We start from the raw sequence: 56,736 nt of genomic DNA, 5'->3' as shown, positions 1-56,736 counted from the left end.
ACACCAGCGAGGTCGACTTCCGCCGTATGGTGGCGAGCGAGCGGATCGGCGTCTATGTCGCGCGCATTCCCTATGCCAATCCGACGACGCCGGAAAACCTGCGCAAGATGCAGCCGCAGCTTTCGGCTGGAGCGGCCCTGATCCTGCCGGACGAGACGCTCGACGCGGTCTGCTACTCCTGCACCTCGGCGTCCGTCGTGATCGGCGATGCCGAGATCGAAGCGGCGATCCAGGCGGCCAAGCCAGGTGTCCGTGTGGTCACGCCGCCCATGGCCGGCGTGCGCGGCCTGAAGGCTTTTGGAGTGAAGCGGATCAGCATTCTCACGCCTTACACCGTCGAGACCAGCCGGCCGATGGCAACCTATTTCGCTGCGCACGGCTTCGATATCGATAGCTTCACCTGCCTCGGCTTCGAGGACGACCGCGAGATGGCGCGGATCGCGCCGGCCTCGCTCGTCGAGCTGGCGCGCAAGGCAACCCACGCGCAGGCCGATGCATTGTTCGTCTCGTGCACCGCACTGCGCGCCGCGCTCGCGGTTCCGGGCATGGAAGAGGCGATCGGGCGTCCAGTCGTCACCAGTAACCAGGCCAGCGCCTGGAACTGTCTGCGGCTCTGCGGCGACGACGCACAGCGGCCGGAGTTCGGCCGGCTGATGACAAAGCCGCTGCCCCAGTGATCGAAATGACAGTCGAGCTTCAACATATTCGGGCCGCGCGCGAACGCATTGCCGGCAAGGTCGAGCTGACATCCTGCGTGGTGTCGCAAAGCCTATCGGATCTCACTGGCACCCCGGTTCATCTGAAGCTGGAGCACCATCAGACGACCGGCGCGTTCAAGCTGCGCGGCGCTTCCAACGCCATCGCCGCGTTGAGCCCGCAGGAAAGATCGCGCGGCGTCGTCGCTGCTTCGACCGGCAATCACGGCCGCGCGCTTGCGCATGCGGCGAAGCTCGAAGGCATCCGCGCGGTGATCTGCATGTCGAGACTGGTGCCGCAGAACAAGCTCGACGCCATCCGCCGCCTCGGCGCGGACGTCCGTATCATCGGCAACAGCCAGGACGACGCCCAGCAGGAAGTCGACAGGCTGGTGGCGGAAGAAGGGCCGGTCATGCTGCCACCCTTCGATCATCCCGACATTATCGCCGGGCAAGGCACGCTCGGATTGGAAATCATGGAGCAGGTGCCGGACGCAGCAAGCGTGCTGGTGCCGCTTTCCGGCGGCGGGCTGGCGTCCGGTGTAGCGGCGGCGGTCAAAGGCGTGAGCCCGAGCACCAAGGTCATCGGCATCTCGATGGCGCGGGGCGCGGCAATGAAAGCCAGCCTCGATGCCGGCCGGCCCGTGCAGGTCGAGGAACTGCCGACGCTGGCGGACTCGCTCGGCGGTGGCATCGGCCTCGACAACCGGCTGACTTTCGCCATGTGCCGCAGCCTGCTCGACGACGTCGTCCTGCTTTCCGAGGACGAGATCGCCGCGGGCATCCGTCATGCCTATGAGCAGGAGCGCGAGATCGTCGAAGGCGCGGGTGCCGTCGGCATCGCGGCGCTGCTCGCGGGCAAGATCAAACCGACCGGCCCGACTGTTCTCATCCTCTCCGGCCGCAACATCGACATGGACCTGCACCGCAGGATCGTCTGCGGCGAGGAGCCATCAACCGCGGAGCGCGCCGCATGAGCCGCATGACCATCCTCACCGAAGCGGAACTGCGCAAGATCGTGATGCTCGATCTGGAAGCCGTCGCCTGCGTCGAGAACGCCTTTCGCGCCTTAGCCACGCTGCCGGTGGCGATGCCACCGATCCTGCGGCTGGACATTCACGAGCATCGCGGCGAGGTCGACGTGAAGTCCGCCTATGTGCCCGGCATCGATGGCTTTGCCGTCAAGATCAGCTCCGGCTTCTTCGACAATCCGACGCTGGGCCTGCCGAGCGGCGGCGGCATGATGGTGCTGCTTTCGGCAAAGACCGGGGTGGTCGAGGCGCTGCTGCTCGACAATGGCTATCTGACCGATATCCGCACGGCCGCAGCAGGCGCGGTCGCGGCCAGGCATCTGTCGCGCGAAGACTCCAAGATAGCGGCGATCTTCGGCGCCGGTTTGCAGGCCAGTTTGCAATTGGAAGCGTTGCGCCTCGTACGGCCGATCGAGGAAGCGCGCATCTGGGCGCGCGACGCCGCCAAGGCCGAGGCAACCGCCGCCCGCTTGCGCGACAGGCTCGGCATCATGGTGCGCGCGGAACCGGATGCGGCCAAGGCGGCGGCCGAGGCCGACATCATCGTCACCACCACGCCTTCGACAGAACCGCTGATCAAGGCCGGCTTCATCTCCTCCGGCCAGCACATCACCGCCATGGGCTCGGATGCCGAGCACAAGAACGAGATCGCGCCGGCGATCCTTCGCATGGCCGATCTCTATGTCGCCGACAGCGCCAAGCAGACGCGGCGCCTCGGCGAGCTCCACCACGCCATCGAGGCCGGCGTGATGGCCGCCGACGCCGAAGTCACCGAGCTCGGCCAGATCATTGCTGGCGAAAAGCACGGACGACGCTCGGCCGGCGACATCACCATCGCCGACCTCACCGGCACCGGCGTGCAGGACACGGCGATCGCCACTCTAGCCCGCGACCGCGCGGGGGCGGCCAATGCCGGGACCGTCTTTGAAAGCTGATGCTGGCCGTGAGGCCCAACAAACGAGGACCAACAAAATGCAGCCAAACCTGAAATTCTCGCGGGGCGAATTTGGAGATCGCCTCGCCAAGACGCGCAAAGCCATGGAGGCCAAGGGGGTCGATCTGCTGATCGTCAGCGATCCCTCCAACATGGCATGGCTGACGGGCTATGACGGCTGGTCCTTCTACGTGCATCAGGCGGTTATCGTGCCGCCTTCCGGCGAGCCGGTCTGGTATGGTCGCGGCCAGGACGCCAATGGTGCCAAGCGCACCGCCTATCTCTCGCATGACAACATCATCGGTTACGCCGACCACTATGTGCAGTCGACCGAGCGGCATCCTATGGACTACCTCGCCGGCGTGCTTGCCGAGCGTGGTTGGGACAAGTTCACCATCGGCGTCGAGATGGACAATTACTGGTTCTCGGCCGCTGCGTTCGCCTCGCTCCAGAAACACCTGCCCAACGCCCGCTTTGCCGACGCCACGGCGCTGGTGAACTGGCAGCGCGCGATAAAGAGCCCGACCGAGATCGACTACATGCGCAAGGCCGCCCGCATCGTCGAGGCCATGCACAAGCGCATCGTCGACAAGGTCGAGGTCGGCATGCGCAAATGCGATCTGGTCGCCGAGATCTACGATGCCGGCACGCGCGGCGTCGACGGCATCGGCGGCGACTATCCGGCGATCGTGCCGTTGTTGCCGTCGGGCGCGGATGCCTCGGCGCCGCATCTCACCTGGGACGACAAGCCGATGAAGGTCAACGAAGGCACGTTCTTCGAGATCGCCGGCTGCTACAACCGCTATCACTGCCCGCTGTCGCGCACCGTCTTCCTCGGCAAGCCGACACAGGCCTTCCTCGATGCCGAAAAGGCGACGCTGGAGGGCATGGAGGCAGGGCTTGCCGCCGCCAAGCCCGGCAATGCCTGCGAGGACATCGCCAACGCCTTCTTCGGCGTCTTGAAGAAATACGGCATCGTCAAGGACAATCGCACCGGCTACTCGATCGGCCTGTCCTATCCGCCGGACTGGGGCGAGCGCACGATGAGCCTGCGCCCCGGCGACCGCACCGAGCTCAAGCCCGGCATGACCTTCCATTTCATGACCGGCCTGTGGCTGGAGACGATGGGGCTGGAGATCACCGAGTCCATCCTGATCACCGACATAGGCGTCGAATGCCTGGCCAATGTGCCGCGCAAGCTCTTCGTGAAGGATTGAGGCCGATGTCAGCTCTGCGTCCATCGCCGATCGCGCCGACCGTCGACTTCGAGCGCGACGGCGTCCAGCACGGCTTCCTGCGCCTGCCCTACAGCCGCGACGATTCCGCCTGGGGATCGGTGATGATCCCGGTCTGCGTCGTGCGCAACGGCAAGGGCTCGACGGCGCTGCTCACCGGCGGCAATCACGGCGACGAGTATGAGGGGCCGCTGGCGCTCTACGAACTCGCCCGCACGCTCGACCCGAAAAACGTCACCGGCACGGTCATCATCGTGCCGGCGATGAACTATCCGGCGTTCCGCGCCGGCACGCGCACCTCGCCGATCGACAAGGGCAACATGAACCGCTCCTTCCCCGGCCGGCCGGACGGCACGGTGACGGAGAAGATCGCCGACTATTTCCAGCGTGAATTGCTGCCGCGCGCGGACATCGTGTTCGACTTCCATTCCGGCGGCAAGACGCTGGATTTCGTGCCATTCTGCGCCGCGCATACGCTGCCGGACAAGGCGCAGGAAAAGAAGTCCTTCGCCGCGGTCGAGGCTTTCTCGGCGCCATTCTCGATGCGGATGACCGAGATCGATGCGGTCGGCATGTACGACACGGCCGCCGAGGAGATGGGCAAGGTCTTCGTCACCACCGAGCTCGGCGGCGGCGGGACCTCTCGCGCCGAAACCGTGCGCATCGCCCGGCGCGGCATCCTCAACGTGCTGCGCCATGCCGGCATTGTGTCTGGTGCGGTCGAGAAGAGCAGAACTCAGTGGCTGGACATGCCGTCGGGGGATTGTTTCGCCTTCGCCGAGGACGACGGCATGATCGAGACGATGGTCGATCTCGGCGAACCCGTGGTGGACGGCCAGGTGGTTGCGCGCATCCATCCGGTCGGGCGCACCGGGCAGGCGCCGCAGGAGATCAGGGCCAGGATGTCGGGGCTGCTCGCCGCGCGCCACTTCCCAGGCCTGGTCAAGGCAGGCGACTGCGTCTCGGTGCTGGGTGTGGCCGTTCGGTAATTTCCCTGGCGCACCCGCCTTACCGGAATTCGCTATTGCACGACGCGCTTCTCGAGCTTGCGGGCGAGCGTGCGCCGGTGCAGGCCGAGCCGGCGCGCGGTTTCGGAGATGTTGAAGCCGGTCTCGACCAGCGTTTCGTGGATGCGCTCCCATTCGAGGTTCTTGATCGAGGTGGGGCGGCTGGTGAGCGGCACCGAAACGTCGCCCTCGGCGCGGCCGAAGGCGGCTTCGATGTCATCGGTGTTGGCGGGCTTGGCCAGATAGTGGCACGCGCCGAGCTTGATCGCCTCGACCGCCGTGGCGATGCTGGCAAATCCCGTCAGCACGACGATCCGCATCGACGGGTTGCGGGCGCCCAGAAGCTTGACGCATTCGAGCCCCGATCCCGCTCCGAGCTTGAGATCGACGACGGCGTAGGCCGGAACGGCCGTTTCCAGCGCGACGAGCAGCGCCTCGCGGTCGTGGCAGACCACGACGTCGTAGTCGCGCTTCTCAAAGGACCGTTTGAGCGTGCGAGCGAAAGTCGCGTCGTCCTCGACGACGAACAAGGATCGATCAGGCTTCACGATCGCCTCCATCGGTCAGCGCCGCCAGCGGCAGCGAAAGGGTAACGCAGGCGCCCTCGGCCATGTTGCGCGCCGAAATGTCGCCGCCGAGCTTGCGCACCACATTGAACACCAGGAAGAGGCCCAGACCGCCGCCCGGGCGTCCCTTGCTCGACATATAGGGCTGGCCGAGCGCGGCCAGAATATCCTTGTCGAAACCCGGTCCGCGATCCTTGACGGAGAACACCAGCTTCTCATCCTGCCGCTCGGCAGTGATGCCGACCCAATCGTGCGATGCTTCCTGCGCATTGTCGAGCACATTGAAGATCACTTGCTTCAGGGCGGTGTCGGATACGATCTGCTCGTCCGGCTCGAAACCGTTGCTGTAGTCCAGCATGAAGGGCTGGCGGCTGATGCGCCACTCCTGGACGAGATCGTCGAGGAAGTGGCGGATCGTGGTGCGGATCGTGCCCTCGCCCCGCGCCTGCCCTGACGACATGAGGATGCCTGTCACGATGCTCTTGCAGCGCCCGATCTGCGCCTGCATTTCAGCCACGTCCTCGGAAAGTTCGCGGTTGCGCTTGACGCCGCGCATCTGGCGCCAGTCGGACAGGATGACCGAAATGGTCGCGAGCGGCGTGCCCAGTTCATGCGCGGCACCTGAGGCCAGCAGGCCCATGCGCACGATATGGTCCTCCTCGGCCGAACGCTGACGCAGGTCGGCGAGGTAGGCGTCGCGTTCGCGCAGGTTGCGGTTGATGCGCGTCATGAAGATCACGATCAGGCCGGCCGCCAGCACGAAGCAGATGAACATGCCACGCAGATGCAAGGCGAGGAGGTCGCTGCCGCCATGATGGGGGATGGCGATAGGCTGGAAAACGAAGATGAGGAAGACGAAGCAGGCCGAGGCAGCCAGGACCAGGACCCAGGTGGACCATGACGCCAGCAGCGCGGCGCCGAGCGTGATCTGCAGGAGATAGAGCGACACGAACGGGTTCGAGGCGCCGCCGCTCAGGTAAAGCTGTGTGGTCAGCGCCGCCATGTCGAAGATCAGCGCGACGAAGAGCTGCGCGTTGGAGATGCGGCGACTGCCGCGCAAGGCCAGCAGGCTGAAGATGTTCAGCCCGACAAGGAAAAGCACCACACCGGCCATCTCGGCCAGGGGCAGCGGGATGGCGAACCAGTATTGCGTCGCCAGGATGGTCAGCACCTGCCCCGCCACCGCGAGCCAGCGCAGCTGGATGAGCAGGAGCAGGTTCTTCCTGTTCGTCACGTCGGAATTCGACGCGACGCCTCCCTGGCCGGCAAGGGAAGCCGCCAGGAACAACTTGTGGTGACGAAGCCGCGAGATCGGAATGTTCATCTTGCCACGCTCCGCTGCCGGCGGCCGGCGAAGAATGGCGCGGCGAGAGCGATTGCCAGCATCAGTGCCAGGGCAAACCACGTCAAAGCATAGACAAGATGGCTATTGCGGAAGTGGACGACGGTGAGCCCGCCGCGCGGCCAGCCAGCCGCGCCGGAGGCATCTGCATCGACGAAATAGGGCGCGATACCGGTCAGGCCGCGCGCCTTTGCGATGGCGTCGACGTCTCGCGAATACCAGCGATTGGCCGCCGGATCGTTGCTGCGCAGGAAACCGCCGCCGGGCTCGCTGATGCGCAACAGGCCGTCAATCACTGCCGGCGACGTGGAACCGCCGCTCTCCCGCTCGAACTCCGCCTTGCGCTCCTGAGGGACGAAGCCGCGATTGACGAGGGCCACGAAACCGATGTCGGTGCGCATCGGCGTCAGAACCCAATAGCCACCGCCAAGCCCGGTCACAGCCCGCACCAGCGTGTTTGCGCCGCTGAGGAAGCGCCCGGACAGGCGCACATGGCGATATTCGTAGTCAGCCGCGCTCAAGCCGCTCCAGCTCCGGGGACCAGGCGCATCGACAACCGGACAGTGGATGCGCTGGTCGACGCGGGCGATCAGGTCGAGTTTCCACACCCGCCTCTCCAGCTGCCAGACGCCGAGCCCGACAAACACAAGAACGCCGAGAAGCCCCAGCAGCGCAAGGAACAATCGCGACGCGGCGCCTGTCGACGGCGCGGCGTGAGAGCCAATATCTGCCAGGCCGATCATGTCCTTTGCCTCGAATTCGGCCCTCCCCACGCCCGACACAGGGCTCATGGCATCTCCCGCATCTCGTGCAGTCCGGGCATCATGTTGGCGTTGAGGTGGTACATCACCCAGAGCGAGCCGCTCAACACGATGACCACGAGGATCACAGTGAAGATCAGCGCCAGCATCGACCATCCGCCCTCCGAGGCGGGGTTCATGTGCAGGAAGAAGACCATGTGCACCACGATCTGCACAGCCGCGAAGGCCATGACGATGACGGCCGTTGCCTGCTTGTTGTCGATGGCGCCGGTCATGACCATCCAGAACGGAATGGCGGTGAGGATCACCGACAGGACGAAGCCGATCAGGTAGCCCTTCAGCGACCCGTGCGGGGCGCCGCCATGGCCGTGACCGGCATGATCATGAGCGCTCATCGCAGCATTCCCATCAGATAGACGAAGGTGAAGACGCCGATCCAGACGACGTCGAGGAAGTGCCAGAACATTGAGAGGCACATCAGCCGGCGGCGGTTGGCCTCGACGAGGCCGTATCTCGCGACCTGCATCATCAGCGTCACCATCCAGACGATGCCGAAGGTGACGTGCAGGCCGTGCGTGCCTACCAGCGTGAAGAAGGACGACAGGAAGGCGCTGCGCTGCGGCGTCGCGCCCTCACGGATCATGTGCGCGAATTCGTTGAGCTCGATGGACAGGAACCCGAGGCCGAACAGCATGGTCACGGCCAGCCAGGCCTGCGTCGCCGCGACGCGGCCCTTGTCCATGGTCAGCATGGCGAAGCCATAGGTGATCGAGGATAGGAGCAGCAGGGTGGTGTTGACCGCCACAAGGCCAAGGTCAAACAGGTCCTTCGGCGCCGGACCCGCCGCGTAGTTGCCGCCAAGCACGCCATAGGCGGCGAACAGCATGGCGAAAACCAGGCAGTCGCTCATCAGATAAAGCCAGAAGCCGAGCATGGTGCTGCCGCCCTCGGCGTGCGCATGCTCCTCTTCCAGGTGGAAGACCGGTTCGGCGCCGGCCGTGGTTGCCGTCGATGCCATGCTCAAACCCTAGCCCTGCGCGGCGAGGAGCGTCGTCCTCGTCTCTTCCGTTTGCGCGACCTCGGCAGCCGGGATGTCGAAGTCGCGGTGATAGTTGAAGGTGTGGCCGATCGCGGTTGCGATGAGGCAGACGAAGCTCAGCGCCGCCAGCCACCACATGTACCAGATCAGGCCGAAGCCGAGCGCGACGCTGAAGGCGGCAAGGATCACGCCCGTGCCGGTGTTGCTCGGCATATGGATCGGCTTGAATCCGGAGAGCGGGCGCCGGTAGCCGGCCTTCTTCATATCCCACCAGGCGTCATTGTCGCGGATGACGGGGGTGAAGGCGAAGTTGTAGGCCGGCGGCGGCGAGGAGGTCGACCATTCGAGCGTGCGCCCGTCCCAAGGGTCGCCGGTGACGTCGACCAGTTCAGCGCGCTTGCGGATGGAGACGAAGATCTGCACCAGGAAGGCGGCGATGCCGCAGGCGATCAGCACCGCGCCAAAAGCGGCGATCACGAACCAGATCTGCAGCGACGGATCGTCGAAGACGCGCATGCGGCGCGTCACGCCCATCAGGCCGAGGATATAGAGCGGCATGAAGGCGAACCAGAAGCCGACCACCCAGCACCAGAACGAGACCTTGCCCCAGAACGGATCAAGCTTGAAGCCGAAGGCCTTGGGCCACCAGTAGGCAATGCCGGCGAACAGGCCGAAGAGCACGCCACCGATGATGACGTTGTGGAAGTGCGCGATCAGGAACAGGCTGTTGTGCAGCACGAAGTCGGCCGGCGGCACGGCAAGCAGCACGCCGGTCATGCCGCCGACGACGAAGGTGAGCATGAAGGCCACCGTCCACATCATCGGCAGTTCGAAGCGGATGCGGCCGCGATACATGGTGAAAAGCCAGTTGAACATCTTTGCCCCGGTCGGGATCGAGATGATCATCGTGGTGATGCCGAAGAAGGAATTGACGCTGGCGCCGGAGCCCATGGTGAAGAAGTGGTGCAGCCAGACCAGATAGGACAGGATGGTGATGACTATCGTGGCGTAGACCATCGAGGTGTAGCCGAACAGGCGCTTACCGGAGAAGGTCGAGGTGACCTCGGAGAAGACGCCGAACAGCGGCAGGATGAGGATGTAGACCTCCGGATGACCCCATATCCAGATGAGGTTCACATACATCATCGGGTTGCCGCCGAAGTCGTTGGTGAAGAAGTTGGTGCCGACATAGCGGTCGAGCGCCAGCAGCGTCAGCACCGCCGTAAGCACCGGGAAGGACGCCACGATCAGCACGTTGGTGCAGAGCGATGTCCAGGTGAAGACGGGCATGCGCATCATCGTCATGCCGGGCGCGCGCATCTTGATGATGGTGCATATCAGATTGATGCCGGATAGCGTCGTGCCGACGCCGGCAACCTGCAGCGCCCATATGTAGTAATCGACGCCGACATCGGGACTGTAGCCGATACCCGAGAGCGGCGGATAGGCCAGCCAGCCTGTGCGGGCGAATTCGCCGACGAACAGCGAGGCCATGACCAGGATGGCGCCGCCGACCGTCATCCAGAAGCTGAAATTGTTGAGGAAGGGGAAAGAGACGTCGCGCGCCCCGATCTGCAGGGGCACCACGAAGTTCATCAGCCCGGTGACGAAGGGCATCGCCACGAAGAAGATCATGATCACGCCATGGGCGGTGAAGATCTGGTCGTAGTGATGGGCGTTGAGATAGCCCTCGGAACCGTTGAAGGCGATGGCCTGCTGCAGGCGCATCATGATGGCGTCGGAGAAGCCGCGCAGCAGCATGACGAGGCCGAGCGCCATGTACATGACGCCGATCTTCTTGTGGTCGACGCTGGTGAACCACTCGCGCCACAGATAGGTCCAGAGCCGGAAATAGGTGATGGCGCCGAGAACCGCGAGGCCGCCGAGCGCCACCACGATGAAGGTGCCGACGACGATCGGCTCGTGCAGCGGCAGCGACTCCAGGGTGAGGCGGCCGAAGATGAATTTGGTCAGCGTCTCAGGCATCCGCCATCCCTCACAATTCGAAGCGCAGCAGGCCGAGCGACGGCGTCTCGGCGTCGGCGCGGCGGCTGCCTGTCCCGGGACCGAGCAGCCCCGCCCCGCGCAGCGGGGAAAGATCGCGCGCCGGCCAATATTTCGCGTCGGCATCGCTGGCCGCGCGCGAGGCGGCAGCCGCTTCTTCCGCAGTGCAGATGCTCGCGACATAGGACGGATCGTTGCCGAACACCGCGCCGCGCCGGGCAAGCTTGTCATATTGCAACGGCAGGGTGTTGCGGACGCCGGCGAGCCCAAGGCCTCCCCTGGCGTCGATCGACATCATCTCGTTCATGCACATCTTGCCGCGCTCGACGCACAAATTGAGAATGGCGCCATAGAGGTCGGGATCGACGGAGGCAAAGTGTCGGACCGGCTCGTTCTCACTCGGACGTTCGAGTTGGAGATAGCTGTCGCGGCTAAGCGTGGCCTGCGCGCCTTTGATCTGCGCCACCCACTGGTCGAAGGCCTGGTCGGAGAAGCCGTGGAAAGCAAAGCGCATGCCGGAAAAGCCGGCGCCGCTGTAATTGGCCGAGAAACCGGTATAGGTGCCCGGGCGGTTGATGACGGCGTGCAGCTTCGTCTCCATGGCGGGCATGGCGTAAATCTGCCCGGCAAGGGCGGGAATGTAGAAGGAGTTCATCACCGTCGACGAGGTGATGCGGAAATCGATCGGCTGGTTGACCGGCGCCGCCAGCTCGTTGACGGAGGCGATGCCGTAATCCGGATAAATGAAGAGCCATTTCCAGTCTAATGCGACGACCTGGACCCTGAGCGGCTTGTGCAACTGAGTGACGGGCTGGCCGGGCTCGATCCGGTCGATCCTGCGGTATGGGTCGAGCAGGTGCGTGCCAAGCCAGGTCAGGGCGCCCAGGCATATGATGACAAGCAGGGGCGCCGCCCAGATCACCAGTTCCAGCTTGGTCGAATGATCCCAGTCGGGCGCGTAGGTCGCCGTGGTGCTGGATTGCCGGTAGCGCCAGGCAAACAGCACGGTCAGCGCCATGACGGGCACGATGATGAGCAGCATCAGCAGGGTCGAAACGACGAGCAGGTCGCGCTGCTGCACCGCGACGTCGCCCGCGGGCGCCAGCACGACCAGATCGCAGCCGCTCAGCAACACGGCCAGCGGAAAAAGAAGCAAGGCTCCGGATCGTTTCATCAAACGCTGCCCTCGATGGCCCTGCAGCAGGTCTTTGCAGGTTGCGATGCGATATGGACCAACGGCTACTGCCGCGGGCTCGGCGACGACATTGGACAATTTGTCCAATGCCCAGTTGGTATGGCTTTCGCGAAAGTGTGCACGCATAATGGGATGACGACAACGTCGCATCTGGATGACGACAATAGTCGTACTTGGATGACAACAATAATCGCATCTGGATGACGACAATAATCGCATCGGAACGACGACAATCGCGTTCCGAACTCAGCTTGGTGGCGACGGAAACGATGGCTGAAACTTCGACTTCCAAAACTGACAGCGGGCTGATCGGCTCGCATCACGGCCAGGTCAGCGCGGGCGATATCGCGGTCGGGGTGATTATCGGCAGGACGTCGGAATTCTTCGATTTCTTCGTCTATGCGATCGCTTCCGTGATCGTGTTTCCCAGGCTTGTGTTTCCAACGCACGATCCGCTGGTCGGAACGCTCTATTCCTTCGCGATCTTCGCGCTGGCCTTCATCGCGCGCCCGTTCGGCACCGTGCTGTTCATGGCGGTCGACCGCGCCTATGGCCGCGGCGCAAAGCTGACGATCGCGCTGTTCCTGCTCGGCACCTCGACCGTCGCCATGGCGTTCCTACCCTCCTATGAGGATGTCGGCGCAGTCGCTGCCTGGCTGCTGGCGCTTACCCGCTTCCTGCAGGGGCTGGCGCTCGGCGGAACATGGGACGGACTACCTTCTCTTCTGGCGCTGAACGCGCCGCACAACCGGCGCGGCATCTATGCGATGATCCCGCAACTCGGCGCGCCGATCGGGCTCATCGTGGCAAGCTCGCTGTTTGCCTTCTTCGTCGCCAATCTCTCGGCCGACGACTTCTTCGCCTGGGGCTGGCGCTATCCTTTCTTCGTCGCCTTCGCCATCAATGTCGTGGCGCTGTTTGCCAGGCTGCGCATCGTCGTCACGCCCGAATTCTCGAAACTCTACGAGAGCGGCGACCTGCAGCCGACGCGCATCAGGGAAATGATCCGGACGGAAGGCCGCAAAGTCGTCGTCGGCGCCTTCGCGCCGCTGGCGAGCTTCGCGCTGTTCCATATGGTGACGGTGTTTCCGCTGTCCTGGGTGTTCCTGTTCACCAATGAGGGTCCGGAGCGCTTCCTGGTGATCGAAGCGGTGAGCGCGCTGTTCGGCATCGCGGCAATCGTCGCTTCGGGTCCGCTGGCCGACCGCGTCGGGCGTCGCGCCCTGCTCGGCGGCGGCGCCGTCGCCATCGCCGCATTCAGCGGCTTTGCCCCGCAGCTTCTCAACGGCGGCACCGTTGGCGAGACGGTGTTCATGGTGCTGGGCTTCATCCTGCTCGGCCTGAGCTTCGGGCAATCCTCGGGCGTCGTCGCGACGAGCTTCTCGCGCCAGCATCGCTATACCGGCTCGGCGGTGACCTCGGACCTCGCCTGGATGTTCGGCGCCGGCTTCGCGCCGCTCGCCGCGCTGCTTCTGGCCGGCAATTTCGGCCTCATCGCCGCCGGCGCCTATCTGCTTTCGGGCGCCGCCTGCACGCTGATCGCGCTGTGGATCGACAGGCAGTCCGCCACGACCGACCGCTAATGCATGTCGCCCAAAAGTGCGCTGCGGTTTTGGGGGATCGACATGCATCAAAAACAAAGACTTAAAGCGCGTCGATTGAATCCGTTTCAACGCGACGCGCTTTAGACCTGTCCCCGGAATTGCTCTGGCGCGTTGTCGCCGCGGCTATCCAGTCAGATCTGATAGAAGTCGCGATACCATTCCACGAAGCGTGGAACGCCGATCTCGACCGGGATCCTGGGTTTGAACCCGATCACCTCTTCGAGCGAGGTCACGTCGGCGAAGGTTGCCGGTACGTCGCCCGGTTGGAGCGGCATCATGTTGCGGATTGCCTTGCGCCCAAGCGCGTCTTCCAGCACGTCGATCAGCCGGTTCAGCTCGACCGGTGAACTGTCGCCGATGTTGTGGATCCTGAATGGCGCATTGCTTGTCGCAGGATCCGGCGCAGCGTTTGTCCAATCGGGGTTGGGCGTCGCGGGATGCTGCATGACGCGGACCACCCCCTCGACGATGTCGTCGATGTAGGTGAAATCCCGCTGCATGTTGCCATGGTTGAAAACGTCGATCGGCTGGCCGGCGAGGATGGCCTTGGTGAAGATGAACAGAGCCATGTCGGGCCGCCCCCACGGACCGTAGACGGTGAAGAAGCGCAGGCCCGTCGTCGGCAGCCCGAACAGATGGCTGTAGGTGTGGGCCATCAGCTCGTTTGCCTTCTTGCTGGCGGCATAGAGGCTGAGGGGATGGTCGGCAGAATCATGCACGGAGAACGGCATGCGCGTGCTGCCGCCATAGATCGAGCTCGACGATGCATAGACGAGATGGCCGACCGAGGCCTGCCGGCATCCTTCCAGGATGTTGAGGAAGCCGTTGAGATTGCTTTGCGCATAGACGTGAGGATTGATCAGCGAATAGCGGACGCCCGCCTGGGCGGCGAGATTGACGACGATCTCCGGCGCGGCCGACGCAAAGATCCCCGAGATGCCATCGCTATCTGCGAGATCGGCATGCTCGAAGCGAAAGTTTGGGAACGCCTTCAGCCGCTCGAGCCGCGCCCGCTTCAGGGCGATGTCGTAATACTCGTTCATGGAATCGAGGCCGACAACCTGCCGGCCTTCGGCAAGCAGCCTATGGCAGAGGTGAAAACCTATGAAGCCGGCTGCGCCGGTGACCAGAATCGGCCTGCTTGACGTCAATGCATGCCCCTAACGCTGCAGCCAGACCATTCACCGATCGATTGCTCGCCGACAACAGCTCGCGGACCAACGCAGCCCAGGCCTATCGTGGCTACAGATTCGGGCACGTCTGGACTTCCTTCGAGCGTCGTAAACTTGCGCCTTTTATGGCAGGCCGACGATGAATTCAACGATAGGCTTTCTCCCGCCGTGCGACGCAGCCGCTCGATCATTGCACCGGAGCCGGAACCAGCGGCTGCAGCGTCTTCAACATGGCGACCAACTGGCTCTGCTGGTGGGTGCCGGTTTTCTGGAAGACGCGCTCCAGATAGGTGCGGGCGGACTTGACCGTGATGCCACCCGGGGCGGCCGTTTCCGACAGGGTCAGGCCGGCGGCAAGATCGGCCGCCAGCCGCGCCTCGGCTGGCGTCAGATCGAACAAGGCGTTGAGCAGGCTCGCCGAATGCACAAGCGCGCTCGAGCAGGCCCGGAAGGGCCGCCAGTATCCGACAGCGGAAGTTCGATCTCAAGCCAACGCTTATATATGACCCTGGCATGGGATCGAACCCGCCCCTACGGAACATGATTGCGTGCAAAGCCCGATTGGGGATTTGTTTTTCTTGGTCATCCCCCTTTGTTGGGGCAAACTGCTAGCGGGCTGTCAGGAGGAGAAATGAGAGCACGCGCGGCGACGGTCGGAGATTTGGAAGACGTTTTCCGCGGCCTGTCCAAGCGAATGTCGGACGAATATGTGGCGGCAGGCAAGGACAGCAAAAGCGCCTATGACAACCTGATGATGAATCTGAAGGAAGGCCGGGCGCATGCGCTCGTTGAGGGCGACAGGACCGTCGCGATCATCGCCTGGCATGAGCACGCCGATGCCGCCGATACGCTGTTTGCCGCACGGGAGGATTTCTTCAACGCCTCGACGGTCCGCTTCTGCAAGCGGCACATCCGCCATGTCCAGGCGCTTGCCGGCAACCTTCCCATCCATTCGCGCAGCTGGCTGGACAGGCCCGAAGTCACGAAATGGTTCCGCGTGATCGGCTATATCGACCGGGGGCGGGAGAACGGCGCCACTCTGTTCGAGCTGCGCCGGCTGCCAACGGCTGAAAGGCCGGGAACAATGCCAACGCCCCCGTCGTCAGAGGCCGAACCAGCGCGACCTCCTGCTGGCGCCGAACATCTCCTTGTCGGCACGAAGCGTGACCGAAGGCTCATAGTAGTTGCCGGTCGGCGAGGGACCTGAGAAGAAGTCGACTTCGACCTTGCCGATGCGCCCGCCGCCGAACTCGATGTAGCAGGTGCCGAAGCCATCATAGAGGGTGCCACTGCCTCTCCGGCGCAGCTTTGCGACGATGGCGCTGGCCACCGCCCGTGCGGCGCCCTCGGCGAAGACGCCAGCCTTGGGTGTGCCGGTGTTAGCGCCGTCGCCAACAGCGTAGACATTCTCGTGTTTCGTTTCGAGCGTGCGCGGGTTGACCGGGATCCAGCCGTTTTCGGACATGCCGCTCTCGAGCACGACCGGCGGCACCTGGTGCTTGGGCACGCCAAGGAAGAGCTCGAAAGGCATTTCCGAGCCGTCATCGAGGACGGCCACGTTCCGCGTATTGTCGACGGAGGCGACGCGGCGGCCCGGGATGAATTCGATGCCGCGCTCGGCGAAAGCCGCGAGTAAGGCGCGCGAGGTGTCGGGCGAAGGCGGCACCGGGGTGGCCAATGGCAGCACCAGCGATATCTCGCAGGCCTCGCGCACGCCTTGCCGCACCAGATAGTCATGCAGCATCAGCACGCATTCGCTTGGCGCCGGTGGACATTTGTAGGGCGCGCCGCAAACACCCACCACCGCCCTGCCCTTCCTGAAGCCGGGCAGCACGTCGCGCAGCCGCTCCGCACCGGGTACCGAATAGAACTCGTTGGTTCCGGAAAGCCCCGGTGTTGCGTCGAAATCATATTCGGCGCCAAGCGCCACGATCAGGTGGTCGGCCTCGAACACGCCGTCATCGGTGACGACGCGCCGACTTTGCGGATCGATCGCCGTGATGGTGCGCTTCAACATGCGCACGCCGGGTTTTGCGAAGCTGGCATAGGGCAGGCGAACCGCCTCCGGCTGCTTCAGGCCAAACATGACGTCGAGCTTGGAAAAGCCGAAAATGAAGGAATCGCTCTTGTCGATCAGCGTCACGTCGATGCTGTCACCCATCGCTTCGGAGAGCAGCGTCGTGAGCTCAAGGCCGCCGAAGCCCGCCCCGAGGACAACGATGCGCGGTTTGTTTGCTGTGTTCATCTCAGTTCCCCAGCTTTGTCTCTGGCGCCGAGCGCCGGTTGAATCTTTGTGGAAGCGGCGGCGAGGACGCCAGGTTCCGCCGCCGATGCCCCAACGCCCAAGCCTCGCGGCCTGCCGCTTGCCCCTGTCAGGTGAGCACGGGCTGCGGCACGATGCGGATGTAGGGCTTGGGTTCCTTCCAGCCCTGCGGGTAGAGTTGCCTGGCCTCGTCGTTCGACACCGAGCCCGCGATGATCACGTCGTCGCCGGGCTTCCAGTTGACGGGCGTCGCCAGGCGGTGCTTGGCCGTCAGTTGCAGTGAGTCGATGACGCGCAGCACCTCATCGAAATTGCGGCCGGTCGTCATCGGATAGGAAATGACCAGCTTGATCTTCTTGTCAGGGCCGATGACGTAGACGTTGCGCACAGTCTGGTTGTCGGCGGCGGTGCGGCCGTCGGCGGTGTTGCCGGCCGACGCCGGCAGCATGTCGTAAAGCTGGGAGACAGCAAGCGTCGGGTCGCCGATCATCGGGAAGTTAGGGGCCATCCCCTGCGTTTCAGCGATGTCCTTCGCCCAGCCGGCGTGCTTCTCGACAGGGTCGACAGAGAGCCCGATGATCTTGACGCCGCGCTTGTCGAACTCAGGCTTCAGACGCGCCATGTAGCCGAGCTCGGTCGTGCAGACCGGCGTATAGTCCTTGGGATGCGAGAAAAGGATGCCCCAATCCTTGCCCAGCCATTCATGGAAGGAGATCGGGCCTTCCGTGGTGTCGGCCATGAAGTCGGGAGCGATGTCTGCGATACGGAGTGACATAGTTATGTTCCTTTCCGGTTGGAATTCGATTGCGGCGCTAAATTAGGAAATCTATGTTCCGCCAGCGTTCCCCAGTGGCCACCCCTCGGTGATGGCTTCGGCGGCGGCGCCTCTGCTTCCGGACGGTGCATGCATGCGCGTTTCGATCCACCTGCTCGGCCGTTTCGCCGTCAACGTCGATGACCGGGTGATCCCGGCGGCGGAGTGGCGGCGCGACCGCGCCGCGGCGCTGGTCAAGCTGCTTGCCTTGCGGCCAACGCATCGCGCCCACCGCGAGCAGATCATGGAGACCTTCTGGCCGGACGCGGACCCCGACGCCGCCGGCGCCAGCCTGCGCAAGGCCATCCATTTCGCACGCCGCGTGCTCGGCGCCCACGACCTGATCGAAGTGAGCAACGACATCGTGGCGCTCGCCCCGCATGCCGGGCTGACGGTCGACACCGAAAACTTCGAGACCGCCGCCAAGGCAATTTTGCGCGGCGGCGACAGCGAAGCCTTCGGACATGCCGCCGACCTTTACGGAGGCAGGCTCCTGCCCGACGATCTGTTCGTCGAATGGCTGGACACCCCGCGAGCGCAGCTGCAGCAGCGCTATAGCGATCTCCTGCGCGCCGGCGGCCTCTGGCAGCGGCTGATTGCGCTCGACCCGGCCGACGAACAGGCGCAATGCGCGCTGATGCAGGCAGCGCTCGACGCCGGCAATCGCGTGGAAGCGATCCGCCAATTCAACCAGCTTCGCGACAATCTGCATGCCGAGCTCGGCGTCGGGCCGAGCGCCGCGACCATCGAGCTCTACGAGAAGGCCCTGGCATTGTCCGGTACCGGAACCGTCAGTCCGGTGGAGCAGATACGCACATCGCTCGCCTGGGGCCTGGTGCATCTGCAGAGCGGCGAATTCGACAAGGCGAGCGAAATCGCCCGGCGCACGCGTGACCTCGCACTCGGCGCCGACCTGCCGCGCGAGGTGGGCGAGGCGAGCGCGCTGCTGGGCATCGCATCGATGATGCAAGCCCGGTGGCCGCAACTGTTCCGGTCCGAATTCATCGAATGGGTCCGCGCCAAACCCGCCTTTGCGCAGCACGTGTTCGACGGCCATCTGTGCCTGTCCGAATTCTGCCTGTGCAGTGCGAAGGGCCATGCGGACGTCGAGAGGCTTGCCCAGGAATTGCTTACCGTGGCCGAGGAGGCCGGATCGAACGCGGGCCGCGGTCTCGCTTGCCTGCTGCTCGGAGAGGCATCGCTTTTCTCAGGCGATCTAGACGGCGCCGAGGGCTTCCTGACTGCAGCGGAACAACTGCTTGAGGAGGCGGATGCCGTGGCGGGTCGCGTGCTTGCGATCGAACGGCTGGCCGAAATCGCGCTGGAGCGCGGCCAAAAGTGGCGGGCCGGCCGGCTCATCCGGCGCGGTCTGACGGATGCGGAACGATCCTGGCTTTCGCCGCATCTGATCATGCGCATGCAGGCATTGGCCGTTCGGGCTGCCTCGACGCCCAAGCTGGTGGCGGAGGAAATCCTTGCCGGCGACCGGCTGCTGACCCCCGGCGCCTGTCAGCCCTGCTCGATGGCGCTGCGCACCGCCTCGGCTATCGCTCTTGCCGAAGCAGGCGACCTGGAACAGGTCGACCGCCGCCTGAACGACGCCGAACGCATCGCCGGCATGTGGCAGGGAGGCCCTTGGGCTGCGGCGCTTTGGGAGGCGCGCGGCGTGCAGCGGCGGGCGCAGAACAAGGAAATGCGCGCGCTGGCGGCCTTCGAGGAGGCGGCAGGCCGCTACGAGGAGCTCGGGCGACCGCGCGACCAGGCCCGCTGCCTCGCACGCATGAGCGCCAGCAATTGATTCGACCGATATTGGCTCGCTTGGTTTCCACGTTGGGCCTCCGCCCGAAAGGCGTCTTCCTTGTCTGTCGGTGGCTTGCACCAGACGCTGTTTAGCGGGATTGTAGCAAACGCAGCCGGGGGCAAACCGGCACGCCGGATCGGTATGGCTGCTGGAAATCGAGATGCTGCGCGTCTGCCTGGCCCTTGTCGCCATCGCTGCCCTGACGAGGCCGTCGGAGGCGGACATGCGCGTGTCCCATCTCTTCGACCGCCCCCAACTGGCGGCGGCCTATTCGGGCCAATCCGATCTTGTCACCGCATACACGACCGGCATGGCGCGCTACCGGCTTCAGTATTCGGGCCACGCGGCCCAAGCCGGGTTGGCCGCGCCGCTTGAACCCCGGCTACTGCGGCCTGAATTCCAGCAACGGACATGGCGCTCGGCGGATGGCAGCCTGCTGCAGGGCTTTGTCGGCAAGGGAGGCTTTCGGCTGACCACAGGCAACTGCGTGGCCAGCCTCTGTGTGGCCAGCGAGTGCAGCGATGCCGGCTGGCCGCTCTATGCCTGCAGCGATGGCCGCAAACGCAAGATGTCGGTCAAGAGCTTCGTGACGGCAACATTCGATGGCGTTTCCTACCGGCGATTGAGCGCGCCGAAGGAGTGATCTTGGCGACCGGAACCGGGTAGCGGTGCCGCTTGCGTTCATCTCGCCAAGCGTGGCATCGGTTGCGCGCTTGAGAAGTTCGAAGACAAAATAGTGGCACGCCAACCCGACCGACGATCCGCAACCCCAAAGGTCAGCCTCGCCCGAGCGCTCTCCAAACTCGGCTTCTGCTCGCGCACGCAGGCCGAGCGTCTGGTCGCCGAGGGGCGCGTTCAGCTAAACGGCAAGACGGTGCGCGATGCCTTGCTGCGCATCGATCCCGACCGCGACCGGATCACCGTCGACGGCGAGCGCGTCGCCGCCGAGCGGAAGGTCTATCTGATGCTCAACAAGCCACGCGGGCTGGTCACCACCCGCGACGATCCAGAAGGGCGCGGCACGGTCTATGATTGCCTGGAAGGGTTCGAGCTGCCGTTCGTGTCGCCGGTCGGCCGGCTCGACAAGGCAAGCGAAGGCCTGCTGCTGATGACCAACGACACACGCTGGGCGAACGGCCTGCTCGACCCGGCCTCGCATATCGCCAAGACCTATCACGTGCAGATAGCCGCCGTGCCCGACGAGGCGATGCTTGCGCGATTTGGCCAGGGCGCCGAGGTGGATGGCGAACTGCTGACGGCAAGCTCGATCGCGTTGCTACGCAGCGGCGGGCGAACCGCCTGGCTGGAAATCGTCCTCGACGAAGGGCGCAACCGGCAGATCCGCAGGCTGCTCGGCGCCTTCGACATCGAGGTGCTGAGACTGGTCAGGGTTGCGATCGGCGGCCTTCAGCTCGGCGAGCTTGCCAAAGGCACGGCGCGGCATTTGACGACTGAGGAGCTGGCGATGCTTGTTGCCTGAATGGCTGCGCCCGAACTTCGTCATCCACGGGCGGAGCGGGAGCGAAGCGGACGCGCAGACCCGAGGATGACGAAGCGATGGGCGTTTCGGCAATCTCCAAAGGTGGGCATCTTAGCTATCCGATAGTCTACTTCTCATTCCACCGCCGGATGACCGGCTCGGTCAGGTCGTGCTCGTAGCCGAGGACGCTGAGGCTGGCGGTGTCGAGCACGAAATGCTCGCCGCCTTCCGGCGGCAGGCCGATCCAGCGCGCCGCGAACACGCGCAGGAAATGGGAGCTGGAGAAGATGAGCACATTGCCGGCAATCGTGCGAAGCCCGGCGATGATGGCGTCGGCGCGAGCGCCGACATCGGCCGCCGTCTCGCCGTCCGGGCAGCCGTCGCGAAACAATTGCCAGCCGGGACGCCTAGACAGGATCTCCCTGGTCGTCACGCCTTCGTAAGCTCCATAATCCCATTCCTGCAGATCAGCCTTTTTCAGCGCGCGCTCGCCGAAACCAGCGAGGCGGCAGGTATCGAAGGCACGCTGCGACGGGCTCGACCAGACCGCCTGGAACGTCAGTCCCTCGAGACGATCGGCGACGCCGCGCGCGGCTTCTTCGCCTTTCGTGGTCAGGGGGATGTCGGTACGGCCGGTGTGCCTGCCCGAGGCGCTCCACTCTGTCTCGCCGTGGCGAACGACGTAGACCTCGGGAAACGCACCGCTCATCAACCGCCCCTCACCCTTGAATGCACCGGCGGGAGTGCCGGACGGCGCACCCTATGCGGCGGCCAGCAAAAAGAACAGGCCGCGGCGATTGCCGCGGCCTGCTCGGCATCGGGAGGATGCCTTTGTTTGTCTGGGCAATTCCGAACGGTTCCGGGCCTGCCGTTGGGCACGTTCCCGAAATTGCTTCGATCGCTCAGGCCGGCTGCAAACCGCCGGACAGCGCGAGGTCCGCCTCTTCCGGCAACTGGCCGGCCATTGCGGCGGCGAACTTGGTCTGGTCGAGCTCGCCTTCCCAGCGTGCCACGACGATGGTCGCGACCGCATTGCCGACGAAGTTGGTAAGCGCGCGGCACTCCGACATGAAGCGATCGACGCCGAGGATCAGCGCCATGCCGGCGACCGGCACGGACGGCACCACCGACAGCGTCGCGGCCAAGGTGATGAAACCGGCACCGGTGATGCCGGCGGCACCCTTGGAGCTCAGCATGGCGACGAGCAAAAGCAGGATCTGGTCGCCGAAGGTGAGCGGCGTGTCGGTCGCCTGGGCGATGAACAGCGCGGCCAGCGTCATGTAGATATTGGTGCCGTCGAGGTTGAAGGAATAGCCGGTCGGGATGACCAGGCCGACCACCGAGCGGTTGCAGCCGGCGCGCTCCATCTTGGCCATCAAGCCGGGAAGTGCCGCCTCGGACGACGAGGTGCCGAGCACCAGGAGCAGCTCTTCCTTGATGTAGCGGATCAGCGCCAGGATCGAGAAGCCGTTGTACCATGCGACAGCGCCGAGCACGACGAGCACGAAGAGCAGCGACGTCAGGTAGAAGGTGCCGATCAGCATGGCGAGGTTGGCGATCGCGCCGATGCCGTATTTGCCGACGGTGAAGGCCATGGCGCCAAAAGCGCCGATCGGGGCGGCCTTCATCAGGATCGCGACAAGGCGGAAGACCGGCGAGGTCAGCGCCTGCAGGAAATCGACGACCGGACGGCCGCGATCACCGACAAGCGCCAGCGCGATACCGAACAGCACCGAGAAGAACAGCACCTGCAGGATATCGCCCTGCGCGAAGGCGCCGGTGATGGTGTCGGGGATGATGTTCATCAGGAAGCCGACAATGCTTGTGTCATGCGCCTTCTCGGTGAAGGTCGCCACCTTCGAGGGGTCTAGGGTCGCCGGATTGATGTGCATGCCGGCGCCGGGCTGGATGACGTTCGACACGACCAGGCCGAGGACGAGCGCCAGCGTCGAGAAGACGAGGAAATAGATCATCGCCTTGCCGGCGACGCGGCCGACCTTGTGCAAGTCGGAAACACCGGCGATGCCGGTCGCCACCGTCAGGAAGATCACCGGCGCGATGACCATCTTGACCAGTTTGATGAAGGCGTCGCCCAGCGGTTTCAGCGACGCGCCGAGATCGGGATAGAAATGTCCAAGCAGGATGCCAGCGGCGATCGCCACCAGGACCTGCACATAGAGATGCCGGTAAAAGGGAATTTTGCCGCGCGGTTCCGCGGCAGCGATAGCCGTCTGCATGATGTCCTCCGTTCAGCCCCGATCGAGAAGCTCGACCTCCCGGGGCATTTGACCTCCACAGCCTCGCGGCTGCTGCAGAAGCATTTGCAACGCGCGTGCCAGATGACGTCCAGAATCTCTTTTCCTTGATTTTGTTGGCTTTTCGGAATTCGACGCATGCACCTTAGAGGGCGTTGATGCGGCTATCCGCATAGATCGAATTGTGATTTGTGCGAAATCATGCACAAATGCGGCATGCTGCAACGCCCTGCCGCTGTCCTCGCCTCGACGCCGGAACTGCTCGCCGGGCGGGCGCGGCGCGCCTGGCTGCTGTTCACCGCGGTGGCGCTGCTGATCGTGCTCGCAGCGCTCTATGGCGCGGGCCTCTATGGCCGTTCGACGGAGATCGAGGCTTTAGCCACGCAGGGACGCACCGACGCCAACCTCAAGGTGGCGTTGCTGCGCGCCGTGCTCGAAAATCCGCGCGCGCTGCCGCTGCTCCTATCGGAGGATCAGCAGGTCAACGACGCGCTGACCGAGCGCAGCCCCGCCTCGATCGACGTCTTGAACCGCAAGCTCGAAGGGCTGGTTTCAGGCACCAAGGCCTCGGTGCTCTATGTCACCGGCACGGACGGCTTCGCGATCGCCTCCAGCAACTGGCGCGAGCCGGTCAGCTTCGTCGGCAACGACTACGGTTTTCGCGCCTATTTCTCCGGAGCCATGCAAACGGGCACTGCCGAGTATTTCGCGCTCGGCAATGTCAGCAAGCGGCCGGGCCTCTACATCTCGCGCCGCGTCGACAGCGCTTCAGGACCGCTCGGCGTCGTCGTGGTCAAGATGGAATTCGACCAGCTCGAGGCGGACTGGCACGAAGCGAACCGCCCGGCCTATGTCAGCGATGCGCATGGCGTGGTGCTGATCACCAGCGTGCCCTCCTGGCGCTTCCTGGCCACGGCGCCGCTTGCCGCGCCGGTTCTGGCGGAGGTCCGCGCAAGCCAGCAGTTCGGCGATGCGCCGCTGGTGCCTCTTCCGATCACCCGTCCGCAGGCATTGAGCGCCGATGTCGCGCTTGTGCACGCGATTACGCCGGGCAGTGGCGATGCGGAATATCTAAGGCTGTCGACCGCCGTGCCGTCGACACCGTGGCGCCTCGACTATCTTGTTCCGGTCGAAGCTCCGATTGCGGCCGCGCAGCGCGAAATGCGGCTTCTGGCGCTCGGCGTCCTCGTCCCGCTTATTGCTTTAGCCGCCTATCTGCTATGGCGCCGGCAATCCGGCCAGATGCGGATTGCCGCCGAACAGGCCGCGCGCGCCGAGCTCGAGCGCCGGGTCGTCGAACGCACGCAGGACCTTAGCCTGGCGCGCGACCGGCTGCAGGCCGAGATCGCCGACCATCGCAGCACCGAGGTGAAGCTACAGGTGATGCAGCAGGAATTGGTGCAGGCCAACCGGCTTGCGACGCTTGGCCAAGTCGCCGCCGGCGTCGCGCATGAGATCAACCAGCCCGTGGCAACCATACGTGCCTATGCCGACAATGCGCGCGTCTTCCTGGAGCGCAAGCAGAACTCCTCAGCCGAGGAGAACCTCGGCGCAATCGCCGCGCTGACCGAGCGCATCGGCTCGATCACCGAGGAGCTGAAAGCCTTCGCCCGCAAGGGCCGCACCGCCGCAGGGCCGGTCGAGTTGCGCGATGTGATCGAGGGCGCCGTCGTGCTGCTCAGGAGCCGCTTCGCCGGCCGGCTGGACGCGCTCGCAATCACGCTGCCGCCGCCGGCGCTGAAGGTGATGGGAAACCGGCTGCGGCTGGAGCAGGTGCTGATCAACCTGTTTCAGAACGCCCTGGAAGCGCTTGAGGGCCGCGATGACGCGCGGGTCGAAGTCACAGCCGCCGAAACCGCCGAAGACGTGTCGCTGGTTGTGTCCGACAACGGACCGGGCATACCGCCCGCGATCCTGAAATCCCTGTTCACGCCCTTCAACACCTCGAAGGAAAAGGGCCTGGGGCTAGGCCTCGTCATCTCCAAGGATATCGTCGCCGACTATGGCGGCCGCATCGAGGTGGCGAGCGGTGAGAGCGGCACACGCTTTACCATCCATCTGTCGAAAGCTGGTGCGGCATGACGAACGACGATCCCGCACCGGTGATCCTGATCGATGACGACAGCGACCTGCTCAGGGCGACAAGGCAGACGCTTGAGCTTGCCGGCTTTGCGGTGTCGGCCTACTCGGTGGCGCGGGAGGCACTGGCGGCGCTCGACAGGAATTTCGGCGGCGTGGTGGTGTCGGACATCCGCATGCCCGAGATCGACGGACTGCAGCTTTTCGACCGCGTGCTGCGGCTCGATCCGGACATTCCCGTCATCCTGGTCACGGGGCATGGCGACATCGCCATGGCGGTCAAGGCGATCAAGGACGGCGCCTATGACTTCATCACTAAGCCTTTCGCGGCCGACCGGCTGGCGCAGAGCGTTGCCCGCGCCGCCGAGAAGCGCCGCCTTGTGATGGAGAACCGCGGCTTGCGCGAGGCGGCCGAGCAGGCGCAGGAGGGATTGCCGCTTATCGGCCAGACGCCGGCGATGGAGCGGCTGCGCCGGACGCTGAGGCAGATTGCCGACACCGATGTCGACGTGCTGGTGACCGGCGAGACCGGCTCGGGCAAGGAGGTGGTGGCAGGCCTGCTGCACCATTGGAGCCGCCGCGCCAAGGGCAATTTCGTTGCGCTCAACTGCGGCACGCTGCCGGAGACGGTCATTGAAAGCGAGCTGTTCGGCCATGAAGCCGGCGCCTTCACCGGCGCGCAGAAAAAGCGCGTCGGCCGCATCGAGCATTCGAGCGGCGGCACCCTGTTCCTCGACGAGATCGAAAGCATGCCGGCCTCGACGCAGGTGCAGATGCTGCGCGTGCTCGAAATGCGCGAGGTGACGCCGCTCGGCACCAACGAGATCCGGCCGGTCGACCTGCGCGTCGTCGCCGCGGCCAAGGTCGATCTCGGCGATGCCAGCCAGCGCGGCAACTTCCGCGAGGACCTCTATTACCGGCTCAATGTGGTGACGATTTCGATCCCGCCGCTGCGCGAAAGGCGCGACGACGTGCCGTTGCTGTTCGGCTATTTCGCCGAGCGCGCCGCCGCCCGCTTCCGGCGCGCCATGCCGGCAATTTCGGCCGCGGTCCAGCGCCACCTGAGGGAGCATGACTGGCCGGGCAATGTGCGCGAGCTCGCCCATTTCGCCGAGCGCTTCGTGCTCGGGCTGGAGGACATTGCCGAAACGCCTTCCCCGGCGGCAATTGAGAGCGATGCCGGCATGCCGTTACCGGAACGGCTCGATCGCTATGAGGCCGAGATCATCCGCGAGACACTTGGTCGCAATGACGGCGACGTCCGCCGCACCATCGAGGCGCTCGGCATCCCGCGCAAGACCTTCTATGACAAGCTGCAGCGGCACGGCATCGTGCGCAGCGATTTTTCCAGATAGATCAAGCCTATGGAACCTCTCTGGGGCGCTAATCGTTTGGTCTTGCCGGGAAAGCGTGGCACGTTGGCACCAGCCGGGCGGCGAACACATCGCCGCGGCGGCCTTGGCGGTTGCGCTTGGCAAGCGTTGATGGTTTGTTGCCGCTCAGCGGAGAACGAATGATGCGCGAATCCCTCGATCAAGATGAATACGGCTCGGCCAGCCCCTTCGACCCGGACGACCTGCCCAATCTCAATGCGATGGGTCCGGCGATGGGCGGCGGCAATGATTTCGAGAAATACGCGGTCGCCGTCATCATCGTCTTCGGCGCGCTGATCATCGGCGGCCTGATGGCCGCCTCCATGTCCTTCGGCCACCGCAACGGCTTCCTGTTCGCGCTCGGCGGCGCCACCGCGGCCTGGATTTCCGGCAATGCGCTGCTGCTCGACCGGCCGCGCATCTACGCGCTGTTCGTCGGCATTGCCGCTGTCTTGTTGATCGCTTCGACGATCACATTGGTGGTCTGATTTTATCTGAGCATGATCTTTTCCAAAAGCCGGTTCCCACTTTTTGGGATCATGCTCTAAAGCGTGTCGCGCTGAAACGGATTCAGGCGACACGCTTTAAGTCTTTGTTTTTATGCATGTCGTTGTCCCAGAACCGCTGCGCACTTCTGGGCGACATGCATTAGTATCCCAAAGCCTCGCCCGCAGCGGCGCGGCTGTCGATAGCGCCGTTGTAGCGCGCGCCACCCCCCTTCTCGATTTCACCCAGGCTCTTGCCGCCGACAAGGATGCCGGCGGCCTGCCCCCAGGTCTCGTCGCTCAAATCGAGGTGGTAGCCCATTCCGGCAAGCAGCTTCTCGGTGTCCGGCGAAAGCCCGAACGGCTCGACATAGACCGTGTCCGGCAGCCATTGATGATGGATGCGCGGCGCGTCGATCGCCTGCTGGATGTTCATGCCGTGGTCGATGACGTTGACGATCGCCTCCAGCGTGATGGTGATGATGCGCGAACCGCCCGGACTGCCGATGACCATGAACGGCTTGCCGTCCCTGGTCACGATCGTCGGGCTCATCGAGGATAAGGGCGTCTTTTTCGGCTGGATGGCATTGGCCTCGCCCTGGACCAGCCCGTAGAGGTTCGGCACGCCCGGCTTCTGGGTAAAATCGTCCATCTCGTTGTTGAGCAGGATACCGGTGCCGTCGGCGACAACGCCGGCGCCGAAGGAGCCGTTCAACGTGTAGGTGACCGCCACCGCGTTGCCGTCATTGTCGATGATCGAATAATGGGTGGTCTCATTCGACTCGCCGAAACCCTTCGGCATCAGGTCCTTCGACACCCCAGCGCGGAACGGATCGATCTTGTCGCGGATGTCCTTGGCATAGGTCTTGTCGAGCAGTTTCGAGACCGGATTGTCGACGAAATCCGGATCGCCGAGCGCCGAGTTGCGGTCGACATAAGCGTGGCGCATGGCTTCGACCATGACATGGACCGTCTCGGCCGAGCCGGCGCCGAGATAGGACAGCGGGTACCCTTCGAGCACGTTGAGGATCTCGCAGATGATGACGCCGCCCGAACTCGGCGGCGGCGAGGAGATGATCTCGTAGCCACGATAGGAACAGGTCACGGGCTTCAGCTCGCGTACCGCATATTGCTCGAAATCGCCCTTGGCGAGGATGCCGCCCCTGGCGCCGCTTGCCTTGACGATGGCGTCGGCGATAGCGCCCTTGTAGAAGGCGTCCGGCCCCTTATCAGAGATCGCCGAGAGCGAGGCGGCAAGGTCCGGCTGAACGAGCTTCTCGCCGATGCCGTAAGGCTTGCCGTCTTTTTTCAAGAAGATGGCGGCCGCCGCCGGGTCCTTTGCCAGCCGGTCGGCACTGGCCGCGAAAGAAGCTGCGTCGCCCTGATTGAGGACGAACCCGTCCTTGGCTAAGGCAACCGCCGGTGCGATCAGATCCTGTCTGGACAGCGTGCCGTATTTCTCGCGCGCCATCTCGAAGCCGGCAACCGAGCCCGGCACGCCGACGGCGAGATAGCCGTCGAGGCTGGCGCCTTTGATCGGCTTACCGTCCTTGTCGAGATACATGGTCTTGGTCGCGGCGAGCGGGGCGCGCTCGCGGAAATCGATGAAGGTCGTGCGGCCGTCCTTCAGGCGCACCGTCATGAAACCGCCGCCGCCGATATTGCCGGCGTTCGGATAGACCACGGCCAGCGCATAGCCGACGGCGACGGCGGCATCGACCGCGTTGCCGCCCTTCTTCAGCACCTCGACACCGACCCCCGTGGCAAGATGCTGGGCTGTTGCCACCATGCCGTGCTCGCCCTTGGCGGGGGTCGGCGAGGCCGCGAAGACAACGATCGAGGGCGCGAGAGTGATTGCGAGCGAAAGGGTGACGCCGATCAGCGTCCGTCGGTTCAAGGGCATGGCGGTCCTCCAAGTACTGCGTGCTTGGAAAAGCTACTTGGAGCGGCCGCGTCCATCCATCATATGAGCGAACACATATTGGTGTTCACCTGCTGGCCATTCCATGTTGCAGGAAAGAGAGAGCCGGCGCCCATGCCGGCCAATCTCCCCCTTCTGGGTCCCACAAGGGGGAGATTACCATTTCACAGCGCCTTCACCGCCACCTTCACCGGCTTTTCGATCTCAAGCGGATTGCGCAGCGGCAGACCGAAATCCTGCGCCTCGATCTCGAACGTATCGCCGGCTTCCGTCCTGATGCCGTCGGCGAAGGACAATGTCGCGGTGCCGAACATATGCACATGCACATCGCCCGGCTGACGGAAGGCCGAATATTTGAAATGGTGGTGCTCGAGATTGGCGATGGCGTGCGACATGTTCGCTTCGCCCGACAGGAACGGCTTTTCCCACAGAAGCTTGCCGTCGCGCCAGATGCGCGATGCGCCGCGGATGTCGGCCGGCAGGTCGCCGATCAGGATTTCGGGGCCAAACGAGGCGTTGCGCAGCTTGGAATGGGCGAGGAACAGATAGTTCACCCGCTCCGTCACGTGATCGGAGAACTCGTTCGACAGTGTGAAGCCCACGCGGAACGGCGCGCCGTCATCGCCGATCACATAGATGCCGGCGATCTCAGGCTCCTCGCCGCCGTCCTGCGCAAAGGCGGGCGACATCAAAGGTGCGCCCGGCGCCACCGCCATCGTGCCGTTGCCCTTGTAGAACCATTCCGGCTGTACGCCGACCTGGCCCTTGGCGGGCTTGCCGCCTTCGAGGCCCATGCGGAACATCTTCATGGAATCGGTGAGTTCTTCCTCGCCGCCCTCGCTGAGCTTCTTGTGCATGGAATCGCGCGTCGCCGCGGAGCCGAGATGCGTGAGGCCGGTACCGGTGAGGTGCAAATGCGCAGGATCGGGATGGTTGATCGGCGACACCAGCCTGTCCCTCTTATAAGCGGCATCGAGATCGACCGCCTCGCCATAGCCCTTGCGCTCGATCAGCGCCTCGAGCCCGGTGCCGGTGCGCGCGGCCTCCATCGCCAGCGAATAGACGCTGCGCGCGCCGTTGATGACCCTGGTCTTGCCGCCGCCGTTGCGGGCGACGACGCGGATCGTCTCGGCGTCGTCGAGGATCTGGGAGATCAGCATGGTTGAATCCTCTCTCATCTTGCCTGGCTGCCCGCGGGCAAACCTTGACCTACGCGGCGCGGAGGAGTCCGTGCCGCGGTTGAAATTCTTCGTCCGGATTGCGCTCGCGAGCCTGGTCCTTGCCTGGACTTCTTGGCGCCGGCGGGTTTGCCGGTAGCCTCGCGATCTAGAACCCGTATGCCTCCTGAACCTCGTTTGCGGCCTTCAGGCCTTGTTCTTGTTGTAGACGTCGAAGATGACGGCGCCGAGCAGCACCAGGCCTTTGACCACCTGCTGCCAGTCGACATTGACGCCCATGATCGACATGCCATTGTTCATCACGCCCATGATGAAGCCGCCGACCACGGCGCCGATCACCTGTCCGACGCCGCCCATTGCCGAGGCGCCGCCGATGAAGACGGCCGCGATGACGTCGAGCTCGCTGCCGAGGCCCGCCGCCGGCACGGCCTGGCCGAGGCGCGCCGCGATGATAAGGCCGCCCAGCGCAGACAGCACGCCCATGTTGATGAAGACGAGCAGCGTCAGCCGTTCGGTATTGATGCCCGAGAGCTGCGCGGCCTTGGCGTTGCCGCCCATCGCATAGATGCGGCGGCCGATGGTCATGCGCTTGGTGACGAAGACGAACAGCGAGATCAGCACGCCCATCACCAGCAGAACGACCGGCAGGCCCCTGTAGCTCGCGAACTGGAAGACCAGGAACAGCGCCAGCGCGCTGCCGACCAGTGTCTTGATGACGAACAGCGGGAAGGGCTCCGCCTCATAGCCATGACGCTCGCGCTTGCGCCGCGTCCGGAAGCCGAAATAGGCATAGGCGAGCACCGCGATAAGGCCGAGCACGACGGTCGTCATGTGCAGCGTCAAGCCGCTGCCGATGATGGTCTTGCCGGCGGCATTCACCGTCGGCGGGATCAGCGTCAGCGGGCCGATGACGTCCGGGATGAAGCCCGAGCTCAGCTGCTTGAAGCTGGGAGGAAGCGGGCCGACCGAGGAGCCGCCGCCAAGCAGCGCCTGGCAGATTCCGCGGAAGATCAGCATGCCGGCAAGCGTCACGATGAAGCTCGGTATCCGGTGATAGGCGATCCAGTAGCCTTGCGCCGCGCCTATGAGGGCGCCGACGAGCAGGCAGACGATCGATACCACCAGCGGATTGCTGAACACTCCGAGCGGCCAGATGACCATCATCATCGCGGCAAGCGCGCCGATGAAGCCGGCGACTGACCCCACGCTGAGGTCGATATAGCCGGAAATGATAACCAGCAGCATGCCGAGCGCCATCACGATGATGAACGAGTTCTGCTGCACCAGGTTGCTGAGGTTCACCGGTTTGAACAGCGTTCCCGACGTCGTGTACTGGAAGAACAGCATGATGACGATCAGCGCGATGATCAGGCCGTATTCGCGCAGGTTCGTCGTCAGCGCCGAGACGGCGATGCGCTGTCCATGCTTGACGTCCTCGGCGACGCCGCTTTGCGGCGCGGGAGCGCTTTCTGTGCTCATGATGCTTTTCCTTCTCCCCGAACGATGGCGCGCATGATTTTTTCCTGGCTTGCATCGCTTGCCGCCATTTCGCCGACGATACGCCCTTCGTTCATCACATAGATACGGTCGGAGATGCCGAGCAATTCAGGCATTTCCGACGAGATGACGATGATCGCTTTGCCCTCGGCGGCGAGGCGCGCGATGATCGTATAGATTTCGTACTTCGCCCCGACGTCAATGCCGCGGGTCGGCTCGTCGAGGATCAAAACTTCCGGATCGGCGAACAGCCATTTCGACAGCACCACCTTCTGCTGGTTGCCGCCCGACAGGTTGCCGGTCAGCTGGTAGACGCTGGAGGCGCGGATATTGGTCTTCTTGCGATAGTCGTTGGCGACGCTCATCTCGCGCATGTCGTCGATGACGCCACGGCTCGAAACGCCGGACAGGTTGGCTAAAGTCACATTGTGCTTGATGTGGTCGATGAGGTTGAGGCCGTAGGTCTTGCGGTCCTCGGTGACATAGGCGATGCGGTTCGCCACCGCCTTGCTCACCGACGAGAGGTCGAGCGGCTTGCCGTGGAGCGATACCTCTCCGGTGATGTGCCGGCCGTAGGAGCGGCCGAACAGGCTCATGGCGAATTCGGTGCGGCCGGCGCCCATCAGCCCGGCGATGCCGACAACCTCGCCCTTGCGCACATTGAGATTGATGTTCTTGATCACCTGCCGTTCGGCGTGGATCGGGTGGTAGACCGACCAGTCCTTCACCTCCAAGATGACGTCGCCGATCTGCGGCTCGCGCGGCGGAAAGCGGTCGTCGAGCGAGCGGCCGACCATCGAGGTGATGATGCGGTCTTCCGAGATGTCCTTCCTCGGCAAGGTCTCGATCGTGCGTCCGTCGCGGATCACCGTCACCTTGTCGGCGACACGGTTCACCTCGTTGAGCTTGTGCGAGATCAGGATCGAGGTCATGCCCTGGCGCTTGAACTCGAGCAGAAGGTCGAGCAGCGCCTGGCTGTCCTTTTCGCTGAGCGACGCCGTCGGCTCGTCCAGGATCAGAAGCTTCACTTCCTTGCTGAGCGCCTTGGCGATCTCGACCAATTGCTGCTTGCCGACGCCGATATTGGTGATCAGCGTCTTGGGATCTTCCTTGAGGCCGACCTTCTTGAGCAGCGCGCTGGTGCGCGTCTCGTTGGCATCCCAGTCGATGACGCCGTAGGTGGCGTGCTCGTTGCCGAGGAAGATGTTTTCCGCGATCGACAACATTGGCACCAGGGCAAGCTCCTGATGGATGATGACGATGCCGATATGCTCGCTGTCGTGAATGCCTTTGAAACTGCATTCCTGGCCGCGGAAGATGATCTGGCCTTCATAGGTGCCGGACGGATAGACGCCCGACAGCACCTTCATCAGCGTCGACTTGCCGGCGCCGTTCTCGCCGACGACGGCGTGGATCTCGCCTTCCTCGACACTGAGATTGACGTTCGACAACGCCTTCACGCCGGGGAACGTCTTGGTGATGTCGCGCATCTCCAAAATCGTTGAGGCCATCAGGTTCTGCTCCCTGGCGCATGGCTTCCAAATCGGTACCGATCTTGGAAAAGGCCCATGCGCGAATAATCAACATACTGCGGCGGCATCGCATCCCGCATCGGTGCGTGACGCTGCAGAGGCCGGCAAAACAATACCGGGGCCGCTTGCGAACGAAAAGGGGCCCTGCGTCGCGCAGGACCCCTTCTTTGAGACCGGATTACTTCAGCTCTTCAGCCTTGATGTAGCCGGAGTCGACGACCAGCTTCTGGTAGTTCGACTTGTCGACGTCATGCGGCGTCAACAGGATCGAGGGCACAACCTTGACGTCGTTGTTGTAGGTCTTGGTGTCGAGGCCGTCCGGCTTGCCGCCGGAGAGCACCTTGTCGACCAGCTCGACGGTCGCCTTGGCCAGCTCGCGGGTGTCCTTGAACACGGTCGAGTACTGCTCGCCCGAGATGATCAGCTTGACCGAGGCGGTCTCGGCATCCTGACCGGTCACGATCGGCCAGGGCTGTGCGTCGGTGCCGTAACCGACGGCGCGCAGCGAAGCGGTGATGCCGCGCGACAGGCCGTCATAGGGCGACAGAACGCCATCGACGCGGCTGCCGTCCGAGTAGTTGGCCGAGAGCAGATTGTCCATGCGGGCCTGGGCGGTGGCGGCGAGCCAGCGCAGCGTGCCGACCTTGTCCATGCCCATCTGGCCGGACTTGATCTTGATCGAGCCGTCATCGATCAGCGGCTGCAGGACCGACATGGCGCCGTTGTAGAAGAAGAAGGCGTTGTTGTCGTCCGGCGAGCCGCCGAACAGTTCGACGTTCCACGGCTTGGTGTTCGGGAAGCGCTCCTTGAGGCCCTTGACCAGCGAGTTCGCCTGGATCACGCCGACGCCGAAATTGTCGAAGGTGGTGTAGTAGTCGACATTGCCCGTCTTCTTGATCAGGCGGTCATAGGCGACGACGACGACGCCGGCGTCATTGGCCTTCTGCAGCGCGTCGGCCATGGTGGTGCCGTCGATCGACGCGATGATCAGCGCCTTCGGGCCCTTGGTGATTTCGTTTTCCAGCTGGCTGAGCTGGTTCGGGATATCGTCCTGCGCATACTGCAGGTCGACGGTGTAGCCGAGCGCTTCGAGCTGGGACTTGACGGCGTCGCCGTCGTTGATCCAGCGCTGCGAGGTCTTGGTCGGCATCAGCACGCCGATGAGACCCTTGTCGGCTGCATGCGCCGAATAGGTCATGGCGGCGATGCCAAGGGCCGCGACGGCGGCCAGCGTCTTGATGATCTTCACATTACTCTCCCTGGTTGATGGACGCGACACCTCGGGGCTTCGCGGGCCGCGCAACCGAACAGGTGCGCTGGCGCGCCACTGTCGGCTTTATCGATCTCCGGTATCCTCCCAATCGGTCCCGCGGCGCAGTTTAAATCGATACGAATTTGCTCGTTGCCGACGGTTGCGCCTCGGAACGCGCGAAGGGTGGGTCCCTTTGACATAACTGTCAAATGCGATCTTTGCTGGTTGCTATAACGAAACTGGTATAGCGTAAAGGGCCGATATCAACTTGGTGGAGAGGCTCAAAATCATGGCGGCATTGCGCGATCCCGACGCGATTTCAGGTAGTTACGAGAAATTGCCGGGAGACGGCGAGACGCTACTGCGCAGCGGGTTGAGCCTCCGTCACATGCGCATGATCGCCGCCCTGGACGATCACGGACGGGTGAGCGCCGCCGCGCAGGTCATGAACATCTCCCAGCCGGCCGCTTCGCGCATGATCGCCGAGATGGAGGCGGTACTCGACGTGAAGTTGTGCGAGCGGCTGCCGCGCGGCGTGACGCTGACCCCTTATGGCCAGGCGCTCGCCCGGCGCGCCCGCTCCATCCTGCTCGAAATGCGTGAGGCCGACCGCGAGATTTCCGAGCTCAAGGCCGGCAAGGGCGGCTCCGTGTTCCTTGGCGCGGTGACGGCGCCGGCGATCGAGCTCGCGGTGCCGGCGATCCGCGAGATACGCCGCATCTATCCGCGCATCGAGATCACCATGCAGGTCGAGACCTCGAACGTGCTCGCCCGCGAGCTGATTGCGTCCCGCCACGATTTCATCATCGCGCGCATCCCCGACGACCTCAATCCGCGGCTGTTCGAATCGCGCGTCATCGGCGTCGAGAAGGCATGTCTCATCGTGCGTCGCGGCCACCCGCTGGCGAGCGGCAAGATGGTCAAGCTCGAAGACACAGCGGCTTATGACTGGGTGTTCCAGTCCGGCGGCTCGCCGCTGCGCCAGGCGATGGAAAGCAACTTCCTCAACCGCGACATTCCGCTGCCCGACCGTATCCTCAACACGTCTTCGCTGCTGCTCACGTTGGTGATGGTGGCGCAGTCCGACGCCATCGCGCCGGTCTCGATCCAGGTCGCCAAGTTCATTCAAGGCGGCGACGGGCTGGCCGGCGCCATCGACGTGGTTCAGACCGAGTTCGATATCGAAGTGAGGCCCTACAGCCTGATCACGGTCAAGAATCGCGTGCTCTCGCCCGCCGCGAAAATGTTGCACGACTTCATCTTGCGCGAAGTGGGGTAATGGAACGAGAACGCTATTTGTGCGTTCAAACCGATCGGCGGCTCGCTAGCGTGTTTCGGGTGAGGGATCGAGTTGCCGATGTTCGACAGCTCGGGAGGTCTCGATGGAACGTCGGTTGTTTCTGACTGGAATGCTTGGCGTTGCGGGGGCGACGGCGCTTGCAAGCCTCGCTGGAACTGGCAAGGCGGTTGCCGGCGTCCCCAAAGGCAACGGAATTCTCGATGAGTTGGACAAGCCGGATCCGGCTATCTACGAGGAGGATGAGCAGGAAGATCTGCTGCAGCCGGCTCAGTACTATTACCGCCGCCGTCGCTACTACCGCGATAGGTATTACCGCCGTCGCCGCCGCCGGCGGGGCTGGAGAAGGGTCTGCCGCCGCTACTGGCGCTATGGCCGGCGTCATGTCCGCTGCTGGCGCCGCCGCGTCTGGATCGGTTTCTCGCTGTAAGGCATTAGGGGTCAACGTTCATAAACGACAAATTTGCGAATTAGGTCTTGCGCTGGTGCGCAAGACCTACGCTCGTGGTTGCCCCACGGTTCCGATGCTGTCGTGTCCGGTTTGGCGCCAGGTCTCGACCCGGCCGATATTGGCACTAATGGCCGTTACGATTGGGCGCGTCTGTAAATCTTGCTGGGTCGTCTGATAGCCTTGCTGATCGCGCGGCTGAGCGTCATGGGGTACTTCCGCTGCATAAACTGCTCATAGGCCTCAACCCATTTGCCGTGCCGCTCGGGCGTTATCTGCGACGGTGGCCTCTCATCATTGAAAAGTGACACGATCTTCTGGAGGCGGGAATGAAAGGCATCCAGATCCACCCCTGAAAGCATTGGCTTGCGAGCCACCACCGCGCTATCCCGCCAAAAATTCTCAGGGTTTGCGGCTGCAATTTTGTCGGTCTCGAAGTAGCTTTCTACCAGTTCCATGCCGGTCATCGAGCAAAGAGCGCCCCACGAATCCGGATAGAACCGCCAGCAGTCATACGGATAGCGGTGCACGTGGCCTGCTCCCGGCGCGATGATGAGCGCCAGACCGCCCGGCTTTGTGACGCGCGCGATTTCCGCGAATGTGACCCAGAAGAATGGGTTGTGCTCGAAAGTGGATGCAGAAAGGCAAAGATCGAACGAACAATCCGCGATTTCGGGCCAAACGAACGTGTTCGCCGGAACGATGTCCACGTTGTTTCCCGACTCGATATCGAGACCGGTGTAAGCAAATCTGGGAGGCGGGAACAGCGGCCTATAGGTATTTTGCGTATCGTACGATTTGGAGCCTATTTCCAGCACGCGCACGCCAGTTTGGGCGAACTCGTCATCATAGGTTTGCAGGAACATTTCAGCTTTTACAAATGATGTCTCGTGCATTGAACCTGACCCGTGTTGATCCAGTCGAAAGCGTAGGTTGATCGACCAGTACAACTCCCTTTGAAGCTGGAACAGGCGAATTATGTGGGCAGAGCCATCAAGGTATCCAGGATGCTGCGCCGCTTAAGCTCAAGCAACCGCTGGCGGCGAGCCGGCTCCATGTCAATGTCGGTCGTGAAGCGGCTCTCATGAAGCCAACTGTCAATACGCTCGAAAAGCGCTTCGTCCATCGCTATGCCGGCGGCGACTGTGATCCGTTCATAGTCGGCCGGGCATAGATCATGGTCACTGAGTTCCCGGTACAGGCGGTGCCAGTTCAGGCCGCCGGTATCAAACCCGTCGAGCCAGTCCCGACCGAAGTTGAGCCGATCTGTCCGCAATCGACCCAAGTTGAAAAAGGCAAACCCGGGCCACAGGTACCAGCGCTCTTCTGGCGCCGTTCGAACCAATCCCGCGACGGCGGCTTGATCCAGCATGCGGAAAGGGTCTGTCTTTGCGGTGGGGAAAATGTCGTGATCCAGAAAGCCGGCCATGGAAGGCTGGTTCGCAAGAACGATGTTCCTCCAAGCCCAATTCAGGGCATAGCCGTGCGATTTGCCCCCTTCCTTTTCTCGGCCTATCCAAGGGTTGGCGGGCACGGTCGCGAAGGCAATGTCGGCTGTCGCGCAGATGTCCCGAATGGCACGCTTTGCCGTCGGGTCGGTCGAGTTGTCGGCAACAATATGGACGGCCTCGGAAACGTTTCTAGCGATCAGATTGATCTGCCACTCGATCACTTGGGGATCATTGAAGCTGATCGTAATCAGGACTTTCCGGCCACGGATACGAGGAAGAGCCACCGGGCTGGCATGCCTGGCCAGCGCAATCCGTTCCCGAACCTGATAGCGGGCATGATTCTTGCGGTCGACCAGCGGTCGTAGCCTGAACCATTCACGGATAGTGTATTTCGATAGGGCGCGCGGCATGCTTCGCCTTTTATCCATCAGCGACCGACACGACAACCACAAGCTGTGGCCCAGGCTTCTTGGACTTTCGCCCGTACGCGGGAGGCTTCCGATTTGGACGGAAGCACTGCCCATATCGGGCCTGGACCTTGCGGGGACTGGAGCGGGTAGCGGGAATCGAACCCGCGCGTTCAGCTTGGGAAGCTGACAGGCTACCATTACATCATACCCGCGCAGTAGCCTCGTTACCATGATGGCGCGGCCTCAAGCAATCGGCAAAGCTGCATCACTGTCTCGCTGCTTGATGGCGGACTATCGAGTGCGTATTTCTGTATCGCGCTGCCGAATCGGGCGGCTCGAACCGGAGAATGGCCTTGTCCGCACTGACGCGCTTTCTTGGCGACACGCCGCTCAGGGTGTTCCTGAAGCTGCTCGTGGTCTCCTTCCTCGTCGGCCTCGTCATGCACGCCTTCGGCTGGTCGCCGATCGACGTCTTCTATGGCATCCGCCAGTTCTTCGTCGATTTGTGGAATCTGGGCTTCCACGCCATCGACCGCTTCCTGGGCTATATCCTGCTCGGCGCCGCGATCGTCGTGCCGGTGTTCATCCTGCTTCGGATCGCCAGCTACAGGAAATAGCCCGCGACTGCATCACGCATATCGGGCGGCGACCTCGAACAATATGGCGTGGCGTGCGGCCAGCGCCGGCACGTCGGTCGAGTAGCCGCCGCCGATGACGCCGCACAGCGCTACGCCATGGTTGCGAAAATGGCCGATGACCATGTCTTCGCGGGCCCGCAGGCCGTCGTCGGTCAGCGCCAGCCGGCCAAGCCTGTCCTCGGCGTGGGCATCCACGCCCGCATTGTAGAAGACGATGTCCCAGTGCCTTTGCCCCCATAGGTCCGGCAGGATGGCGGCAAGCCGCTCGAGATAGACGTCGTCGCCGGTGCCGTCCGGCAAGGCGACGTCGAGGTCGGAAGCGATCTTGCGCACAGGGTAATTGCGCTCGCCATGCATGGAAAAGGTGAAGGCGCGCGGCTCGTCCTTCAATATGTCGGCCGTGCCGTCGCCCTGATGCACGTCGAGATCGACAATCAGCACGTTTGCGACAGCACCCTCGGCCAGCAGCGTCAGCGAGGCGACGGCGACATCGTTGAAGGTGCAGAAGCCGGCGCCTTGCGCGCGCCGTGCATGGTGGCTGCCGCCGGCGGCGTTGCAGGCAATGCCGTGCTTCAGCGCCAGCCGCGCCGCCAGCACCGTCCCGGCGGTGGCGAGCTGCGCCCTCAGCGACACGCGCGGGCCGATCGGGAAGCCGATCTCGCGCTCTATTTTTTCCGGCACCCGGCAAGCGATCACCTGGTCGACATAGTCTGCCGCATGGGCAAGCTTCAGCGAGGCCGCCGGTGCGGGCTGCGGCATCGAAAGCGCGCCGGGCACAGCCAGCCCGCGTATGCGCAGGGCCTCCATCAGAAGCGGATATTTGCTCATCGGAAAGCGATGGTTGACGGCGAAGCCGGCGTCATAGTCGGGATGGTGGACGATCTGCAGCGGCATGGATCGGGCGGGCGCCAGCCTGGAGCAATTCCAGGAAAAGTGTGAAACGGTTTTCCGTCCGGAATTGCGTAAGACCAGCAGAAGATTCGGTTGGCAGTTCGGCGGATGGTGGTTGCGTGACGCCGGCAAACTGGGGCACATCGGGTCCTCGATCAAGCCGCAATCAGCCAGGCAGCAATCCCTTGGATGCGACCCCCTTGGACGTAACACAAGTCAACGCCAGGTCCTTCGCCGTCACCAACCGCTCGGTGTTGGCGATTGCCGTGCCGATGACGCTTGCCTATCTGACGACGCCGCTGCTCGGCATCGTCGACACGGCGGTGGTCGGCCAGTTCGGCGACGCGGCCCTGCTCGGCGGCCTGGCGGCGGGATCGCTGGTGTTCGACGTCGTCTTCACCACCTTTAATTTCCTGCGTTCCGGCACTACCGGCCTCGTCGCCCAGGCCTTCGGGCGCGGCGATGCGCTGGAAGAGCAGGCGGTGCTGTGGCGCGCCATGCTGATCGCGGTCGTCGCAGGCGTCATACTTGCCGCGCTTTCACCGCTCTTTGCCGTGGCCGGCCAATGGTTCATGGGCGCCGAGCCGCGCGTCAGCGCGGCGATGTCGGTCTATATCCGTATCAGGCTGCTCGCCGCGCCCTTCTCGCTGATCAACTACGCCATACTGGGCTACGTGCTGGGACGCGGCGAAGGCGGGCTCGGCCTGATGCTGCAAGCGGTGCTCAACGGCATCAACATCGCGCTCTGCTTCCTGCTCGGGCTCAAGCTCGGCTGGGGCGTCGCCGGCGTCGCCTGGGCGACCGTTACCGGCGAATTCCTGGCCATGCTGCTCGGCCTTGCCATCGTGCTCAGCCGCTTCCGCAAGCTGGAACGGCCGTCACGCCGCCGCATCCTCGACCTGCCGGCCTACCGGCGCATGCTGTCGCTCAACCGCGACATCATGATACGCTCCTTCTCGCTGCTTGCCGCTTTCGCGTTGTTCACCCGCCAGGGCGCGCAGTTCGGCACGGTGACACTCGCCGCCAACGCGGTGCTGATGAACTTCTTCCTGATCGCCGGCTATTTCCTCGATGGTTTTGCCACCGCCGCCGAACAACTTGCCGGCCGCGCTATCGGCGCGCATGCGCCCGCCCCGTTCCGGCAGGCGGTCCGGCTGACGTTGATCTGGGGTTTTGCCCTCGCCGGTATCGCCACGCTTACCCTGCTGACCGCCGGCACCAGCCTGGTGGCGCTGGTGACGACGTCTCCGGAGGTCCGCGCGGTCGCCGACACCTATCTTCCCTGGGCGGCCTTCACGGCGCTGAGCGGCGTGCTGGCGTTCCAGATGGACGGCGTCTTCATCGGCGCCACCTGGTCGCGCGATATGCGCAACATGATGCTGGTGTCGTTCCTCGTCTTCAGCGCCGCGCTCATCACCCTGGCCCCGGCCTTCGGCAACAACGGCCTATGGGCATCGCTGCATGTCTTCCTGCTGGTGCGGGGCGTGAGCTTGCTGGCGGTTCTGCGGCTGAGAGTACGCACTGCATTTTAGTGCTGTGCGTCTGAGGCGTTTCTCAGCTCCAGAGATCGGTCGAGAGGTACTTCAGCCCGGAGTCGCAAATCACGACAGCGATCGTCTTGCCCGATTGGCCGCCCCTTAGGAGACGCAGCGCGGCGGCAACATTCGCTCCGGAGGAGAAACCACCGAAGATACCTTCGCTGCGCGCCAGCAGGTGCGTGGCCTCGCGTGCTTCGTCGCCGGAAACTTGAAGATAACCATCGACGGGAGCGTTGTTCAGGAATGCCAGGTCCGGCATGGCGTAGCCGCCGCCTTGAATGGGGTGTTCGGGTTGGGTGACGGTCTCTCCCGCTGCCGCTGCGGCGCCCTTGGGCTCGACGATGAAGCACTTGATCAGAGGATTGCGTTCCTTGAGCGCCCTCGCTACCCCGGCATATGTGCCGCCCGAGCCGATGAAGTCGACGAATGCGTCGACGGCGCCGTGGCTGGCGTCCCAGATTTCCGGCCCGGTCCCTTGATAGTGCGCAAGCCAGTTCCCGTCGCGATGGAACTGGTCGGCACGGTACGCGCCTCGTTCCGTCGCCACCGCCCTGGCGGCTTGCTCGACAAGCGCCAGATCGCCACCCGAGACCTGCCCCGCCACCGACCCCGGCAACTGGTCCACGAGAATTACTTCCGCGCCGAGCGCCGTCATCATTCGTGCGCGCTCTTCAGAGTTGCCCTTCGACATCACCGCGACGAAGGGGTAACCCCTGACGGCGCAGATGATGGCGAGCCCCGTGCCCATATTTCCCGAGGTAAGCTCGACCACCGTTTGTCCTGGTTTGATGGCGCCGGATCTTTCGGCTTCCTCGATTATTCCAAGCGCCGCACGGTCCTTCTTGGAAAAGCCCGGATTGAGATATTCCAGCTTGGCGAGGATTGCGCCGTCGACGCCTGCCTGCGCGGTCAGCCTGTCGAGCCGGACCAATGGCGTTCCACCGATCGCGTCCACGACGGAGTTCAGAACCTCGGCCATTATCTGTCCTCCTGATTCCGTGGGTACTCGGTCAGAGTCGTTCGGACCAGTGTGCACAGCCGCTATCGCGCAGCTCTCCGATGGATTTGAGGCGCTCCCTCTCCGCAAGCCGCGCCATGCCGGCAATGATGCGCCCGGGCAGCGCCGGCCCGGCATAGATCATGCCGGTGTAGAGCTGGACGAGGTCGGCGCCGGCGCGGATCTTCTCCAATGCGGCCTCGGCCGAGTCGACGCCGCCGACGCCAATGATCGCCATCTGCGGGCCAAGCAGTTTGCGCATGCGCGCCAGAACCGCGGTCGAACGCTCGAACAATGGTTTTCCCGAGAGACCGCCGGTTTCATTCGCCAAGCCGCCGCTCCACAATCCCGTCCGCGCCAGCGTCGTGTTGGAGACGATGACGCCGTCGATCTTCTTCTCGCTCACCTCGGCGGCGATATCCTCCAGCTCCGCTTCGACCAGATCCGGCGCGATCTTGAGGAATATGGGCCGTTGCGCAGTGGCTGCGGCACGCGCGGCCATCACCCGAGACAGCAGTTCGCCGAGCTGCTCGCGCGCCTGCATGTTGCGCAGCCCCGGCGTGTTGGGCGAGGAGATGTTGACCGTCAGGTAACTCGCGTAAGGCGCGAAGCGGGCGACGCCGCGCTCATAGTCGGCGATGCGGTCGGCGCTGTCCTTGTTGGCGCCGATGTTGACGCCGACGATGCCCTGCCGCCCCTTGCGTGCGGCAAGGCGCTTTTCGGCGGCCGCGTGGCCTTCGTTGTTGAAACCCAGCCGGTTGATCACCGCTTCGTCCGCCGTCAGCCGGAAGATGCGCGGCTTCGGATTGCCCGATTGCGGTAGCGGCGTGATGGTGCCGACCTCGGCGAAGCCGAAGCCAAGTCCAAGCAGCGCGTCCGGCACTTCGGCGTTCTTGTCGTAGCCGGCGGCCATGCCGAGCGGGTTCGGGAAATCGAGGCCGCAGAGGCTGACCTTCAGCCGCGCGTCATGCGTCGGCAGCCGCGCGTCGCGGGGCGCGCCAAGCGGCAGTCCGCAGCGCAGCGCGGCGATCGACATGCCATGCGCGGTTTCCGGATCGAAGGAGAAAAGCAGCTTCTGGCCGAGCCGGTCGAGCACACTCATTCGCCCTCCAGTGCCGGGAATTCGTGGCCGTCGGCGCCGAGTGGCAGCGGCTTCACCCAGAGAACGGCGTCGAGAGCGAGCGGCGCATAGAGATGCGGGAACAAGGCGCCGCCGCGCGATACCTCGTATTTCAGCGCGTCGCCGAGTTTATTGCTGTCGACCGCGACCAGCAGCAGGTCAGTCTGCCCGGCGAAATGCCTGGCAGCCGTCTCGCGCGCCTGTGCAGCCGTGGAGAAATGGATGAAACCGTCGGCGATGTCGATCGGCGCGCCGGTGAAGCATCCGTTCTTCTCGGCTTCGCGCCAAAGCGCCTCGGGCGCGATCTTGTAGATAATCTGAGACATTGCCGCGCTATAGTCCGAACCGAAGGCACGGGGAAGGCTTGAAGCTCGACTCTTCCCCATTTCCGGCGCAAACCTATGATAGCTCGCCTTCACCGGCTCATGGAGGACAACATGCGTCTTCAGCACATCCTGATCCCGGCGGCACTATGCTCGCTGGTTGCCGCTTCCGCCTACTCCGAGGAGACCGACCACTATCGCCTGGAGAAGTCCGCCACCGGCTACGTCCGCATGGACACAAGGACTGGCGCCATGTCGATCTGCGAAGAGCGCGCCGGCCAGCTCGTCTGCAAGATGGCGGCGGACGAGCGTGCCGCCTACCAGGACGAGATCGACCGGCTGGACAATTCGGTCAAGGCGCTCGACGCGCGTGTCGCCAAGCTTGAGAATTCGCTGTCCGCCCGGCTCGAATCCCAATTGCCCAGCCAGGAAGATTTCAACAAGTCGCTGGGCTACATGGAGCAGTTCTTCCGCACCTTCAAGGACATCGTGAAGGACATGGACAAGGAAGACGGCGATGGCGGCGGCAAGCTGAACCAGAAGACCTGAGCATCGGGGCGGCTGAGCCGCCTGGGGAAAACCCCGCGCACGGCCTTTGCCGCTTGAAAACGCGCCGCGCCGCCGCATAATCATTCCGGTCCCCGCAAGAAGCAGAAAATGATGATGGGATCGGGGGAGGAATATTTGCCGTCGGGCCACACTTTCGTCATTGCCGACGACCATCCGCTTTTCCGCGGCGCGCTGAAGGAAGCGCTGGCCGGCGTCGGCGACGTTGCCGCCATCCACGAGGCCGGCGATTTCGAAAGCGCCAAGGCGCTGGTGCTTGCCAACGAGGACATCGACATGGTGCTGCTCGACCTGTCGATGCCGGGCGCCAGTGGCCTCTCCGGGCTGATCTCGCTGCGCGGTATCCATCCGGCGGTGCCGCTGGTGGTGGTGTCGGCGCATGACGATCCCGTCACCATCCGCCGCGCCCTCGATCTCGGCGCGTCTGGCTTCATCTCCAAATCGGCCAGCATGGAGGAGATACGCGGCGCTGTGCGGGCTGTGCTTGCCGGCGATATCGCGGCGCCTTCCGGCATCGAACTCGGTGTCGAGCGCGATCCGGAGATTTCCGACCTGATCAAGCGCCTGCAGGCGCTGACGCCGCAGCAGACCCGGGTGCTCGGCATGCTGGCCGAAGGCCTGCTCAACAAGCAGATCGCCTATGAGCTTGGCGTCTCCGAGGCGACCATCAAGGCGCATGTCTCGGCCGTCCTGCAAAAGCTCGGCGTCGACAGCCGTACCCAGGCCGTCATCCAGCTGTCGAAGATCGGCGGCGATCCACTGCAGCCGGTGAGTTGATCGGCTCGCCTCGATCGGAACTCTGAACCGCCGCCCGCCGCACCAGTGCTACCTTGAAGATCGCAAAGCCGATCGCCGCCATGATCCAGACGCCGATGCCGCCATAGAGCATCACCCAGCCGAAGCCGTTTGCCAGCGCGTCGTGGACGACGTTGTCCGGCAGCCCGGGCACCGGATTGCCGGCCGAGATCGCTTCGGCGAACTGGTAGAGCCTTGTACCGTCGAGATCGGGCAATGCGGCCCTGAGATGCGAGAGCACGCCGCTCGCCAGGATAAAACCCATCACCGCGATGTTCACGGCAAGCGAAATCATGCGCGCGCTCATGTCTATACCGGACGCCATGCCGGCGCGGTCCCGCGAAACCGAGCCGGTGGTGGTGTTGGTCACCGGCGTGTTGGTGATGCCGAGGCCGGCGCCGGCGATCAGACAGCCCGGCAGCATCGTCAGCCAGCTGGCATGGGCCACGGCGCTGCCCCACCTCATCAACAGGAAGCCGATGCCGATGGTCGCAAGTCCCGCCGGGATGACGACGCCGGGCCGGTAGCGCAGGGACCGCCGCTCGGCCAAAGGCGGCATGACCAGCGTCGGCAGCGTGTAGGCGAGCAAGGCCAGGCCGGTGGTAAAACTGTCCAGGCCGAGCCCGGCATGGAACCAGATCGGCAGATAGATCATGAACGGCCAATAGCTGACGTTCATTGCCGCCGAGCCGACGATCGCGCCGGAAAACGGACGGATCCGAAAGACCGAAAAGTCGAACATCGGCCGCTTGCTGACCCTCTCGGCAATGAGGAACGCGACGAAGCTCGCGACCGACAAAACAAGGATTGCCAGGGCGCTGGGGCTGGCGAAGCCAAGTTCCGGTCCTTGCGTGATGTAGAAGACGAGGCAGAAGACGCAAGGCGACAGCGTCAGGATGCCGGCGAGGTCCAGCTTGCTCGCATGCGGGTCCTTCGATTCATGGACGCCGGTGAGCGCAAGCACGAAGGCGGCGATCGCAACCGCCACATGGATGAGAAACACCCACTGCCAGCCCGACACGGCGACGATGCCGCCGCCGATGATCGGGCCGAAGCCGAGACCGATGCCGAAGATGACGCCCCACCAGCCCCAGGCGACGGCGCGCTCGCGCCCTTCCTGGAATTCATGTGACAGCACGGCCAACTGGCAGATCAGCATCGCGCCACCGCTCAGGCCCTGGAGGAACCGCGCCACGATCAGCATCGAGATGTTATCCGCCAGGCCGCAGATCAGCGAGGCGAGGCCGAAGGCGGCGATCGAGACCAGGAAGACGCGCTTGCGCCCATAACGATCGGCAATGGTGCCGACCGCCATCAGCACAGAGGTGACGGCGATCGTGTAGGCGTTCATCACCCATTGCAGTTGCTTGAAGTCCGCGTCGAGCACCTGTTCCAGCGTCGGCAGGATGGTCGGGACGCTGGAAATCTCCAGCCCGAACATCAGGCAGGCAAGACATGCGGCAAACAGAACGACGATGCCTCGGCGAGTGAGGACAGTGGTCATGATCAAGCCTTTCGAATCTCTTGGGCGGGGCGAAACCGATGGCGTCGCCGCTGCGCGCTCAGCTCAAGTTAGGGGAGGCTTGATCATTTTAAAATTGCATGGTTGGATATTTCAGTGACAACAGAACAAGATAGCTGACATGACGCTGGACGTAGATGCGGTGAAAGCCTTCCTCGCGGTTGCGGAGTTGCGCAGTTTCACGCGCGCCGCCGAGGCTCTCGGCAGCACGCAGGGCGCGATCAGCGTCAAGCTGAAGCGGCTGGAAGAGAGGATCGGCGAAAAACTGATCGAGCGGACGCCGCGGCTGGTGCGCCTTTCGGCGCGCGGCGCGGTGTTCCTGGAGCCGGCGCGCGAGCTGCTTGCCGCGCATGACCGCGCGGCAGCGAGCCTCACTGCTGTTCGCCGCCGTTTTAGGCTTGGCATCGCCACTCATGTCGGCGGCGCCGAGGTACCGACCTTGCTGGCGCGTCTGGCTGCGCATGACCCGGCACTCACCATCGAAATGCGGCTCGACGATTCGCGCGATCTGCTCGACGCCTTCGATCGCGGCGATCTCGATGCCGCGATCATCCGCCGTGAGGACGACCGCCGCGACGGCGAGGTGCTGGCGCCGGACCATTATGGCTGGTACGCCGCGCCCGACTTCGTCTACCGCGCCGACGAGCCGCTGCGGCTGGCCGCCTCCTCGCCGTCCTGCGGCATCCGCAACATTGCCACCGCTGCGCTCGATGCCGTTGGCATACCATGGGCGGAAGTGTTCCTCGGCTGCGGCTCCTTTGCCGTTGCCGAGGCCGTTTCGGCCGGTCTTGCCGCGTCGGTCTTTTCCTGCCGGCTGGCGCCACCCGGCACCATTGAGGTCAGCCGCAAATTCGGCCTGCCGCCATTGCCGCCGTCGCAGATCGTGCTGCTTTCCACACTCTCCGATCCCCAATCGCGCGAGGCGCTGCGCACGCTTGCCATGGCGTTTCGCGAGCATCGTCCGCCGCCGGCTGCCAACGTCGCGCGGCCTCGCTTCCGCAACTCGCGGATGGCCGGTCAACGATAGTTTTCGACCATGGAGCCTACCGGCGAAGCAGCATCTTCCTCGGATGGACTTGAGATGGTCTGCGCTCGCCCGATCGCCGCGCCAAGGCCGAGCGAAGCGATCGCCACCAGCGGAATGCCGGCGATCCAGGGCAGGCGCGGCGCCAGCGCGTAGAGCGCGGTGCCGATCGAGGGGCCGAGCGAGTCCTTGAGGTCGACCGCCACCGACGAGGCCGCCATGTAGGAGGCGCGCCGCGAAGCAGGCGCAAGCGCGTTGACGGCGGTCGGCACCAGCGGTCCGACCAGCATCTGCGCCACCGCGCAGAGGCTGACGGCCGCGATCAGCGAGATCATCGCCGGCGAGGTCGCCAGCAGCGCGAAGGCGGCGATGGTCGAGATCCCGGCGCCAACTGTCAGCCACAGCGCCGATCGCACTTCGGCAAACCGGCTGACCAGCATCTGCAGCCCGACCGTCAAGGCGGCCGCATAGGCAAACAGCGCGCCCACGCCGGATGGGGTAAGCGTGCCGGCATCCTGAGCATAGAGCGGGATCACGGCCTCGATCCAGTTGCCGGAGATTTCGAACAGCACGACCCAGGCGAGCAGCTTTGCCAGGCGGCCATCGCGGAAGGCCGGCAGCAGCGCCGACAGGCCTTCCTCATCTTCCACCTCGTCGGGGTGTCCTGCGGCATGCCCGCCCGTCTCGGCAAATGCAACGAGCATGACGACACCGCCAAGCACCAGCATGCCGCCGGCGGCGAGAAACACGCCGCTGAGCGAAACCAGCGCCAGCAGCGCGCCGCAGGCCGGTCCGAGGATCTGACCGGCGCTCGAGCTTACCCGCGCCATGCCGAACCAGCGCGGATGCGCTGACGGCTCAGTCACATCGGCGATCGCCGTGAGGATAGTCGGGTGGAGCACCGACTCGCACATGCCGGTCACAAGCAGCACGGCCGCAGTGGCGACGACGCCATGGACGAAGAACAGCGCGATGAAGCCGCAGCCGACGCCGAGCGAGGACAGGATGAGCACCGGCCGTCGGCCGATCCGGTCGGCGATGCCGCCGATCAGCGGCGCGGCGATCAATTCGCCGCCGGCATAGCAGGCAAACAACAGGCCGATAGCGCCGGTCGGGATGTTCGCCTCGCCGCTCGCCCAGAGCGGAAAGAAAGGCACCAGCGCGCCGTCGGCGAAACCGGCGCAAAAGAACAGGAAGAGGCCGAGCAGGGCCGGCCGCGGCAGCCCGCGCCACGACGATGGGAAAATGGTCATGATGTCACCTACGCGTCAAAGGCCTTGAGGCCCGGATTGCGCGTTGGTTGACGTAAACGCCTACGGCCGCCCGAAGAGCAGCATGATCATACTGTTTCAGGTGCTAGCCGAGCCGCATCGACAGCTCCACGTCGTCGCCGAACGGCGTCGACATGTAACCGCCAGCCGGCGAACGCACCCGTTCCAGATAGTCCGGCGAGAAATCGGCGTTGTCGGCGATGACCAGCGCGCCGGGCCTGAGCCGGCTCTCGACCAGGCTCAATATCTCCGGATAGAGCGACTTGGCGCCGTCGAGCAGCAGGAGGTCTATTCGCTCAGGCAGGTCCGTGCTGAGCGTTTCCAGCGCGTCGCCCTCGCGGATCTCCACCAGATCGATGAGTCCGCCTTCCGTTAGATTGGACTTGGCCCGCACCACCTTGGACGGCTCGAATTCCGTGGTGATCAGGCGGCCGCCGCCATTGTCGCGCAGCGCCGCGGCGAGATAGAGCGTCGAGATGCCAAACGAGGTGCCGAATTCGACGATGATGCGCGCGCCGGTGCTGCGCGCCAGCATGTAGAGCAGCGTGCCGGTCTCCGGCGAGGCCGCAAGCCATAGGTCCTTGAGGCTGCCGTAGAATTGGCGATACTCGGTTTTGCTGTTGATAAGGCGCGCCCGTTCCTCACGCGAATACTGGGCGATCGCCGGGCTTGCGGGTGCATCGGCTTCCTTGAACAGGCGGGCGAGCAGCGGGGCCAAAGGGGTTCCGGTCAAGGTACTCATGGGGTATCTCCGGGTGTGTCCTTGCGTTGCTTCGAAAAATACGAATAATCCTTCAGGTTTCCAATTCGCATTTCCGCGCACGATCATGATCCAACGCCCAAGCCCTTCAATTTCCACCCGAAAACAGCCAAAGCAGGCGCGCGCCACTGAGCTCGTCGCGGCGATTCTGCAGGCAGCTACTCAGGTTTTGGCTGTTGAAGGCGCCCAGCGTTTCACCACCACGCGCGTGGCGGAAAAAGCGGGCGTCAGCGTCGGCTCGCTCTACCAGTATTTCCCGAACAAGGCCGCGCTTCTGTTCCGCCTGCAGAGCGACGAATGGCGCCAGACGACCGAGCTCTTGTGCGGCATTCTCGAAAACGCCGAATTGTCACCTCTCGAACGGATACGAACGCTGGTCCACGCCTTCATCCGCTCGGAATGCGAGGAGGCGGCCGTGCGTGGCGCGCTGAACGACGCGGCACCGCTTTATCGCGACGCGCCCGAGGCGCAGGAGGCAAAGGCGATGGCGAACCGGACCGTCGAGGCCTTCATGCGTGAGACGCTGCCGGACGCTTCGGATGCCGTCCGTGCCTTGGCCAGCGAGTTGATCATAAAGACGCTGAGCGCCGCGGGAGCGGATTTCTCGGAAATGGAGCGAACGGCCGGCGAGATCGAGGCCTATTCCGACGCGCTCGCCGACATGTTCTGCGCCTATCTCAAAAGCCTCGGCCATCGCGGCTGAGACCGGGTTTCAGCTACTCCGCGGCCGGCGCCAGCGGCTTGACGCGCGCCATCATTGAGCGCAGCACTGCCGGCTTCAGTGGCTTGTTGACAACCGGAATATCGAGCCGGCCGGCAGCCGCGCGCACCTCGCTGGAGCGGTCGGCGGTGACCAGCACGCAGGCCAGGTCCTGTCCATAGGCGGCGCGTAGCGTAGCGATCGCATCGAGCCCGGTGCTGCCGTCGAGATGATAGTCGGCCAGCACAAGGTCCGGCTTTGGCGCGCCGGACTTCAGGAGATCGCCTGATCCCGAAGCCGTCTCGACACGACAGCCCCAGCCTTCGAGCAGCAGCCGCATGCCATCGAGGATGCGCGCGTCATTGTCGATGCAGAGCACATTGAGCCCGGCAAGCGTCGACGCGGAGCGGGCCGGCGCCTTGCCGATGTCACGCGGCGCTGCCGCGACCTCCGCGACCGGCAGGATGACGGAAAAACGGGTGCCTTTGCCGGGGTTGGAGTAGATGCGGATTTCAAGCCTCAGCACCCTGGCGATGCGGTCGACAATGGAGAGCCCCAGACCAAGGCCCTCCGCCTCGCGCGCGCCTTCGTCGAGGCGCGTGAACTCGTGGAAGACGGTGTTGAGCTTGTCGCCGGCGATGCCGATGCCGGTATCGATCACCTGGATCTCCGCCAACTCGCCGCGCCGCCTGACGCCCACCAGGATGCGGCCCTCGCGCGTGTATTTGATGGCGTTGGAGACGAGGTTCTGGATCAGCCGGCGCAACAGGTTGCGGTCGCTCATGACGCCGAGCGAAGACGGCATGATCTTGAGTTCGAGCTTCTTTTCGGCCGCAAGCGGGCGAAAATCATTGCCGATCTGGCCGAGCAGCCCGCCGAGGTTGAAGGCGGCATTCTCAGGCTTCATGGCGCCGGCGTCGAGCCGCGAGATGTCGAGCACAGCGCCGAGAATGGTCTCCACGGATTCCAGCGAGGATTCGATGTTGACCGCCGCCTTGCCGGCCGGCCCCTTGCCGGCCTTCTCTATCAGCGACGAGCAATAGAGCCGGGCGGCATTCAGCGGCTGCAGGATATCGTGGCCGGCGGCGGCAAGGAAGCGCGTCTTGCCGAGGTTGGCTTCCTCGGCCAGCATCTGCGCCTGCGCCAGCTCCTCGTTGACGCGGGTGAGCTCGATGGTGCGGGTCTTGACCCGCTGCTCAAGCGATTCATTGGCCCGTTTCAGCGCCAGGTCCTGTTCGACGCGGCCGGAAATATCGGCATAGGTGGCGACGATGCCGCCGTCGGGCATCGGATTGGAGCGCAGCTCCAGGATGCGGCCGCTGGTCTTCAATTCCATTTGCCATGGGCCGGCGAAACTGGTCAGCCGGTTGAGCATCGTCACGCGCTGGTCGGCGGGGATATCGCCGCGCTCGGCGAGATGGCGCAGGATCCGGTCGAGCGAAACGCCGACCTGGCCCATCTCGTCCGGCAGGTCGAACAGCAGCCGGTATTGCCGGTTCCAGCAGATCAGGCGGAAGTCACGGTCGAAGACGGTGATGCCTTGCTCCATCTGATCGAGCGCGATCTGCAGCAAGTCTCGATTGTGCTGCAGCGCCTCGGTGGCATCATCGAGCAGCTTGAAGGCATCCTTGGAATCGCGGTCGTTGCGGCGGAAGAGCAGCGACAGGATCAGCCGAGCAGAAGACGAACCGACGGCACTCGCCAGCAATTGCTCCGAGAAGCGGATGACATCCATGCTCGCCTGCTCCTTGCCGTGCAGCGAGACGTTGGCGTTCTTCTCGAAGGACTGGAAGGAGCGCTCCGTGCGCTCGACGCCGAGATAGCGCGAGATCGTATCCTTCAGGTCGTTGACGGTGACGGCGGTGCGGAAGCGCCGCAGGCTAGGCATCGGGCTCGCCTCCCGCGGCACGAAGATCGCCGCCTGGATGCGCTCCAGCGGCACTGACGCGCGGGAGAGGGAGCCGAGGACGAAAAACAGCGCGTTGACCGAGAGGCTCCACAACACGCCGTGGTTGAGCGGTTCGCCGACGGTGCCGAACAGCGCCTGCGGCCTCAGCGCCTCGAAGCCGAACAGGCCGTGGATGACGATGTCGGAGTCGAGACCGGCGAGCGAAGGGAGCAGAAGCGTGTAGCCCCAAACGGCGATGCCGGCGACCATGCCGAGCGCGGCGCCCCGGCCGTTGGCGCGGCGCCAGATCAGGCCGCCGATCAGCGCCGGCGCGAATTGCGCGATCGCGGCAAACGACATCAGCCCGATCGACGACAGCCGCGCGCTGTTGGTGCTCTCGCGGTAATAGAGGAACGCGATGAACAGCATGATGAAGATCGAGGCGCGGCGCACATTGAGGATCAGCGTCGACCAGTCCTCGTTCTCCGAAGTACTGGTCTTGAGCACGCGGCGCACGAACAGCGGGATGATGAGATCGTTGGAGATCATGATCGACAGCGCGACGCTTTCGACGATCACCATCGCGGTCGCCGCCGACAGGCCGCCGATGAAGGCGGCCATCGCCAGCAGATCATGGCCGCTGAGCAGCGGCAGCGACAACACATAGAGATCGCTGCTTGTCTTGGCGCCGACCAGCGACAGGCCGGCAAAGGCTATCGGCAGCACGAAGAGGTTGATCGCCACGAGGTAGAGCGGGAACACCCAGGTCGCGGTGCGCAGCTCCGCCTCGCTGCGGTTCTCGACGATGGTGACGTAGAACTGCCGTGGCAGCATCAGGATGGCAAAGCCGCTCAAGCCGGTCAGCACCAGCCAGGTGGCCAAAGAGGTGTTGTAGCCCATCGCCTGGCGCACATGGCCGTTTGCGGCGAGCTTGGCGAACATGTCGCCGGGGCCGCCGAAGATCAGGAACGTCACCATCAGGCCGATGGCGAGAAAGGCGGCGAGCTTGACCACGGTCTCGACCGCCACCGCCAGAACCAGCCCGTCCTGATGTTCCGTGGCGTCGGCATGGCGGGTGCCGAACAGCACCGCGAACAGCGCCAAAAGCATCGCCACCACCAGCGAGATGTCGCTGACGAACGGATCGAAAGAGGGCGGCGAGCCGGTATAGTGCTCGATCATCAGGCTGACGGAGCCGGAGATCGCCTTGAGCTGCAGCGCGATGTAGGGCACCGCGCCGATGGTCGCGATCAGCGTTGCGATCGCCGCAACGGTGAAGCTCTTGCCGTAACGGGCGCCGAGGAAGTCGGCGATCGAGGTGATCTTCTCGCTTTTGGCCAGCCTGATCATGCGGTTGAGCAGCGGGAAGCCGAACACGAAGACCAGCACCGGGCCGGTATAGATGCCGAGGAATTCGAGGCCGCGCTCGGAGGACAGGCCGACCGAACCGAAGAAGGTCCAGGAGGTGCAGTAGATGGCGAGGCTGAGCGCATAGATGAAAGGCCGTGCCCGGCCCAGCCCGATCGCGGCCGAACGCCGGTCGCCGACGCTGGCGATGACGAAAAGCAGCGTCACATAGGCGATCGCGATGATGACGACGAACCAGCCTTGCACGGTCCGCACTTCCTCCCTAGAGCATGATGCCAAAAAGTGGGGAGCGGTTTTCGGGCGACGTCATGCTCTATTTCTTAATTTAAAGCCGGTCTCCCATCCGGCTGAAGCTAAACGCAATCACAGCTTGGGGCCCAAGTCCATCGCGGCTTTTGGCGCATATGTCGTTGACGACGTTGCGTAAACGCAAACCGGTGCTTTCGCCTTTTTTCTGGTTTTGCAACCGGGGGTTTTTGCTATTGTGGGCCAGGGTCGGCGCCGAAGGGACAGTGACAAGGCGGCAGCGCGGCCGTCAAGGAGGGTCGAATGCTGAAAGAATTTCAGGAATTCATTTCCAAGGGCAATGTGATGGACTTGGCCGTCGGCGTCATCATCGGCGCGGCCTTCGGCAAGATCGTCGATTCATTGGTCAACGATATCATCATGCCGATCGTCGGCGCGATTTTCGGCGGGCTGGACTTCAACAATTACTTCTTCGGGTTGTCCTCGAACGTCCATTCGGCCGCGCTGGCCGATGCCAAGAAAGAGGGCGCCGTCTTCGCCTATGGCAGCTTCATCACCGTCGTGCTGAACTTCCTGATCCTTGCCTTCATCATCTTCCTTATGGTCAAGGCGGTGAACAACCTGCGCAAGCGGCTGGAGGCCGAAAAGCCGGCGCCTGCCGCCGCGCCACCGCCGGCCGATGTCGCGCTGCTGACCGAAATCCGCGATCTTCTCGCCAAGAAATAAGTTTTCTGGCGAGTGTTCTGGACCAAAACCCCGGCTGCTCGCGGCCGGGGTTTTCTGTTTTCGCATCTGGTAAAGAGCTGCAAACCGAGAGGAAACGGATTTGTCCATGAGCCTGATCGACAGCTTTCGCGCCGAAGCCCGCGCCGCACCGGAAAGCGGCATTGTCGCCGTCGTCAACTACGGGCGCCTGCGCGAGGGCCTGATCCCGCTCTGGGCCGGGGAGGGTGATCTGCCGACGCCGGCCTTCATCACCGATGCCGCCTCCAAGGCGCTGGCCGGCGGCGAGACTTTCTACACCTGGCAGAGGGGCATTCCCGACCTCAGGCACGCACTGGCACGCTACTACGCCAGGCATTTCGGCAAGACCTTCGCCGAGGAAGAATTCATCGTCACGGGATCCGGCATGCATGCCATCCAATTGGCGCTCGACGCCCTTGCGGGAGCCGGCGACGAAGTGATCTATCTGTCTCCCGCCTGGCCGAACTTCGACGCGGCCGCCGCGATTGCGGGAGCCGTTCCGGTGGCGGTTACACTTGACCATTCCGGCAATGGCTGGTCCTGCGACGTCGAGAAGATCGCGGCGGCGATCACGCCGCGCACCAAGGCGCTGTTTATCAATACGCCGTCCAACCCGACTGGCTGGACCGCCGATCACGAGACCTTACGTGCGATCCTCGACCTCGCGCGCGCCGAAAACCTTTGGATCATCGCCGACGAGATCTATTCGCTGTTCCACTATGGCCATGGCCGCGCGCCGTCCTTCCTCGACATCGCGACGGCGGAAGACCGCATCCTGTTCGTCAACTCTTTTTCCAAGAATTGGGCGATGACCGGCTGGCGCGTCGGCTGGATCAAAACGCATCCGAGCTTGCAGCAGGTATTCGAGAACCTGATCCAGTATTCGAATTCGGGTGTCGCCCAGTTCATGCAGCGCGGCGCGGTGGCCGCGCTTGACGAAGGCGATGCCTTCGTTGCCGAACAGGTGGAGCGGGCAAGGAAGGCGCGCGACCTGGTCTGCGGTATTCTCGGCGCCACCGGCCGCGCGGGGTTCACCGTACCGCAGGGCGCCTTCTATCTGTTCTTCACCGTCGACGGCATCACCGATTCGCGCACCGCCGCCTTCGATATCGTCGACAAGGCCAATGTCGGCCTGGCGCCGGGCACTGCCTTCGGCCCCGGCGGGGAGGCCTTCCTCAGGCTGTGCTTCCACCGCCGCCTAGATCAGCTAGAGGAGGCGGCACATCGCCTGGCGAAATGGATGAAGACGCTGTGAGAAAGGCGGCTTCAGCCGCCTGACTTAGGCACCAGCAGCGGAATGATCCGGTCGGTCTTGGCCACCGCAGGGCGCCCGGAGGCAGCATAGGGAATGCCGAGCGCGTCCCAGGTCTCGACCAGCGCATCCTGCAATTCGGCGATCAGCGCGTCCGAATGGAACGGCGTCGGCGTGATGCGCAGCCGCTCGGTGCCGCGCGGGACGGTCGGATAGTTGATCGGCTGGATGTAGATGCCGTGGACGCCGAGCAGCCGGTCGCTCGCCATCTTGCAAAGCTCGGGATCGCCGACCAGCACCGGCACGATATGGGTGGCCGACTCCATCACCGGCAAGCCGGCCGCGGCAAGCACCTGCTTGGTCCGCGCAGCCTGGCGCTGCTGCGCGTNGCGCTCGGCCTGCGAGCGCTTGAGATGNCGGATCGAGGCGGTGGTGGCGGCGGCGATGGCCGGCGGCAGCGCTGTCGTGAAGATGAAGCCNGGNGCATAGGAGCGAACCGCATCGATCACAGCACTTGTGCCGGTGATGTAGCCGCCCAGCGTGCCGAACGCCTTGGCTAAAGTGCCCTGGATGATGTCGATACGGTCGGCCAGGCCTTCGCGCTCGGTGATGCCGCCGCCGCGCGGTCCGTACATGCCNACNGCATGGACCTCGTCGATATAGGTCATGGCGTTGTAGCGCTCGGCCAGCTCGACGATCTCTCTGATCGGCGCGATGTCGCCGTCCATCGAATAGACGCTTTCGAACACGATCAGCTTGGCGCGCTCACGGCCTGCCGCCTGCAGCAGGCTTTCCAGATGCGCGACGTCGTTGTGGCGGAAAATCTTCTTNTCGGCGCCCGAGCGGCGCACGCCTTCGATCATCGAGGCGTGGTTCAGCTCGTCCGAGATGATCAGGCAGTTGGGCAAAAGCCGGGCGATGGTCGAGATCGAGGCCTCGTTGGAGACGAAGCCGGAGGTGAACACCAGCGC

Annotated in this window: 51 protein-coding genes, 1 tRNA gene and 1 pseudogene (1 of these 53 only partly in view); 23 read left to right on the top strand and 30 right to left on the bottom strand. The window is 64.0% G+C overall.

Translation table 11 applies throughout. The features are described 5' to 3' along the window. The 5 genes in view from eutA to doeB are tightly spaced (at most 37 nt apart) and all read left to right on the top strand, a layout consistent with a single transcriptional unit that may run on beyond the window. Positions 1-677, top strand: partial view of an ectoine utilization protein EutA gene (gene eutA, locus YU3_RS0122990; protein WP_027168441.1) — the 3' portion only. It extends 100 nt beyond the left edge of the window; only the last 677 of its 777 coding nucleotides appear in the window; its start codon lies off the left edge, out of view; its stop codon occupies positions 675-677. 5 nt (positions 678-682) lie between these two features. Further along, the gene (eutB, locus tag YU3_RS0122985; protein WP_027168440.1) at positions 683-1,672 is read left to right on the top strand and encodes a hydroxyectoine utilization dehydratase EutB; all 990 of its coding nucleotides are present in this window, start codon (positions 683-685) and stop codon (positions 1,670-1,672) included. Beyond that, on the top strand, positions 1,669-2,661 hold the full coding sequence (locus tag YU3_RS0122980; RefSeq protein ID WP_027168439.1) for a cyclodeaminase: 993 nt from the start codon (positions 1,669-1,671) through the stop codon (positions 2,659-2,661). The genes eutB and YU3_RS0122980 overlap by 4 nt, the downstream gene beginning before the upstream one ends. A 37-nt stretch (positions 2,662-2,698) precedes the next feature. Next, the gene (doeA, locus tag YU3_RS0122975; protein WP_027168438.1) at positions 2,699-3,877 is read left to right on the top strand and encodes an ectoine hydrolase DoeA; all 1,179 of its coding nucleotides are present in this window, start codon (positions 2,699-2,701) and stop codon (positions 3,875-3,877) included. A 5-nt stretch (positions 3,878-3,882) separates the two neighbouring features. After that, the gene (doeB, locus tag YU3_RS0122970; protein WP_027168437.1) at positions 3,883-4,884 is read left to right on the top strand and encodes a N(2)-acetyl-L-2,4-diaminobutanoate deacetylase DoeB; all 1,002 of its coding nucleotides are present in this window, start codon (positions 3,883-3,885) and stop codon (positions 4,882-4,884) included. Positions 4,885-4,916: 32 nt separating this feature from the next. Here the strand turns inward: doeB and YU3_RS0122965 are convergent, their stop codons facing one another. Genes YU3_RS0122965 through cyoA form a run of 7 tightly spaced genes read right to left on the bottom strand, consistent with a single transcriptional unit; the run spans position 4,917 to position 11,788 of the window. Then, entirely contained in the window at positions 4,917-5,450 is a 534-nt protein-coding gene (locus tag YU3_RS0122965) for a response regulator transcription factor (RefSeq protein WP_027168436.1), read from the bottom strand. Beyond that, positions 5,440-6,792, bottom strand: coding sequence for an ATP-binding protein (locus tag YU3_RS0122960; RefSeq protein WP_027168435.1), 1,353 nt, complete (start codon positions 6,790-6,792; stop codon positions 5,440-5,442). The genes YU3_RS0122965 and YU3_RS0122960 overlap by 11 nt, the downstream gene beginning before the upstream one ends. Continuing rightward, the gene (locus tag YU3_RS0122955; RefSeq protein ID WP_051334055.1) at positions 6,789-7,553 is read right to left on the bottom strand and encodes an SURF1 family protein; all 765 of its coding nucleotides are present in this window, start codon (positions 7,551-7,553) and stop codon (positions 6,789-6,791) included. Before YU3_RS0122955 ends, YU3_RS0122960 begins: the two co-directional genes overlap by 4 nt. A 44-nt stretch (positions 7,554-7,597) precedes the next feature. Next, a complete protein-coding gene (cyoD, locus tag YU3_RS0122950) occupies positions 7,598-7,966 on the bottom strand; it encodes a cytochrome o ubiquinol oxidase subunit IV (protein ID WP_027168433.1) in 369 nt (122 codons plus the stop codon). Beyond that, positions 7,963-8,595, bottom strand: a complete 633-nt coding sequence (gene cyoC / locus YU3_RS0122945) for a cytochrome o ubiquinol oxidase subunit III (protein WP_027168432.1) — start codon at positions 8,593-8,595, stop codon at positions 7,963-7,965. The genes cyoD and cyoC overlap by 4 nt, the downstream gene beginning before the upstream one ends. A 3-nt stretch (positions 8,596-8,598) precedes the next feature. Next, positions 8,599-10,596, bottom strand: a complete 1,998-nt coding sequence (gene cyoB / locus YU3_RS0122940; protein WP_027168431.1) for a cytochrome o ubiquinol oxidase subunit I — start codon at positions 10,594-10,596, stop codon at positions 8,599-8,601. A gap of 10 nt (positions 10,597-10,606) precedes the next feature. Beyond that, positions 10,607-11,788, bottom strand: a complete 1,182-nt coding sequence (gene cyoA, locus YU3_RS0122935) for a ubiquinol oxidase subunit II (protein ID WP_027168430.1) — start codon at positions 11,786-11,788, stop codon at positions 10,607-10,609. A gap of 290 nt (positions 11,789-12,078) precedes the next feature. On the opposite strand from cyoA, the gene YU3_RS0122930 reads away from it, so the two are divergent. Then, a complete protein-coding gene (locus tag YU3_RS0122930; RefSeq protein ID WP_051334050.1) occupies positions 12,079-13,392 on the top strand; it encodes an MFS transporter in 1,314 nt (437 codons plus the stop codon). A gap of 152 nt (positions 13,393-13,544) precedes the next feature. On the opposite strand, the gene YU3_RS0122925 is transcribed toward YU3_RS0122930, so the two are convergent. Both YU3_RS0122925 and YU3_RS0122920 read right to left on the bottom strand, forming a co-directional pair. Further along, positions 13,545-14,564, bottom strand: a complete 1,020-nt coding sequence (locus YU3_RS0122925; RefSeq protein ID WP_027168428.1) for an NAD-dependent epimerase — start codon at positions 14,562-14,564, stop codon at positions 13,545-13,547. A 208-nt stretch (positions 14,565-14,772) separates the two neighbouring features. Then, positions 14,773-15,012 carry a hypothetical protein gene (locus tag YU3_RS0122920; RefSeq protein WP_027168427.1) on the bottom strand — a complete coding sequence of 80 codons (240 nt, stop codon included), beginning with the start codon at positions 15,010-15,012 and terminating at the stop codon, positions 14,773-14,775. A 204-nt stretch (positions 15,013-15,216) separates the two neighbouring features. On the opposite strand from YU3_RS0122920, the pseudogene YU3_RS39565 reads away from it, so the two are divergent. Beyond that, positions 15,217-15,636 (top strand): annotated as a pseudogene (locus YU3_RS39565) (hypothetical protein); the annotation flags it as partial. 51 nt (positions 15,637-15,687) lie between these two features. On the opposite strand, the gene YU3_RS0122910 reads toward YU3_RS39565, so the two are convergent. Beyond that, positions 15,688-16,830, bottom strand: a complete 1,143-nt coding sequence (locus tag YU3_RS0122910; RefSeq protein WP_027168425.1) for an FAD/NAD(P)-binding oxidoreductase — start codon at positions 16,828-16,830, stop codon at positions 15,688-15,690. A gap of 127 nt (positions 16,831-16,957) precedes the next feature. After that, positions 16,958-17,623: a peroxiredoxin gene (locus tag YU3_RS0122905; RefSeq protein ID WP_027168424.1), complete on the bottom strand. Its 666-nt coding sequence runs from the start codon at positions 17,621-17,623 to the stop codon at positions 16,958-16,960. A 133-nt stretch (positions 17,624-17,756) separates the two neighbouring features. On the opposite strand from YU3_RS0122905, the gene YU3_RS0122900 reads away from it, so the two are divergent. The 3 genes from YU3_RS0122900 (at position 17,757) to YU3_RS0122890 (ending at position 20,943) form a co-directional block, all read left to right on the top strand. Continuing rightward, positions 17,757-19,460, top strand: coding sequence for a BTAD domain-containing putative transcriptional regulator (locus YU3_RS0122900; RefSeq protein WP_027168423.1), 1,704 nt, complete (start codon positions 17,757-17,759; stop codon positions 19,458-19,460). A 163-nt stretch (positions 19,461-19,623) separates the two neighbouring features. After that, positions 19,624-20,106, top strand: a complete 483-nt coding sequence (locus YU3_RS0122895; RefSeq protein WP_051334049.1) for a hypothetical protein — start codon at positions 19,624-19,626, stop codon at positions 20,104-20,106. A 93-nt stretch (positions 20,107-20,199) separates the two neighbouring features. Then, entirely contained in the window at positions 20,200-20,943 is a 744-nt protein-coding gene (locus tag YU3_RS0122890) for a pseudouridine synthase (protein WP_027168421.1), read from the top strand. A gap of 127 nt (positions 20,944-21,070) precedes the next feature. On the opposite strand, the gene YU3_RS0122885 is transcribed toward YU3_RS0122890, so the two are convergent. Continuing rightward, the gene (locus tag YU3_RS0122885) at positions 21,071-21,652 is read right to left on the bottom strand and encodes a histidine phosphatase family protein (RefSeq protein ID WP_027168420.1); all 582 of its coding nucleotides are present in this window, start codon (positions 21,650-21,652) and stop codon (positions 21,071-21,073) included. Positions 21,653-21,845: 193 nt separating this feature from the next. Continuing rightward, positions 21,846-23,180, bottom strand: a complete 1,335-nt coding sequence (locus YU3_RS0122880; protein ID WP_027168419.1) for a dicarboxylate/amino acid:cation symporter — start codon at positions 23,178-23,180, stop codon at positions 21,846-21,848. A gap of 234 nt (positions 23,181-23,414) precedes the next feature. Here YU3_RS0122880 and YU3_RS0122875 point away from each other — a divergent pair, with 234 nt between their 5' ends. The 3 genes from YU3_RS0122875 (at position 23,415) to YU3_RS37245 (ending at position 27,138) form a co-directional block, all read left to right on the top strand. Then, positions 23,415-25,280 (top strand): sensor histidine kinase, encoded by a 1,866-nt coding sequence (locus YU3_RS0122875; protein ID WP_245273616.1) that lies wholly within the window; start codon positions 23,415-23,417, stop codon positions 25,278-25,280. Continuing rightward, positions 25,277-26,632 carry a sigma-54 dependent transcriptional regulator gene (locus YU3_RS0122870; protein ID WP_027168417.1) on the top strand — a complete coding sequence of 452 codons (1,356 nt, stop codon included), beginning with the start codon at positions 25,277-25,279 and terminating at the stop codon, positions 26,630-26,632. Before YU3_RS0122875 ends, YU3_RS0122870 begins: the two co-directional genes overlap by 4 nt. 158 nt (positions 26,633-26,790) lie before the next feature. Then, complete coding sequence (locus tag YU3_RS37245) at positions 26,791-27,138, top strand: hypothetical protein (protein ID WP_036259275.1); 348 nt, start codon at positions 26,791-26,793, stop codon at positions 27,136-27,138. A gap of 160 nt (positions 27,139-27,298) precedes the next feature. On the opposite strand, the gene ggt is transcribed toward YU3_RS37245, so the two are convergent. The 5 genes from ggt to chvE form a co-directional block, all read right to left on the bottom strand. Further along, entirely contained in the window at positions 27,299-29,038 is a 1,740-nt protein-coding gene (gene ggt / locus YU3_RS0122860; RefSeq protein ID WP_027168415.1) for a gamma-glutamyltransferase, read from the bottom strand. A gap of 182 nt (positions 29,039-29,220) precedes the next feature. Continuing rightward, a complete protein-coding gene (araD1, locus tag YU3_RS0122855; RefSeq protein WP_027168414.1) occupies positions 29,221-30,216 on the bottom strand; it encodes an AraD1 family protein in 996 nt (331 codons plus the stop codon). A gap of 204 nt (positions 30,217-30,420) precedes the next feature. Then, a complete protein-coding gene (gene mmsB, locus YU3_RS0122850) occupies positions 30,421-31,713 on the bottom strand; it encodes a multiple monosaccharide ABC transporter permease (protein WP_027168413.1) in 1,293 nt (430 codons plus the stop codon). Beyond that, positions 31,710-33,242, bottom strand: coding sequence for a multiple monosaccharide ABC transporter ATP-binding protein (gene mmsA / locus YU3_RS0122845; RefSeq protein WP_027168412.1), 1,533 nt, complete (start codon positions 33,240-33,242; stop codon positions 31,710-31,712). The genes mmsB and mmsA overlap by 4 nt, the downstream gene beginning before the upstream one ends. A gap of 199 nt (positions 33,243-33,441) precedes the next feature. After that, positions 33,442-34,512, bottom strand: coding sequence for a multiple monosaccharide ABC transporter substrate-binding protein (gene chvE / locus YU3_RS0122840; RefSeq protein WP_027168411.1), 1,071 nt, complete (start codon positions 34,510-34,512; stop codon positions 33,442-33,444). Positions 34,513-34,804: 292 nt separating this feature from the next. Here chvE and YU3_RS0122835 point away from each other — a divergent pair, with 292 nt between their 5' ends. Next, on the top strand, positions 34,805-35,794 hold the full coding sequence (locus YU3_RS0122835) for a LysR family transcriptional regulator (RefSeq protein WP_027168410.1): 990 nt from the start codon (positions 34,805-34,807) through the stop codon (positions 35,792-35,794). Between the two features lie 103 nt (positions 35,795-35,897). Further along, on the top strand, positions 35,898-36,242 hold the full coding sequence (locus YU3_RS0122830; RefSeq protein WP_027168409.1) for a hypothetical protein: 345 nt from the start codon (positions 35,898-35,900) through the stop codon (positions 36,240-36,242). 155 nt (positions 36,243-36,397) lie between these two features. Here YU3_RS0122830 and YU3_RS38770 read toward each other — a convergent pair whose 3' ends face one another. From YU3_RS38770 to YU3_RS0122815, 3 genes are all read right to left on the bottom strand, one after another. Further along, positions 36,398-37,156 carry a methyltransferase domain-containing protein gene (locus YU3_RS38770; RefSeq protein ID WP_084508234.1) on the bottom strand — a complete coding sequence of 253 codons (759 nt, stop codon included), beginning with the start codon at positions 37,154-37,156 and terminating at the stop codon, positions 36,398-36,400. A gap of 80 nt (positions 37,157-37,236) precedes the next feature. Continuing rightward, positions 37,237-38,121, bottom strand: a complete 885-nt coding sequence (locus tag YU3_RS37235; RefSeq protein ID WP_156913569.1) for a hypothetical protein — start codon at positions 38,119-38,121, stop codon at positions 37,237-37,239. 138 nt (positions 38,122-38,259) lie between these two features. Then, positions 38,260-38,333 (bottom strand) — tRNA-Gly (locus tag YU3_RS0122815). A 135-nt stretch (positions 38,334-38,468) separates the two neighbouring features. Between YU3_RS0122815 and YU3_RS0122810 the strand changes: the two genes are divergently transcribed. After that, positions 38,469-38,738, top strand: a complete 270-nt coding sequence (locus YU3_RS0122810) for a DUF6460 domain-containing protein (RefSeq protein ID WP_245273614.1) — start codon at positions 38,469-38,471, stop codon at positions 38,736-38,738. A 12-nt stretch (positions 38,739-38,750) separates the two neighbouring features. Here YU3_RS0122810 and YU3_RS0122805 read toward each other — a convergent pair whose 3' ends face one another. Continuing rightward, a complete protein-coding gene (locus YU3_RS0122805) occupies positions 38,751-39,653 on the bottom strand; it encodes a histone deacetylase (protein ID WP_027168407.1) in 903 nt (300 codons plus the stop codon). 269 nt (positions 39,654-39,922) lie between these two features. Between YU3_RS0122805 and YU3_RS0122800 the strand changes: the two genes are divergently transcribed. Then, the gene (locus YU3_RS0122800) at positions 39,923-41,182 is read left to right on the top strand and encodes an MATE family efflux transporter (RefSeq protein WP_084508248.1); all 1,260 of its coding nucleotides are present in this window, start codon (positions 39,923-39,925) and stop codon (positions 41,180-41,182) included. Positions 41,183-41,204: 22 nt separating this feature from the next. Here the strand turns inward: YU3_RS0122800 and YU3_RS0122795 are convergent, their stop codons facing one another. The 3 genes from YU3_RS0122795 to YU3_RS0122785 are packed head-to-tail and all read right to left on the bottom strand — an operon-like array spanning position 41,205 to position 43,631. Further along, positions 41,205-42,167 (bottom strand): cysteine synthase family protein, encoded by a 963-nt coding sequence (locus YU3_RS0122795; RefSeq protein ID WP_027168405.1) that lies wholly within the window; start codon positions 42,165-42,167, stop codon positions 41,205-41,207. Positions 42,168-42,198: 31 nt separating this feature from the next. Beyond that, complete coding sequence (locus YU3_RS0122790; protein WP_027168404.1) at positions 42,199-43,287, bottom strand: quinone-dependent dihydroorotate dehydrogenase; 1,089 nt, start codon at positions 43,285-43,287, stop codon at positions 42,199-42,201. After that, on the bottom strand, positions 43,284-43,631 hold the full coding sequence (locus YU3_RS0122785; protein ID WP_027168403.1) for a DUF952 domain-containing protein: 348 nt from the start codon (positions 43,629-43,631) through the stop codon (positions 43,284-43,286). The genes YU3_RS0122790 and YU3_RS0122785 overlap by 4 nt, the downstream gene beginning before the upstream one ends. A gap of 111 nt (positions 43,632-43,742) precedes the next feature. Here YU3_RS0122785 and YU3_RS0122780 point away from each other — a divergent pair, with 111 nt between their 5' ends. Next, positions 43,743-44,177, top strand: a complete 435-nt coding sequence (locus YU3_RS0122780) for a hypothetical protein (RefSeq protein ID WP_027168402.1) — start codon at positions 43,743-43,745, stop codon at positions 44,175-44,177. 135 nt (positions 44,178-44,312) lie between these two features. Continuing rightward, the gene (locus YU3_RS0122775) at positions 44,313-44,972 is read left to right on the top strand and encodes a response regulator transcription factor (RefSeq protein ID WP_027168401.1); all 660 of its coding nucleotides are present in this window, start codon (positions 44,313-44,315) and stop codon (positions 44,970-44,972) included. Here YU3_RS0122775 and YU3_RS37230 read toward each other — a convergent pair. Next, positions 44,923-46,494 (bottom strand): MFS transporter, encoded by a 1,572-nt coding sequence (locus tag YU3_RS37230; protein ID WP_084508246.1) that lies wholly within the window; start codon positions 46,492-46,494, stop codon positions 44,923-44,925. The two genes, YU3_RS0122775 and YU3_RS37230, sit on opposite strands and share 50 nt — an antisense overlap. 139 nt (positions 46,495-46,633) lie before the next feature. Here YU3_RS37230 and YU3_RS0122765 point away from each other — a divergent pair, with 139 nt between their 5' ends. Beyond that, positions 46,634-47,539 (top strand): LysR family transcriptional regulator, encoded by a 906-nt coding sequence (locus tag YU3_RS0122765; RefSeq protein WP_027168400.1) that lies wholly within the window; start codon positions 46,634-46,636, stop codon positions 47,537-47,539. Here the strand turns inward: YU3_RS0122765 and YU3_RS37225 are convergent. Together YU3_RS37225 and YU3_RS0122755 are read right to left on the bottom strand one after the other, a co-directional pair. After that, entirely contained in the window at positions 47,530-48,789 is a 1,260-nt protein-coding gene (locus YU3_RS37225) for an MFS transporter (RefSeq protein ID WP_051334046.1), read from the bottom strand. The two genes, YU3_RS0122765 and YU3_RS37225, sit on opposite strands and share 10 nt — an antisense overlap. A 103-nt stretch (positions 48,790-48,892) precedes the next feature. After that, positions 48,893-49,549, bottom strand: a complete 657-nt coding sequence (locus YU3_RS0122755) for an O-methyltransferase (RefSeq protein WP_027168399.1) — start codon at positions 49,547-49,549, stop codon at positions 48,893-48,895. A gap of 85 nt (positions 49,550-49,634) precedes the next feature. Here YU3_RS0122755 and YU3_RS0122750 point away from each other — a divergent pair, with 85 nt between their 5' ends. Then, positions 49,635-50,270: a TetR family transcriptional regulator gene (locus YU3_RS0122750; protein ID WP_027168398.1), complete on the top strand. Its 636-nt coding sequence runs from the start codon at positions 49,635-49,637 to the stop codon at positions 50,268-50,270. Positions 50,271-50,283: 13 nt separating this feature from the next. Here YU3_RS0122750 and YU3_RS0122745 read toward each other — a convergent pair whose 3' ends face one another. Beyond that, entirely contained in the window at positions 50,284-53,769 is a 3,486-nt protein-coding gene (locus YU3_RS0122745; protein WP_027168397.1) for a PAS-domain containing protein, read from the bottom strand. Between the two features lie 303 nt (positions 53,770-54,072). On the opposite strand from YU3_RS0122745, the gene mscL reads away from it, so the two are divergent. Together mscL and YU3_RS0122735 are read left to right on the top strand one after the other, a co-directional pair. Next, entirely contained in the window at positions 54,073-54,495 is a 423-nt protein-coding gene (mscL, locus tag YU3_RS0122740) for a large conductance mechanosensitive channel protein MscL (RefSeq protein WP_027168396.1), read from the top strand. A gap of 106 nt (positions 54,496-54,601) precedes the next feature. Further along, on the top strand, positions 54,602-55,768 hold the full coding sequence (locus YU3_RS0122735; protein WP_027168395.1) for a pyridoxal phosphate-dependent aminotransferase: 1,167 nt from the start codon (positions 54,602-54,604) through the stop codon (positions 55,766-55,768). A gap of 11 nt (positions 55,769-55,779) precedes the next feature. Here the strand turns inward: YU3_RS0122735 and hemA are convergent. Beyond that, positions 55,780-56,736: 5-aminolevulinate synthase (hemA, locus tag YU3_RS0122730; protein ID WP_027168394.1), on the bottom strand; the 957-nt coding region annotated here is incomplete at its 5' end.

Source organism: Mesorhizobium sp. WSM3224, from assembly GCF_000427725.1.
Classification (GTDB): domain Bacteria; phylum Pseudomonadota; class Alphaproteobacteria; order Rhizobiales; family Rhizobiaceae; genus Mesorhizobium.
The sequence above is the reverse complement of the archived record's forward strand: the minus strand, read 5'-3'. Positions and strand labels throughout refer to the sequence as shown.

Bases quoted from the DNA above. Each gene is read 5' to 3' on its own strand.
- eutB (WP_027168440.1), top strand. From the start codon at position 683: ATGACAGTCGAGCTTCAACATATTCGGGCCGCGCGCGAACGCATTGCC.
- YU3_RS0122980 (WP_027168439.1), top strand. From the start codon at position 1,669: ATGAGCCGCATGACCATCCTCACCGAAGCGGAACTGCGCAAGATCGTG.
- doeA (WP_027168438.1), top strand. From the start codon at position 2,699: ATGCAGCCAAACCTGAAATTCTCGCGGGGCGAATTTGGAGATCGCCTC.
- doeB (WP_027168437.1), top strand. From the start codon at position 3,883: ATGTCAGCTCTGCGTCCATCGCCGATCGCGCCGACCGTCGACTTCGAG.
- YU3_RS0122960 (WP_027168435.1), bottom strand. From the start codon at position 6,792: ATGAACATTCCGATCTCGCGGCTTCGTCACCACAAGTTGTTCCTGGCG.
- YU3_RS0122955 (WP_051334055.1), bottom strand. From the start codon at position 7,553: ATGATCGGCCTGGCAGATATTGGCTCTCACGCCGCGCCGTCGACAGGC.
- cyoD (WP_027168433.1), bottom strand. From the start codon at position 7,966: ATGAGCGCTCATGATCATGCCGGTCACGGCCATGGCGGCGCCCCGCAC.
- cyoB (WP_027168431.1), bottom strand. From the start codon at position 10,596: ATGCCTGAGACGCTGACCAAATTCATCTTCGGCCGCCTCACCCTGGAG.
- cyoA (WP_027168430.1), bottom strand. From the start codon at position 11,788: ATGAAACGATCCGGAGCCTTGCTTCTTTTTCCGCTGGCCGTGTTGCTG.
- YU3_RS0122930 (WP_051334050.1), top strand. From the start codon at position 12,079: ATGGCTGAAACTTCGACTTCCAAAACTGACAGCGGGCTGATCGGCTCG.
- YU3_RS0122910 (WP_027168425.1), bottom strand. From the start codon at position 16,830: ATGAACACAGCAAACAAACCGCGCATCGTTGTCCTCGGGGCGGGCTTC.
- YU3_RS0122905 (WP_027168424.1), bottom strand. From the start codon at position 17,623: ATGTCACTCCGTATCGCAGACATCGCTCCCGACTTCATGGCCGACACC.
- YU3_RS0122900 (WP_027168423.1), top strand. From the start codon at position 17,757: ATGCGCGTTTCGATCCACCTGCTCGGCCGTTTCGCCGTCAACGTCGAT.
- YU3_RS0122895 (WP_051334049.1), top strand. From the start codon at position 19,624: ATGCTGCGCGTCTGCCTGGCCCTTGTCGCCATCGCTGCCCTGACGAGG.
- YU3_RS0122885 (WP_027168420.1), bottom strand. From the start codon at position 21,652: ATGAGCGGTGCGTTTCCCGAGGTCTACGTCGTTCGCCACGGCGAGACA.
- YU3_RS0122880 (WP_027168419.1), bottom strand. From the start codon at position 23,180: ATGCAGACGGCTATCGCTGCCGCGGAACCGCGCGGCAAAATTCCCTTT.
- YU3_RS0122875 (WP_245273616.1), top strand. From the start codon at position 23,415: ATGCTGCAACGCCCTGCCGCTGTCCTCGCCTCGACGCCGGAACTGCTC.
- YU3_RS0122870 (WP_027168417.1), top strand. From the start codon at position 25,277: ATGACGAACGACGATCCCGCACCGGTGATCCTGATCGATGACGACAGC.
- YU3_RS37245 (WP_036259275.1), top strand. From the start codon at position 26,791: ATGATGCGCGAATCCCTCGATCAAGATGAATACGGCTCGGCCAGCCCC.
- ggt (WP_027168415.1), bottom strand. From the start codon at position 29,038: ATGCCCTTGAACCGACGGACGCTGATCGGCGTCACCCTTTCGCTCGCA.
- araD1 (WP_027168414.1), bottom strand. From the start codon at position 30,216: ATGCTGATCTCCCAGATCCTCGACGACGCCGAGACGATCCGCGTCGTC.
- mmsB (WP_027168413.1), bottom strand. From the start codon at position 31,713: ATGAGCACAGAAAGCGCTCCCGCGCCGCAAAGCGGCGTCGCCGAGGAC.
- mmsA (WP_027168412.1), bottom strand. From the start codon at position 33,242: ATGGCCTCAACGATTTTGGAGATGCGCGACATCACCAAGACGTTCCCC.
- YU3_RS0122835 (WP_027168410.1), top strand. From the start codon at position 34,805: ATGGCGGCATTGCGCGATCCCGACGCGATTTCAGGTAGTTACGAGAAA.
- YU3_RS0122830 (WP_027168409.1), top strand. From the start codon at position 35,898: ATGGAACGTCGGTTGTTTCTGACTGGAATGCTTGGCGTTGCGGGGGCG.
- YU3_RS38770 (WP_084508234.1), bottom strand. From the start codon at position 37,156: ATGCACGAGACATCATTTGTAAAAGCTGAAATGTTCCTGCAAACCTAT.
- YU3_RS37235 (WP_156913569.1), bottom strand. From the start codon at position 38,121: ATGCCGCGCGCCCTATCGAAATACACTATCCGTGAATGGTTCAGGCTA.
- YU3_RS0122810 (WP_245273614.1), top strand. From the start codon at position 38,469: ATGGCCTTGTCCGCACTGACGCGCTTTCTTGGCGACACGCCGCTCAGG.
- YU3_RS0122805 (WP_027168407.1), bottom strand. From the start codon at position 39,653: ATGCCGCTGCAGATCGTCCACCATCCCGACTATGACGCCGGCTTCGCC.
- YU3_RS0122800 (WP_084508248.1), top strand. From the start codon at position 39,923: ATGACGCTTGCCTATCTGACGACGCCGCTGCTCGGCATCGTCGACACG.
- YU3_RS0122795 (WP_027168405.1), bottom strand. From the start codon at position 42,167: ATGGCCGAGGTTCTGAACTCCGTCGTGGACGCGATCGGTGGAACGCCA.
- YU3_RS0122790 (WP_027168404.1), bottom strand. From the start codon at position 43,287: ATGAGTGTGCTCGACCGGCTCGGCCAGAAGCTGCTTTTCTCCTTCGAT.
- YU3_RS0122785 (WP_027168403.1), bottom strand. From the start codon at position 43,631: ATGTCTCAGATTATCTACAAGATCGCGCCCGAGGCGCTTTGGCGCGAA.
- YU3_RS0122780 (WP_027168402.1), top strand. From the start codon at position 43,743: ATGCGTCTTCAGCACATCCTGATCCCGGCGGCACTATGCTCGCTGGTT.
- YU3_RS37230 (WP_084508246.1), bottom strand. From the start codon at position 46,494: ATGACCACTGTCCTCACTCGCCGAGGCATCGTCGTTCTGTTTGCCGCA.
- YU3_RS0122765 (WP_027168400.1), top strand. From the start codon at position 46,634: ATGACGCTGGACGTAGATGCGGTGAAAGCCTTCCTCGCGGTTGCGGAG.
- YU3_RS37225 (WP_051334046.1), bottom strand. From the start codon at position 48,789: ATGACCATTTTCCCATCGTCGTGGCGCGGGCTGCCGCGGCCGGCCCTG.
- YU3_RS0122755 (WP_027168399.1), bottom strand. From the start codon at position 49,549: ATGAGTACCTTGACCGGAACCCCTTTGGCCCCGCTGCTCGCCCGCCTG.
- YU3_RS0122750 (WP_027168398.1), top strand. From the start codon at position 49,635: ATGATCCAACGCCCAAGCCCTTCAATTTCCACCCGAAAACAGCCAAAG.
- mscL (WP_027168396.1), top strand. From the start codon at position 54,073: ATGCTGAAAGAATTTCAGGAATTCATTTCCAAGGGCAATGTGATGGAC.
- YU3_RS0122735 (WP_027168395.1), top strand. From the start codon at position 54,602: ATGAGCCTGATCGACAGCTTTCGCGCCGAAGCCCGCGCCGCACCGGAA.